Below are 56,937 nucleotides of genomic sequence, written 5' to 3'. Positions count from 1 at the left end.
TGAAACCGAGCACCCCTACGGCAGCGGCGCCTACGGAAACCGCTATCAGGGTCAACGCGGGCCGACGGCGTCGCGAAGCTACCTCAATTTTCACCGCACGGAAATCCTCCTTGAAGAGAATTCCAGCACCGATAACACCTAACCCCTCACTCACTTCAAGGAGCCCCCATGCGAGGATTTCAAGTTAGCCCTGCTGGCGTGGATATTTATCTAGTCTTTGAAGAGTCCATTTCTCAAAGGTTCTTCAATGATGCGCTCGCAGAGTGGGGAGCATTGCAGCCTCGCATCATCTCAGGCACGGTCCAGAAGTATGTGAGTGAGTACCCCCAGACCTGCATCGTCATTACTGAGCGGAATGAGCGGCATCTTCAACCCGATTTTCCTGGTATGGCTCACTCGCTGGTGGTCTCTGACGAGGAGGTGGGGCACGAGCGTCTGACTGTTGAAGTTACGCTGTGCATGCTGAAGCAGCTCGCTGGTTCGCTCAATCTCTTTCACGCTGCTGCACTGGGCGATCCTCAGAATAAATCAGCGATGATTATGGTGGGTCCCTCAGGGCGCGGCAAAACAACCGCTTCTAAATTTTTAGGGCAGCACTTCACCTATCTCTCCGACGAGACAGCGATTGTTCAGCACGATTTTCACCTTCGTCCCTACCCCAAACCTCTGTCGGTGATTACCGAGGGACATGAAGCAAAACAGCAGATTGACCCGCAGAGCCTGGGTATTTCTACGGCTGACCCTAGCGATTTCACCTTTAAATTGCACCACGTGATTTTGTTGAACCGCCAGAACGAGCCAGTAGAGCCGCGCCTGCAACGGGTCGCTCTTGCCGACGCGTTGCTAGAAATCGTGCAGCAAACCTCAGGGCTTGTACGTACCGAGAACGGGATTGACCGGTTGATTGAGTTGATTCAGCATTGTGGCGGCGCGGTCGAACTGGTTTATACGGAAATTGCTGAGACTCTTCCTCTGCTGCAATCTTTGATGAGCGGTCAGTTGCAGCTCCCTGTAGAGAACGTCGATATTCAAAGCGAGCAGGCAGATTCAGTAGAAATCTCAACGGACAATGAGCGTCTTAGCCGGATGGCTGGCAGCGCGGGTTATCTGGTAGATGAGCGCATGCTTTTGACCGTGGAGGATCGCCTCATCGAGATTTCCCCTTTTGCCGCTGATATCTGGATTGAGCTCAAAAACCCGCTGACGCCCGATCAGCTGCGTACCAACCTGCAAGAAATCTACGGTCCCATTCCGCAACATGAATTTGATCGGGTTATCGAAGAACTTCGGGTCAGCAGGATTATCCGCTAGCTAGTAGCCTCGCTGTTTTTCAAGACTGTACGTTGAGGTGCTGCCGTCAGCGGCAGAACCATACCTAGGCCCAGGGCAATCACCACCATAATTCCTACGATTCCCCAGATTTGTGCACCTAAGAGGTTCATAAACAGCGCGAATAGTGCGGGAGCGAGGAACGATGCCGCGCGTCCGGTAGTGGAGTAGAGGCCGAAGATTTCGCCTTCCTGCCCGCGTGGAGTTAACCGTGAGAGATAGGTTCGAGATGCAGACTGCGCAGGACCAACAAATGAGCAGAGGAGCAACCCACAAATCCAGAACATGATTTGTTCCTGGCTGAACAGCAAAGGGGTGGCGGCGCAGAGTACCCCAGCCAGTGAGATAATAATGACCATTTTGGGTCCGATGACGTCGTCGAGCTTGCCGCCAATGAGAGCGCCGATGCCTGCCACCACGTTACCGGCGATTGCAAAGATAATGACCTGAGTGGTGGTAAAGCCGAAGGTACCCGCCGCCAAAATGCCACCGTAGGTGAAGACTCCTGTGAGACCATCCCGGAATATTGCCGAGGCGAAGAGGAAATAGAGGGTCTGCGGTGCTTGTTTGAAAAGCCGGCGAATGGTGGAGAACAGTTCTTTGTAGGAGTCTTTGAAACTCATACGCTCGGTGCTTGCCTGCGCTAGCGGCGGATTCAAACGGTCCCGACGGCGCATACTCACCAACAGCGGTATAGAAAGAGCTGTTGCCCAAACGGCGCAGAACACAGCGACCGCGCGGATGTTGAGAGCATCGTTAGAAGGGATACCGAGTAAACCGGTGTTTGAACCCAAACCGATAAAGAACACCAGCACAATTGCTAATGCCACAATGCCACCAAAATAACCCGATGCCCAGCCGATTCCGCTGATGCGCCCGACCGTGTGAGGCGTAGAAATCTGGGGCAGGATGGCGTTGTAATTCACCGTGGCAAATTCGTTCATAATGTTGCCGAGGGCAATCAGAGCTACGCCCAAGTACAGATACGATTCCGAGGGCGCTACAAAGAAGCAGAGCGCCATGAGGATGGATACGGCAAACATGTTGAAACCGAGCCAGAAGGTACGTTTGCCCGAGGTATCAGAACGTTGGCCAGTAATGGGGGCGGTCAATGCAATAAGCAGGCCAGCAAGGGTAAGACCCATAGACATCACCGACGAAGCATGCTCGGGATTCCCAAAATTCTTGGAGGTGAGATAGACGCCGAAGACGAACGTGGTCATGACCGCGTTGAAGGCTGCTCCACCGGCGTCCCACAGCGCCCATGCTGCAATCGTCGATCGGGGTGCTGCGTCACTACTTGCCAGCGGGGGAGCCGCAGAGGGGGCGGTATCGGCGTGCTGAGTTTGAGCTGAAAAGCGTGGTGTCATGGGTCTAACAGTAGCGAGATTCTGGCATTTTTGTGAACGTGCGCCGGGCTGAGAAGAATTGTTTACGTCGATTTCAGATGCGGTAAGACCATCAGCCCGAGCATAAAAAAGTGTGCTTTCTTCCAAAGAGGAAGAAAGCACACTGTGTTTGCGCATGTCAGCAAAGAATTTGCTTAGACTTCGCGCTGTCCTAGTGAGTCTTCAGACTTCTTTGCTTCATATTTTGAAGCTTGACGGCTCACAGCAACCTTAATGATGGTGCCGACTGTACCGGTAATCATTGCCCAGAGGATGATGTCGCGCCAGCGCTCGTCGTCATCGGGGTTCTTGTCTGGAGGATTGTTTCCGGTGACCTTTTTCCAGGTTGCCGAAAGAATTTTGTTGGACAGTGCCACACCACCGAGTGAGGCAACGGTGCCAGCGAGCTGAATTGGATTCATGAGCTTGCCTTTCATGTCGCGATTGATGAGTATCCTTAGCAATTCTACTGGCAACGTGGAAAAATGTCGCGCAGGCGTAAGTCTTCGGTTCTGGGCAGAGTTTTGAGGTGGCGCCAAAACACCTATACTGAATAAGGCTGATGAGCTGAATACGCGACAGCGCGTATTGAACGACAGGGGAGCACCTTCAAAGGGTGCTGAGAGTGCGAAAGCAGACCCTCGAACCTGATCCGGTTAGTACCGGCGTAGGGATGTCGAGTCTCAAGTCCGCAGTATGCGGCTCCCCTTCCTCATATCGTGGAAGGAATCTTAATGGCACGGAATTATTCATTGCGCTGGCGCGTGAACGACATCGTAGTGGCGTCTGTTCTGGCAGTTGCCTGCGGTCTTATTTTTTGGGTCTGGTCGAATGCGATTTACCCGGCGCTGACGGCGGTACTGGCGCTGGCGCCGCAGTTCGCACCTCTTGCCGGTGGTGGTTGGTTACTCGCCGGTGTACTGGGCGGGTTTATTATTCGTAAGCCCGGCGCGGCTCTTTATACTGAGCTACTTGCCGCTATCATTTCTGGGCTGATGGGCACGGAATATTCGTGGATGGTTGCTCTCTCAGGGCTAATCCAAGGAATTGGCGCGGAGATTGTTTTTGCAGTTCTGCTCTACCGCGTATGGAATCTTTCGAGTGCTTTGCTGGCTGCAGCGGTTTCAGGTTTCGCTATGGGATTCTCCGAAATCCTCATTTACTACGCGTCGGAAGTAACCGGCACTAACGCTGTGATTTATGTGGTGTGTTCGATGATTTCTGGCATGGTTTTTGCTGGCTTGCTCTCGTGGATTATCACCAAGGCACTGGCTAAGACCGGGGTACTTTCTTCCTTGGCATCGGGTAGGGTTCAGCGCACTCGAAGCGAAATCCGCTAGGGGATATCGTGCAGACTTCTCCGGTTCCGTCTTTTCGCTCTGATACTTCTTCCGGTGCGTCGATTGTCGCTGAAAATTTTGGCTGGCACTATCCTACACATGCCCAACCAGTCATCTCAGGGATTAACCTGCGTATTGAACCGGGAGAAAAAGTACTCTTGCTGGGTCCTTCAGGCGCGGGAAAGACTACCCTGCTACACGCGATCGGCGGGTTGTTGCATGACGAAGACGGTGAGTCTCAGCTGGGCACCCTCACCCTCAACGGGTATACACCTGAGGATGCCCGTGGAGTGAGCGGTCTGATGCAACAGGATCCCGAATCGTCGGTAGTTTTAGCGAGAGTGGGCGACGACGTCGCGTTCGGGCCGGAGAATCTGCAGGTGCCTCACCAGGAAATCTGGCGCAGAGTCGATGAATCGTTAGCTGCGGTGGGATTAGAGCACCTGGCGCTGGATCATTCCACCTCAGCGCTTTCGGGCGGGCAGAAGCAACGCCTGGGGCTAGCGGGAATTTTGGCGATGCACGCCGGGGCAATTTTGTTGGATGAACCCACCGCTAACCTTGACCCTGAAGGTGTAAAAGAGGTTCGCGATGCCGTGCTGCGGGCTCAGCGTCTGACCGGTGCCACGCTCGTTGTGATTGAGCACCGGGTAGAAATCTGGGCGGAGTATGTGGACCGGGTCATTGTGGTGAACCGCAACGGTATAACTCACGATGGAACACCTCTGCAGGTATTGCAGGACGCACGGGCTGAGCTGATTGCCGCCGGCGTCTGGGTTCCGGATTACTCACCTGAGTTTCCAGCACGGGAAGCGGTAGCCGGTGATGTATTGATTACGGCGGAGAAAATTGCCGTGACCCGGCAGAACCCTTCCCGCCGCATCATCAAAAATCGGCGCGCAGATTTGCTAGCTGGTCGCTCACCTCATCTTGGCTTGCAACCGGTTGCCCAGAATCTCAGCGTTCAGGTGCGAGCTGGTGAACACCTGGGAATCTTGGGGCCTAACGGCTCCGGTAAATCTACTTTTGCACTCACCCTTGCCGGGTTGCTCCTGCCGGTGGCGGGTGAACTGACAGCAAGTCCTGAACTGAGCCAGGGCGTAGATATGAAAGATCCAGCCCTGAGAAGCGATATAGCCTCATGGAAACCGGCGGATCTCGCCTCCCGTATTGGGCTGGTATTTCAGGAACCCGAACAGCAGTTCATCCGATCCACCGTACGGGAAGAACTAGAGTTTGGACCCCGTCATATTGCCCGTTCTCGTAGACAACCTGTGGATGAAACGCAGTTACACGTGCGCGTCGAAGAATTGCTAGAGCGGCTGCGGCTTAAACATGTGGAGAGCGCAAACCCTTTCACATTATCTGGCGGTGAAAAACGTCGGCTCTCGGTTGCCACGGCGTTGGCTAGTGCTCCACGCGTCCTGGTTCTTGATGAACCTACGTTTGGCCAAGACGCTAATACTTGGAAAGAGCTAGTTCTTCTAATTCGCGAGTTGCTCGATGAATCGGTGGCGGTCATTTCAGTGACCCACGATCTTGATTTTGTGCGAGCTGTAGGTGGACGAACGTTCGTTCTTGACTCAACACATCGAGTTTCGACGGACGCCGCATCAAGGAGGGCACTGTGAGCGCACCTTTACTCTCGTCCACGGACTTATTCGCACCAGCTCCAGCCCGTACCGGGCGGCTGGGACAGCTCAACGCCGGCGTCAAACTTCTGGCAACCCTTTTGATGACTATCGGGCTCCTGCTTGTTAAAGACTGGGTGAGCGTTGGCTCGATTTTCTTGCTTGAACTGGTTGCCCTCAGATTGTTAGGGCTGAACCCCCTCAAACTGCTGGGCACCTTCTGGCCTATTCTGTTTGCCGCGCTACTCTCGGGCTGGTCTACCTCATTGCTCGTCGAAAAAACCGGAGAAACTCTGATTCACTGGGGCGTTCTCTGGATTACGACAGATTCTTTAACGGTGGGTGTAACTCTTGCCCTGCGCGGGCTAGCTCTAGCGCTTCCCGGCCTCATGCTGATTACCACCACCGACCCCACCGACATCGCCGATTCCCTAGCACAGACCGCAAAATTGCCCGCGCGATTTGTGCTGGCAGCGCTCGCCTCCTTGCGACTCGTGGGTCTCATGATGAGCGAATGGAACGTACTGGGGCAAGCCCGACGCGCTCGCGGTTTGGGCTCTCATGATAGCCTGTGGCAACGGCTTAAAACGCTGGTGGGACAGACCTTTGCTTTACTGGTCCAGGCAATTCGCAGAGGAACCCGGTTAGCGACCACAATGGAGGCGCGCGGATTCGGATCCGGCAAACGAACATGGGCGCGAGTGCCTACCTATAGCCGAGCTGACTTGTGGTTTTTCGTGGGGGCGCTCGCTATTTGTGCGGCAGGCATAGGTCTATCGGCCACTGCCGGTACCCTGCTGTGGATGTGGCAGTAACCGAACCTGAAAAGCTACCCCTGGGCGAGGTAGTCCAAGAGCTCGGCGGTGAACTCCTCGTTGTGCCGTAGGGGATTGCCGTTGAGGTGGGTCACCGGTGCAAGTAGACGAACAGAGGATGCTAACCATACGCCGTCTGCCTCATACAAATCCTGGGGATAGAGCGGCCCGAATCCTAGCGCCCAGCCGTTTTTCTGCGCTGCCTTGAAAATTGCCCCCTGAGTAGTGCCGGGCAGAATCCCGTGGTTAGGTTCGGGGGTGAGCAGAGTCTTAACCCCGTTGTTTACCCGCGCCACGATGACCGAGCTGGTAGCTCCTTCAAGGATGCGGCGGTCATCGGTTACAAAGATGACGTCATCTGCACCCTGCTTTTTGGCGTAGCGTAAAACCGCCATATTGAGCGCGTAGGAGAGCGTTTTAGCGCCGGTGAGAAGCCAGGGGTAGCTACCGTCCTCTGCTGGGTCATGCCCGCGTGGCAGAGTAAGTGCTTTGACGCCGTTTGTGCGCTGCTCGAGGGTAGATTGCGGCGCTGGAGCTACAGTAATCCAGCTGTGAGCACCTTCCTCGGCAGTACCGCGGGAAATAATAATTTTGACAACGTGTTCTTCGGAGCCCAGCACCGTTTGTGGGCCCTCTGCAGCTTCTTTGAGCCCCAGCTCAATCGCCTGGGTTAACGCATTCTGATTGGGGGCCGGTAAATCCAACATGCGGGCAGAATTGGTGAGCCGACTCAGGTGCATATCGAGCTTGCGTACTGTGCGATTGGCGGCAAGCATGGTTTCGAAGACGCCGTCGCCGCGCGTCAATCCCTGGTCTTCAATGTTGATGAGAGGCTTAGACGCATCTACCAGAACACCGTTAGGGTGGCGTTCGGTGAGCATTACAACTGTTGTCATGGTCACTATTCTAACTCTGTTGGCGGATGATGAAATCAGCGGTTGAGTAGTGGTGTTCCTGGGTTTTAAAGAGCTCTTGCTCCTGTTGCGCCCATATATCCCAGAAGGGGCGGTAGGTTTCCCCATCGCGCACCAGGGCTGCGGCTTTTCGTTCGTGGTCGGGGCGTTCGACCCAGCATGTGATATCGAGGTCGGCGCAGAAAGCACCCACGCCCTCGCCAATCAAGATGGCGGGCTCGACTGGTTCTTGCTTTATACATAACTTTTGGCGGGGCAGGGGTGTTGACGTTTCCCAGTCCCATCCAGTCCAGGTGCCACAGTCAGATTCGCGCAGTTGATTAACTAATGAAGACCAGTCGGCAATAGCAGGTGCAAGCCCCTCCCACCCCTGATACATATCTTCTAGGTGAAAAAGCGTGACAGCCGGAAAGTCAGCACCTAATAAATGCGCAAGATTTGCAGCGAGGGTTGTTTTGCCGGCGCCCGAGCGTCCATCGATACCCACGACGAGCAATTTGTTGGTCTGACGTGCGCGTTCGCAAATGTGATCGCGCAAAAGATTGACTGCATCATCTTCGGCGATGATTTGGGGTGATGAAATGCGCATGACAGCTTCCTGAAAATAACGAGAAAAGTACACAATTTCAGCAAAAATACACGTTCGAGCTTGTACTTTTGCCGGAAGAATGTACTTTTGTGGGGCCGCCTTGTTCCTTTAGTCTTCAATCTCCTTTTTGACATGCTCAATTACACCGGGAACGGCGTTTTTAATCATGTCAAAAGTTGTATAGAAGTCTTCCTGACTGCCGTACCAGGGGTCGTAGATTCCCAAAGAATCGTGTTCTTGGTCTGCAACTTCAGGGTCGAACTCGCGCATAAGATGGATTTTTTTGCGTTGCTCATCGGTGCTCGCCATGCGCATGAGTGCACGATAGTGGTTTAGGTCCATCGCCAAAATCAGGTCTTGGGCATCGAGCTGGGATGCGGTGAACTGCTGGGCACGATGAGCGGAGGTATTGATGTTGAGTTCGGTGAGAACTTTCGCTGCACGGCGGTCAATTGGGTTGCCGTGTTCTTCATCGGAGATGCCAGAAGAGGTGACTTCGACGTCGAGCCCTGCCTTCTTAGCGGCATCTTTGAGAAGAAATTCCCCGGTGGGAGAGCGGCAAATATTGCCGGTGCAGACCGTCATAATTTTGTACATCGTTAGACTCTCTTTCAATCAATGCGTAAGGGGCTTGAATAAATACCTACTCAAGTGGCTATTGCACCAAAATACCTTAGGATTTCTTGATAAACCTGTGTATAGTCTTTGCGGTACACACATTTTACTGTGAGCCGAATCTGTTCAGTGGTTTTACCTGGAGCAGAAGTCGGGGCAGCACCCGGTATAGGCTCTTCAGATTGCTTCGATGGTTCGAAGAACGACTTAAAGTCCCGTGATCTCCACACAAAGATCACGGGACTTTTTGCATCTGCACAGAGCAGCGAAAGCGGGCCAATCTTTTGGTGGCTTTTCAATAAGTTGAGCGATATTAACTCAATTTTGATTATGTTCTCTGAGGGTGAAATTCTCTTAATTTCTGCCTAAAAACCGCTCAAAATCAGGGTTTTGAGACCGCAAAATACTACCTTGCTATGGTTTAACGAATAAAAGTTGAGCTTATCTGACTCAACTCTATTGACATTTTCCCCAAACATGAGAGACTTATATCAAGGCAAAAGCGAAACGAGCACTCAACTTTAGAGACTCGCCGGTTTTGCAAAAGATTTAAATATACGAACTCACTAAGGAGAAAACACATGGCACGTGCAGTAGGTATTGACCTCGGTACCACCAACTCAGTCGTTTCAGTACTTGAAGGTGGCGAACCTGAGGTTATTGCAAACTCAGAAGGCGCTCGCACCACCCCCTCCGTCGTTGCATTCAGCAAAGACGGCGAAGTTTTGGTAGGTGACGTCGCAAAGCGTCAGGCAGTCACTAACGTTGACCGCACCATCGCATCCGTCAAGCGCCATATGGGCACTGATTGGACCACCGACATTGACGGCAAGAAGTACACCCCCCAGGAAATCTCAGCTCGTATTTTGATGAAGCTGAAGGGCGACGCCGAGTCATACCTGAATGACAAGGTGACCGATGCGGTTATCACCGTTCCTGCATACTTCAACGACGCTGAGCGTCAGGCAACCAAAGAAGCTGGCGAAATCGCGGGTCTGAACGTTCTGCGTATCGTCAACGAGCCCACCGCCGCAGCTCTTGCATACGGCCTGGATAAGGGCAAGGAAGACGAACTCATCCTCGTATTCGACCTCGGTGGCGGTACTTTCGACGTCTCGCTCCTTGAAGTTGGTAAGGACGAAGACGGCTTCTCCACCATTCAGGTTCGCGCAACTTCAGGCGACAACCGCCTCGGTGGTGACGACTGGGATCAGCGCATCGTTGACTGGCTGCTTGAGCAGGTCAAGTCCAAGACCGGCGCAGATCTTTCCAAGGACAAGATTGCTCTTCAGCGTCTGCGTGAAGCAGCAGAGCAGGCTAAGAAGGAACTTTCTTCAGCTACCTCCACTAACATTTCACTGCAGTACCTCTCGGTAACTCCTGAGGGTCCCATTCACTTGGACGAGAAGCTGACCCGTGCTAAGTTCCAGGACATGACTGCAGACTTGTTGGAACGCACCAAGAAGCCTTTCAACGACGTCATCAAGGAAGCCGGAGTATCCATCTCCGAGATTGCACACGTCATTCTCGTTGGTGGTTCAACCCGTATGCCTGCTGTGGCTGAGGTTGTCAAGGAGCTCACCGGTGGCCGCGAACCCAACAAGGGCGTCAACCCCGATGAAGTTGTTGCAATGGGTGCAGCTGTTCAGGCTGGCGTTCTGAAGGGCGACCGCAAGGATGTTCTGCTGATTGACGTTACCCCGCTTTCTCTCGGTATTGAGACTAAGGGCGGCGTCATGACCAAGCTGATTGACCGCAACACCGCTATCCCCACCAAGCGCAGTGAAACCTTCACTACCGCTGAGGATAACCAGCCTTCAGTATCGATTCAGGTATTCCAGGGTGAGCGTGAATTCACTCGCGATAACAAGAACCTCGGTACCTTCGAGCTGACCGGTATTGCGCCTGCTCCTCGCGGTGTTCCTCAGGTTGAGGTTACCTTTGATATCGATGCTAACGGTATCGTCCACGTATCCGCTAAGGACAAGGGCACCGGCACCGAGCAGTCGATGACTATCACCGGCGGCACCTCGCTGTCCAAAGATGACATCGATCGCATGGTCAAGGATGCCGAAGCTCACGCTGAGCAGGACAAGGTGCGCCGTGAAGCTGCTGAGACCCGCAACCAGGCTGAGACTTCCGCTTACTCCATCGAGAAGCTCATCAAGGAAAATGGCGACAAGCTTCCCGAGGATGTCAAGACCGAGGTTCAGGGCGACGTCGACGCAGTCAAGGCAGCTCTTGAAGGTGACGACGACGACGCAGTAAAGTCCGCTTTTGAGAAGCTACAGCAGTCCCAGACTAAACTGGGCGAGGCTATCTACGCTTCCGCTCAGGCAGAGGCCGCTAACGGCGACTCCTCTGCACAGGCTGATGACGACGACGTAGTGGATGCAGAAGTAATCGACGACGAAGACGAGAAGAAGAACTAATCATGGCTGAAAACACCAACGAGCAGCAGGGCAATGACCCTTTGGAAGACGCTTTCGAGGCGCCCTCCGCTGAAGGCCACCCAGAAGCCGAAGGTGTATCTGAGGACGCCGTAGTAGAGGAAGAATCTGCTACGGCACCCGAAGAAGCCTCGGTGGAGGATTCGGTCGACGAAAACGAAAAGCTGGCAGCTGAGCGACTTGAGGATCTTCGACGTTTGCAGGCGGAGTTCACTAACTTCAAGAATCGCAGTGCTAAGGAAAAAGAGCAGCTTCGCGAATTTGTGATGGCAGATTTTGTGAGCGCGCTCCTTCCAGTCATCGATGATATTGATGCCGCTCGTCAGCACGGCGATTTGGAAGACGGTCCCTTTGCCGCCATTGCCCGCAAGCTTGAAGAAACTTTGGGCAAGCACGGCATGGAGCGTTTCGGTGAAGTCGGCGAGGCTTTCGATCCGAAGGTTCACGAGGCGGTTCTTCAGCAGCCTACTTCTGAGGTTGAACCCGATCATGTGTCGATGGTTCTGCGGAACGGCTACAAGGTCAAAGACCGCGTGGTGCGTTCGGCTCAGGTAGCTGTTGCTACTGCTGAATAAAATCGGGCTGAGATAGCCCATCAAGCTAGATTGGGGCGGGCTCGAAGTTCTCGAGCCCGCCCATTCTATGAAAAGCAATAATATTTTTTGAGAAGACTTAAAAGAGATTTACCTACGCTGAGATAAGGAGGCGTTCGATGGCAAGTGAAAACTGGCTTAATCAAGATTTTTATAAGGTGCTGGGGGTAGCTGAAGACGCCTCCGATGCAGACATCAAAAAGGCTTACCGCAAGCTAGCGCGCAAGTATCACCCCGACCAACACCCTGGAGATGCAGAGGCAGAGCGGAAGTTCAAAGAAGTAGCTGAGGCTTACGACGTCCTGTCTGATAAGAAGGATCGCGAGGAATACGACCAGATCCGCAAGTACGGTGCCGCTGGTTTTGCTGGCGCCCAGGGTGGCGGATTCCCCGGTGGCTTCGGGGGAGGGTTCCCCGGCGGGCAAAACGTTCACTTTAGCCAGTCCGGCGGTGGTCAAAACATTAACATTGAGGATTTGCTCGGTGGAATGTTCGGTGGTGGCGCCGGAGGGTTCGGCGGCTTTGGTGGTGGCTCCAACTTTGGCGGCGGCTTCCAGCAGGCTCCTCGCAAGGGTGCCGACGTTGAGGCAAATGCTCGTATCTCATTCAAGGATTCCTTCAACGGTACCGAACGATCAGTGACCTTGCCGTCGGGAGCAACGACTAAGATTCGTATTCCCTCGGGGGTCAAAGATGGTCAGAAGCTGAAACTGCGCGGCAAAGGGCAACAAGGTCCCGGCGGTGCTGGAGATTTGATACTTCACGTATTTGTTGATTCGCACCCTGTTTTTGAGCGCGATGGCAACGACGTAGTGGTTCATGTTCCTGTTTCCTTGCAGGAAGCCGTGGAGGGTGCCGTACTCGAAGTACCTACTCCCGACGGTAAGAGCGTGAAATTACGTTTGCAGGCAGGTGCTCCAGCAGGCCAAAAGATGCGCGCCAAAGCCCGCGGGTTTAAGACAGCAAAGGGCACCGGCAACTTGATTGTTATCCCTGAAGTTGAGCTACCTCAGAATCTCACGGATGAGGCGAAAACTGCATTTGCTGAGTTCTTGAAGCTGGCTCCTCAAGGGGATGTTCGCAGCGATTTGATGAGGAAGGCGGCGCAGTAACAGATGGCTTTAGGATCAGACCGACCGGTTTACGTTATTTCGATTGCTGCTGAGCTTGCGGGTATGCACCCCCAGACTTTACGCCAGTATGATCGCATGGGTCTGGTTGAGCCGTCGCGTGCTCCGGGGCGCGCCCGTCGTTACTCGCAACGGGACGTCGAGAAGCTGCAGGAAATACAGGATCTTTCGCAGGCAGGCGTTTCTTTAGAGGGTATTAAGCGCATTATGGGCTTGCAGAATCAGTTGGATGAGATGCATGCTCGTATGCAGGAGATGGCGCAGGAGCTGGACGTCGCACATGCTAAGTTGGCGGAATCCTCGCGGGTCTTCGCTGCGGGGTCGCGCGGTGAGGTAGTGCATTTGGCGCGCGGTAAGCGCCCGGCGGGTAAGCCTCGTTCGCAGGCAGTAGTTCTATATCGCCCTAATCGCGGAGGCAAATAAATTCTCGCTGTGATGGAAATCTACTGGAAATAATTGAAAATATTTACTTTACGTGTAAACTAAATAGGTGTTGATTCCCCCAATCGATATCCCCCATTTTTTCCAGCAGATTGTTCCCCCATGTTATTTTCTGATGCAGTTTTATTGTTTGTTGCCGTTCAGGTGATTCTAGGTATTGCCTGGGCTTATCCTAAAGTCTTTCGCGTGCATCCTATTTCTGGTAACCAGCCGCAGATTAGTCGCGGTAACTCTATTTATGCCGGCAATAGCGCGGTCGTGAACTCTCATCCTGAATATGTAAACAATGGCTACGGTAATGCCGGCGGCGAGTGGTTCGACTTGTCGAAGTAGTCCTGCTGTAGCTCGACGACGCCGTCTGCCTTAAAGCGTGAATTCCTCTGGGTCACTAAATCCGTAGAAGGGCACTGAAATAAGTGCCCTTCTACGGATTTAGTGACCCTTGCTCGTTAAATTAGCGACGTCGATACGTCAGGTCGTGGGTCCGCCGTCCAGCTTCGCCGGCTTTGCGCTCAAACGATGTCAGCACGCGACCGTCCCATCGGGGAGCCCAGCCGCCAGCAGGATCCTGCTCGGTAGCGCCCTCACCAGAGTGCAGGTTTTCGAAATCGGGGTGAGCATCCAAAACGTCTCGCATTACAATCGCGTATTCTTCCCAGTCGGTTGCTAAACGCCAGGTAGCACCGGGCTTCAAGACGCGAGCTACCTTATCGGCGAATTCCGGTGAAATCAGGCGGCGTTTATGGTGGCGAGTCTTATGCCAGGGGTCCGGGAAGAAAACCCACAGCTCATCAATAGAGTCTTCATCAAACATGTTGTCCAAAAGCTCTGGTGCATTTGCCTGTGCCACCCGTACGTTCTCCACACCCTCTGCCGCCATTTTGCGCAACAAATCTGCAATGCCGGGAGTGTAAACCTCAACCGCCAAAAAGTTACGCTCAGGCTGCTGCGCCGCGCGATGAACAATCGCCTCACCTAAGCCGGAGCCAATCTCCACGGTCAGGGGAGCGGTGCGACCATAAATTTTTTCGGCATCGAACTCAGCCTCGGGTGCCACCGATGTGTCGGTCAAAAGGCGCGGCAAATCCAACACATGGGTAGGGGAGAAATCCTCCCACGCCTTCAAGCGGCGTCCAGTCAGTCGATCGCCACGACGGACAAACGAGAGTGGCTGCCGGTGAAACTTTTCGGGAGTTTCTTGCTCGGTAGGCTCAATACCCTGCTCGCGCAACTCTTCTTGAGCCGCAAAATCTGCCTTTTGCTTATTGGTTTCCATAAGGGATTCTCCTTTAATATGCCGGGTACCTGCGGAAACTCAAAGCACCACCCGGGAACAACCTCTCTAGTTTAAAGCACAAAAAATGCTCTGCCGCTCAAAGAGCAACAGAGCATTCAGTCAACAAAAAGTTATTACTTCTTCTTCTTGGAAAGAAGCAGAGCCAAGCCAGCGCCGAGAAGAACGAAGTCCTTAGCCAGCGCAGTGCCTTCCTGGGAGGGGCGGATGCCGTCTTCCATGGTCATGTTTTCGTCACCGAAGTACATGGTGAGCATGCCAGCGGAGAATACGGTCAGACCCAAGCCAGCGAGCTTTGCGGGAATAACGGGAAGAAGGAGTGCTGCACCCAAAGCGGTTTCGCCGTAAGCAAGTGACTTGCCGAAGGTGTTAGCGGAAAGCTTCTCAACCTGGGGAACGCCTACCTTAGCCATCTGCTGGAGGTAGCCGTAGGTGCCTTCGTCCATGCCGAGCTTGCCGATGCCGGAGTTCAGGATGAGGGCGCCAGTGGTGGAGCGCAATGCAAGATTGGAGAGAAATGACATGTCATTTTCCTTTCAGAATAAGGTTTGTTTTCAAGAAAAGACTTTACACGGAAAATAATTCGAGAGCACCTACATTCGTGAAAAATATTGCAAGGGTAAGGTAAAACACTCTGGTGCGGACCGTGGGGCGAGGTGTGTTTTACTTCTTTTTGCGCGAGAGAACCAATGCAAGACCGGAGCCGAGGAAAGCAATATCCTTGGCGTAGCTCACGCCTTCTTGGGAGGGGCGGACGCCGTCGTCGAGGGTGAGGCTGTCATCGTTGAGGTACATGGTGAGCAATCCCGCGGAAAATGCGGTAAGACCAAGACCTGCAATTTTGGCGGTAACTACGGGGCAAAGTAGCGCGCTACCCAGCGCAATTTCGGAGTAAGCGAGACCCTTGCCGAAAGTAGTGGGGGAGAGGGTGGACAAGCTAGGTACAGCTTTAGAACCCATATCCTGCAACCACTTATAGGTTTCTTCGTCAGCATTGAGCTTGCCCAGGCCTGAATTCAAAATGAAGGCACCGGTAGTAGAGCGAAGTGCAACGTTTGAAAGAAAAGACATTATTACTCCTAATCTCAAAATTTTATAAGCGTACTTACAGTGTATGCCATCTTATGGTGTTGATTGGGGCGCAAAATGAGGAATCTTTAAGTTGTGCCACATCATGAGAAATACACCTTTTTGAGGCTTTGAGGTTGGCAGCGTCTGGGAAATTCGTCTAATCTGTGATGTAACTAGGACCACTGTGTTACGCAATCTGCAACCGGAAGAAATTCCCGTTTTCCCCATGCGTAACTAGACGGTTTACATACATTCTGGAGGTAACGTGCCCAGTCACGCACAGAACGACGCCGCTGAAATCGAATCAGACGGCTCGCTACAAAGAGGTCTCAGCAACCGCCATATTCAGCTCATCGCAATCGGTGGCGCGATCGGTACCGGTCTGTTCATGGGCTCAGGCAAAACTATTAGCCTAACCGGTTCATCCATTCTTTTCGTTTACATCATTATCGGCGCGGCGATCTTTATGGTTCTGCGCGCTATGGGTGAGCTTCTCCTATCTAATTTGTCTTATAAGTCTTTCTCAGACTTCGCATCCGACATTCTTGGTCCCGGTGCCGGGTTCTTTGTCGGATGGTCCTACTGGTTTATGTGGGTTGTTACTGCAGTAGCGGACGTTATTGCAATTACTGGCTACGTGAAATTCTGGTGGGAAGATGTTCCCCTCTTCCTACCAGCGCTAGTTATTATCGGTTTGCTTCTCGCGCTGAACCTACCTTCGGTAAAGAACTTCGGTGAAATCGAGTTCTGGTTCGCCATTATTAAGATTGTTGCAATTCTTGCACTCATTATTGTCGGTGGCATCATGGTTGCCACCGCTTTCACTCCCGAAAACGGCGACACCGCACGCGTATCCAACCTCTGGGAACACGGCGGATGGTTCCCTAAGGGCGCTATGGGCTTTCTCGGTGCTTTCCAGATTGCGCTGTTCGCATTCCTAGGTTCTGAACTTGTAGGTACAACTTCTGCGGAAACCAAGGATCCTTACACCACTTTGCCTAAGGCAATTAACGCTGTACCTGTTCGTATTATTCTCTTCTACGTCCTGACTCTGGCAGTAATTCTCATGGTGACTCCCTGGACCAAGATTGTTCCTGAGAATAGCCCCTTCGTCTCCATGTTCAGCTTGGCTGGCTTTGGTGCCGCGGCATCGGTAGTGAACTTCGTGGTTCTCACCTCTGCAGCGTCCTCGGCTAACTCCGGTATCTTCTCCACCTCTCGTATGGTCTACGGTCTTGCAGAAGAAGGCTCCGCCCCCAAGGTTTTTGCTCTCCTTAGTAAGAACGGTGTACCTCGTAACGCACTATTCCTCACCTCCGTATTGCTTCTCTCATCCATCATTCTGCTTTACTCGGGTGACTCAGTGATTGGTGCATTTACCTTGGTGACCACCGTGGCCGCTATTCTGGCAATCTTCAACTGGGCAATGATTCTCATTTCCTACATTTCCTACCGCAAACAGTTCCCTGAGCGTCACGCAGCTTCCAGCTACAAGATGCCCGGTGGTGTGGGAGCAGCTTATGTAACCCTGGCATTCTTCATCGCCATGATTATTGTGTTGGCTCTGTTCCAAGATACCCGGATTGCACTGTTTACAATGCCCGGATGGTTCATCATTTTGGCTATTGGCTGGGCAACCGTTCGCCGCAACCCCAACTCCGCACGTTTGCAAGAGAAGGCCAAGCTTGAACGCACCCAGGCACTAGATATTGTTCCTCCTCGCGAAAAAGACAAAACACTATAAGTTGTTAGGCTCTTATCCGCCAAGGTGAGATATATGAATCAGGACGTCGTCTTGCGCTTCTAAAGCGCAAGACGGCGTCCATGTTCGATGAGCTTATTTTTTGACGTTTGAACGGTAAGCGGGTTGCTCAGGACAGGTTTTGAGAACCCGCTCCATTGCCTGCTTCTCGGTAGGCGTGACCCAGAGACCGTAAGCTGCTTTGACGGACACCTGACGCCCCACGTACTCACACTGGTAGCCACGTTGAGGAAGCCAATGTGCGGCGTCGGCATCGGACTTCTCCCTATTTGCTGCGCTGGTGGTTGCTTGAAGGTTCAGCGGATCATTGCCCAACTGCGCTCGCTGAGACTCACTCAGCAAAGTGGCGCCTGTTTGCCAGGCATTTGATAGTGCTACTACGTGGTCGATGGGAACCAACTGGCTGGTCTGCTCACCGCGCGTGAAATCTACCGAGGAGCCGGTGTAAGGATCAACTAAAGTGCCTGAAACGACCTTGCAGTTCTCGTTGCGCTTGAGATTCTGCAGATCGCGGGTAAGCACATCGTTGCGCTGATCGCAGCCGTTACCATCCACATCTGACCATGCTTTGCCAAACATCTCCCGCGAATATCCCGTTACCTCACCGGGCTGGCGAACTTCTAAGGTGCCTAAGACATCTGACGCTGTGGAGTAGGTTGATATCCCGCTATGAGCAAAACCTGTGCTGACGGGCGTACCAGCGGGGCGCAAGGCATCGACGGCGGCGTCCCAGTCCCAGCCGTTCTTACCCCACCAAAAAATGCCCGCAACCACAAGGATTGCTAGGAAAATCAGGCTGAGGTAAAAACGAACTTTGAGGGGGAGCTTCTTTGATCTAAGTCTTCTGCGTGCCACTTAGTCGTTCAGCTCAGATTGTACGCTGATTCGAGTAGTCGAATCCTCGATGAACTGGGCAGGAACCATCGGAACAGACCCGGTCGTAGGATCCACTACATGAGTACGAGAGGAATTAGTGGGGTCATCAGACTGGAAATAATCGGGGCGTTCACAGTGCAGACCCTCTCGCATGGCGCGAATAATGTGCTCGGCAGCAGCAGAGGAGTCAAAGAAATTCTGGGACCAGGTGAGAGTTCCTTCGCTCGGCTCACCCCAACCTTGCTCTCGCAAATACTCAATGTTGTATTCCTCTTTGCGCATTGAGAAATCGTTAGAATCTGTAATCTCGCACAGGTACCCGCCGGGGGAGCGCAAAATGCTGACGTAGGGGGTGTAATCACCTGCGGCAATTGACCCCGGGGTGAGGTAATAAACTCGTAGAGTCTGGTTCCAGGGAAGTTCTCTTAATCTGGCGAAGAGAACGTTGGTGAGAGACTTCCATGCCTGACGTTCTACCTCATGGGGGTTATGCGGTGCTTGTTGCACCACCCCGATACCCTGCGCCTTCAAATCTTCAATGCGGAGCGGAGCGGACTCTGAAGAGGTATAGGACTCCACCGGACGCGCGGGCACAGCCTTAGCATGGCTCATCTGCAGAGCATCGTTGACCATGCGACGTCCAAGTTTCAGCGCCCGATGCCAGGAACCGTATTTGGCGCGCACTGCACCGACCAGGGGTGCTCTGCCTATCTGATTGCGAGCCACAGCCCAGCTACCGTACAGCAGAACAGTGGGGTTACGGTCATAGCGAATGCAGTAACTAAGGAACTCCCCTAAGGCGTTGCGAAAAGCACGATCGCTGACTGCTGAAGCAGAAACGCTCATGCCGAGTTCTTCCAAGTCAGAAGGGCAAATTCCAACCCGCAAAAGTGCCTGAGAAAAATTTCCCTCACCCAGACGATCTTCGATGATCGAGCGTTGCGGGGGCCAGAGAAAGACATCATCTGAGATTCCCTGAACCTCGGCGGGTAAGTCTTCGAGGAAATCGTCGTAGGTAACCTCGTCTAAGCGAATATAGGGGTTTTCTGCCAGGTGCTTCAACGTGGCGCCACAGCGGCTCATGATAGAAGCGATCTTTTGAGCATCTACCCCTGCAGTAGTAAAGAGACGGGATAAATCCTGAACAATTACAGGGTCAAGGTGAACCGCGGTGTACTCAGGTTCAGGATCAAGATCGTGGGTGACTGCTACGGCATACCAGAGAGCCGCTGCCATCATCACATTATTGAGTAGATTCTCCTTGCGACCTATGAAAGTCCAGCGACCGGAATTAATAGCTTTATGCACAAAGTCAGGGTTTACCTCGGGAAAGAGGGTAGTAAAACGACTGTATGCTTCGCCGGGAGTCCACCCCGCCCGAACCAGCTGGTCCAGGAGATCTGAGTAGTTTTCAACAAACTTCTCGTATGAATCCGATTCATTCACGGTAGGTAGCTACTTTCTAAAGTCAGTTAAAGAACACTACATGCAATCACGAAATAACTCCGATTGAAAATAATGTATCTTTTCAAATGTAGTCCGCTCAGTTGAGGGCTTCAATCATAAGTAGTTCTATTACTTGAATAAGCCTTCCCCTTCGATTAGCGGGGAATCCCCTCTAATGAGAAACTAGAAGTATGACATCAGCCAGCACCGTTTTGCATCAAATTGAGAGCGCGCTCACCGGCGAACTGGGAGTGGAACTCTCCAGCGTTCGCGCAGCAATTGAGCTGCTCGATTCTGGTGCTACGGTGCCCTTCATCGCTCGCTACCGCAAGGAAAAAACCGGTGGGCTGAGTGACGTCCAGCTTCGCTTGCTCCAAGATCGCCTGGGGTACTTGCGAGACCTTGAAGACCGCCGTGCAAGTATCTTACAGATGCTCACCGAGCGGGGTGTGCTCGAACCCTCGCTAAAGGCATCAGTATTGGCGGCGTCCACCAAGAATGAATTGGAATCGCTCTACGCTCCCTACAAAGTGGCGCGGCGAACCAAAGCGCAGATAGCGTTGGAAGCTGGATTAGAGCCTCTAGTGGACGATTTGTTAGAAGTTCCGCTGGCAGATTTGCACGATATCGCTGCCGCTTACATTCACCCTGCAGAAAAGGGCGCACCGGAAGACACAGCAGTACCCGATACTGAAACTGCCCTCGCCGGTGCACGCGCTATCTTGCATGAATACGCCGTCTACGACCACGAACTCATGGACGAGCTGCGAGAAAAACTCTGGAACACCGGAGTAATTACCTCAAAGGTGGTGCCGAGCCACCGCACTGTGCTGGCACAAGAGACCAGCAAATTTTCCGATTACTATGATTTTTCCGAGAGAATCCGTAAGATTCCTTCGCACCGGTTGATGGCCCTCATGCGGGCTGAAAAGTCCGGGGAAGTCAAAGTCACCGTAGATGTGGCAGAGGTTCCCGGCCCTAAAACCGGGCTCAAGGGTGAAGCTTTAGCCCGCCATCAAAACCTCACCGAAGGATATGAGACCGCCCGCGCGTCCTTCGAATCGGCGGTGGCATTTGCCCTGGGCATTCCCGTGCAGATTCTGAATACGGTCTCAGATGACGAACGCGTTTTGGGCTGGCTTGCCGCTACCGTTCGCTCGGCATGGCGGCAAAAAGTTTTGCCCCGCCTTGCTGCCGACCTGCGTACCCAACTCACCGAGCGCGCAGAAAAGGACGCGGCGGCAGTTTTCGCCTCCAATCTGCGTGATTTATTGCTGGCTGCACCGGCGGGCAACCGCACCGTGCTGGGTCTGGATCCGGGGCTTCGCACCGGCGTCAAAATTGCGGTGGTCTCTCCTACCGGCGCGGTACTAGATACGGCTGTCATCTATCCGCATGCCCCCCAAAACCGCTGGGATGAGGCGCTGGACCAGCTAGAAACGATGGTGCGTGAGTTTAAGGTAGAACTGCTCTCCATTGGAAACGGCACCGCTTCGCGCGATACAGACCGCTTGGCGGGTGATCTCCTCAAACGGCTGGCGCAACAGGGGAATGACGGCGTACAGAAAGTAACGGTGTCTGAAGCCGGTGCATCCGTGTATTCGGCATCTGCACTAGCCACCGAAGAACTACCCGACATGGATGTCTCTTTACGCGGGGCGGTATCTATCGCCCGCCGTTTACAAGACCCCTTGGCTGAGCTGGTAAAAATCGACCCGCAGTCTATTGGAGTGGGTCAGTATCAGCACGATATACCGGGAAACATCCTTGCCAAATCTCTGGATGCCACCGTGGAAGATTGTGTGAATGCGGTAGGCGTGTGGGTCAATTCTGCCTCTCCCGCCCTGCTCTCACATGTAGCGGGTATCAACGCCACCACCAGTGAGGCAATCGTGAAGTTCCGTGAGAAAAATGGTGCTTTTTCCACCCGCCAGGATCTCTTGAAAGTTCCCCGTCTTGGCCCTAAAGCATTCGAACAGGCTGCCGGGTTTATTCGCATTGCAGATGGCTCCGAGCCCCTCGACGCCTCGGGCGTTCACCCCGAAGCCTACGATCTCGCTCGCGCTATCGTACATGACGCCGGAGGGATGCAAGGCAGCTCGGTTTCCGCTGAGAAACTGGCTCAGTTGAAGCCTGAAGATTATGTGAGCGAACGTTTTGGGCTGCCCACGGTACGCGATATTTTTGCCGAACTCGAACGACCCGGGCGTGATCCCCGGCCGGACTTCCAGACCGCCGAATTCACCCCCGGCGTCGAGACGATTGACGACGTCGCCGTCGGTATGATTCTTGAAGGAACGGTTTCAAATGTGGCTGCCTTTGGCGCCTTCGTGGATATCGGAGTACACCAGGATGGACTGGTGCACATCTCGCAGATGAGTACCGGCTACGTGGATGATCCGCACAAGATTGTGCGCTCTGGCGACGTCGTGAAAGTGCGGGTGACTGAGGTTAACGCCCAGCGTGGCCGCATAGCGCTGTCTCTGCTCCTTGAAGAAAAACCCGCGAAGCCAAAGCACGTGCGGGGGAATCATTCTTCTGCACGGACGAACGCATCAAAGCCTGGTGGAGCTCGAAAAGGTAGCGGCGTGGCGCATCGCCGCCGGTAACGCCTATGCCGCTTTGTCAATTGAATTCCCCGCTGGTGCTTGCAGTTTTTGGCGGGGAATCGGGCGAGTAATTGGAATGATTTCGCTCAGCTGTGCGTCCTGGCGCGCCTGCTTACCGTGGAACACAAACCGATCAAGAGCCCAGTAACGAAAGATCATGGCAATGAGAGTACCCAGGATGGGACCAGCCAAGAAGTCGCAGGTTTCTTGGGCAAGCAGGGAAATATAGGGCGTTTCCAAATGGAAAACGTAACGAGATACCCACTGTGGCGCAGCGTTTAAAGCGATCCCGCCGAGGGTCACCAGCGTGAAACCAACCATCTCTTTGGGGCGGGGATCGCCGCCGGCGTCCTTCCACGTCCAACGCGCAGAGAGAATATAGGAGACCACAGAGGCAATGGCTGTGGCTATGAGCAGGGCGGTGGTGGGCTTCTCGGTCATAATCGTATATTTCAGACCGTAATTAATAGTCATGGTCAGAATAAAGCAGAAACCTCCCACCATTAGAAAGCGAATTTTTTCGCTGGCAAGGAGTTTATTGATATTGCTGACCATGGTTACTCGATTTCTTCAGACGCTCCTCCACCGGAGGCAGGTTGTATCATCTAACCCAAAAATAGCACCGTTGAGTACAAATAAGCTGAAAATTCAACCCTAGAAACCTCAATATTTGGTTGCGATTTGGCAACAATTCATAAAAATATGGACGGAGCCCCCAGCCAAAAATCAAGAAACCGGGCGAGGTAGAAACACCTCACCCGGTTTATTCTGCAGTCGTGTACCGCTTAGAAGTCGCAGTCCTTGGGATCGGGGCCAATACGACCGTCGTTCTTAGTCAGAGCAGAAATCTTCTCTACCTCGTCGTCGGTGAGCTTGATATCAAGTGCCGCGAAGTTTTCCTTGATGCGCTCTGGGGTAACCGACTTAGGAATCACCACGTTACCCAGTGCCAGATGCCAGGCAATGACAACCTGAGCAGGGGTTGCCTCGTGCGCCTGAGCAATCTCCACGACCACGGGGTCGTTCAAAATGTCGCCCCCCTGACCCAGCGGTGACCACGCCTCGGTCAAAATTCCCAATTCTTTATGAATCTCGCGCAAAGCGTGCTGATTGAAGTAGGGGTGTAATTCAATCTGGTGGATGGCAGGGGTTACGCCGGTTTCGGCAATGATTTCGCGCAACTGCTCCTCGGGGAAGTTCGAAACGCCAATGCTGCGTACCTTGCCCTGTTTCTGCAAATTAATGAGTGCTTTCCACGCCTCAAGGTAGGTACCCTGAACCGGCTTCGCCCAGTGAATGAGAAGCAAATCCAGCGGCTTGGAGAGACCAAGCTTCTTCATCGACACCTCAAAAGAGGCCTGTGCCTTCTCGAACTCCTGCTGGTCATTCCACACCTTGGTGGTCACGAAAACGTCGTCTTCGCTCACCGAAGAATGAGCAAGAGCCGCGCCAACGCCCTCTTCATTTCCATAAATCTGAGCGGTATCAACGTGGCGGAAACCGGCATCTAATGCCTGCTCCACGACCTTCTCTGCAACTTCGTTCTCAACCTGCCAGACGCCGTAGCCCAGCTGGGGGATCTCGTTACCATCATTGAATTTTTTCAGCGGTGAGGCAGTCATATTTTTCCTTTCCAGAGAGTATGCAGTTTTAGCTTACTCAGCGGCGCTGCAGCTCTCTACTTATTTAGCTGAACGAAAAGAGTCGCGGTCTGAATACTCGGGCGCACCCAAATCGCCTTCAGCGGGATCTCCGCCCAATCGCTCACCCTGGGGACGCGAACCCAAAGCCATTAGATTATCAACGGTCAAATGCACCTGCGGAGCCTCAAAATTAGCGCGAATACGCTCGGCAGTGACCGACTTAGGAATCACAATATTGTCAATCGCTAAATGCCAGGCAAGAATAACCTGCGCATTAGTAATGCCGTGCTCGGTAGCGATAGCGGCGACGGCGTCGTCGTTAATATCCTTGCCCTGCCCCAGCGGCGACCATGCCTCGGTCAAGATTCCACGGTCGGCGTTATCGGCGCGCTGACTCTCCTGAGTGAGATAGGGGTGTAGCTCAACCTGATGCACCACGGGAGTAACCCCGCTCGGTTTCAACGAATCAATCTGTTCGGTCGTGAAATTCGAAACGCCAATAGATTTGACCAGTCCGCGCTCGCGCAACTCAATAAGCGCGTCCCATGACTGTCGGTACTTTCCCAGGGCAGGTTGGGCCCAGTGAATCAGATAGAGGTCAAGATAATCGGTATCTAGTAATTCCAACGATTTTTCGCAGGCTTCCAGAGCAGTTTCAAAACCCTGATCGGTGTTCCACAGCTTGCCGGTCACAAAGACATCTTCGCGAGTAAGCCCCGAATTTTTCAGCGCTGAACCAACTTCTTTTTCGTTCTTATAGATGGTGGCGGTATCGATGTGGCGGTAGCCGGTTTCAAACGCTGTGAGCACGGCACGTTCGGTGGCATCCGGGGCAATACCGCAGACGCCGAAGCCCATCTGGGGAATGGTCTTGCCATCGGAAAAAGTTTTCAGGGGTTGGTTATCGGGAATGTTCATAGGGTTCCTCTCATCGGTGTTCCTTCTATTCTCTCTGCTGAAGGGTCAGTAAATTAGTGAAAGTGTACTTATTTCAGTGCATTTTCGCGGAAAAGGTGACCCACCTGCTTCTACGTCCTGATTACACTGGTGTTCATGCCCTCACTGCTCATGGACACCACCCCGCTTAAAGAAAGCCGAGATTACCGCCGTATCTGGATGGGGTCGGTGTTTTCTACCATGGGGTTTCAGATCACTGCGATTGCGATTGCCCTGGAGATTTTCTCCATCACAGGTTCGCCAGGTGCGGTGGGTCTGACGGGATTGGTGGCGGTTGGACCACTCATTTTGGGTGGTCTATACGGTGGCGTCATTGCTGATACCTACGACCGTCGCAAGGTTGCTCTCCTGGCATCTATCAGCATGTGGCTGGTTACGGTGGCCATTGCCGTTCACGCGTGGATGGGGCTTCATAATATTTGGTTACTCTATGGCTTGGTTGCCTTTGAATCGCTGCTTCAACCCATCAACCAGGCAGCGCGTGGTGCGATTATTCCACGGCTAGTTCGGCGCCGTCTGCTACCGGCTGCTAACGCATTGAATATGACGGTGGGAACCTTGGGCATGAGCGTCGGACCCATGCTTGGCGGTGCGCTGGTGGCAACGGTGGGTTATCCATGGACGTACTCTATTAACGTTTTCGCCATGATGGTAGGGCTGTGGGCACTCTACGAGTTACCTCCCATGGTGCCGGAGAAGAAAGCTGAAGGGGCCTCCCGTGGTATCCGTTCGGTCGTCGAAGGCTTCTCTTTCGTACGTCAGGTTCCCGTGGTCGGCATGACGTTCGTGGTGGACCTCATCGGCATGATTTTCGCGCAAGCAAAACCACTTATTCCAGCCCTTGTTGTAGTGGCATTTGGTGGCGGTGATGCCGCATCTGGCCTCTTGCTTTCCGCAGGTGCAGTAGGAGCTTTCCTAGGCGTGACTTTCTCCGGTTGGCTCAAGAACGTACGCCGTCAGGGGCGTTTTCTCACCCTTTCATACGTAGGCTGGGGTGCCGGGTTCTTCGCTTTTGGCGCTGTAGCCTTTTGGTTGGACGGGCGTAACCCCTCGACGTCGCTGGCGGAGAATCTCTGGGCAATTTTACTGGGCGCTGCGGGCCTGGCATTCGCTGGTTGGTGTGATGCTTTGGGGTCGGTTTTCCGCTCCACCATTATTCAAACGGCAGCGCCGGACAGCATGTTGGGTCGCATGAATGGGATGTTCATTGTGACCGTGACCGGTGGCCCCAACCTCGGCACCGCAATGGTCGGTGGCGTCGCCCAACTCGTGGGATCGGCGGCGGCGGCAATGCTAGGCGGTGCTGTTTGCATTCTAGCTATTGGCGGTTTCACGCTAGCGGTTCCTGCCCTCTGGCGCTATGTCTTCGAACCGGACCCCGAAACCAACGCTCTTCCCGAAATCCAGCACAATCCCGATCATCCAGCAACCGCGTCCATCACGATCGTCCCGCCAAAATCTGAATAGTCTGTGCTCTGAAGGTCACTAAATCAGCGACAGTGCACTTATTTCAGTGCATTTTGACTGATTTAGTGACCTTTTCATCGGAACGATCTGTACAGAGCGCCCTTCAACTCGCAGTCCCCAAGCTCTACAGCCTTGTGCAGTATGCTTATTAACACTGATTAACCCTCAACCCAGCCCACAGGGGCAATTCAAGGAGAGCATTTCATGGCCGGTGGTTTGGCAGCCCTTTTGGACGACGTCGCGGCACTGGTGAAGTTAACCGCCGCCAGCGTGGACGACGTCGCAGCCGCAGCGGGGCGCGCGAGCGTCAAGGCTTCGGGTGTGGTCATTGACGATACTGCAGTAGTTCCCCAGTATGTGGATGGGATTTCGCCTAAGCGAGAACTGCCTATTATCAAGAAAATTGCGATGGGCTCACTGCGCAATAAGCTACTTTTTATTCTTCCCGTTATTCTTTTGCTGAGTTGGTTGCTTCCGGCTGCGCTCACCCCGTTGTTGATGCTGGGTGGTCTGTACCTCGCTTTTGAGGGAGCAGAAAAAGTTTTTGAGTTATTCTCCCCGGCACATGAGGAAACTGAGACGCCCTCGGCTGCTCGTGGTCCAGAAGCAGAAAAGCAGATTGTTTCCGGTGCTATTCGTACGGACTTCATTCTTTCTGCTGAAATCATGGTTATTTCCATGAACTCGATTGCCACCGACGGTACTTTTTGGATGCGTGCCGCCGCGCTCGTTGTGGTGGCCATCCTCATTACCTTGCTGGTGTACGGCGTAGTGGGTCTGCTGGTGAAGATGGACGATATCGGACTCGCCCTCGCTCGCCGCAAGTCAGCGGGCGCTCAGAAATTTGGTGAGGGCTTAGTTCGAGCTATGCCCAAGGTAATGTCCTTCATTTCCATCGTGGGTACTTTCGCGATGCTCTGGGTTGGTGGACACATCCTGCTCGTCGGTTTGGATGCGCTCGGTTGGCACTTCCCTTACTCTATTGCCCATCATGCGGCTGAGTGGGGCCATTCACTGTCCCACAGCTGGATTGGCGCCACCGTTGGCTGGATTGCTGAAACCGTTGTTGCAATGATTTTCGGCGCTATCGTGGGCTTCATCGTGGTCGGTATTATGCATCTGATTCCGCGTAAGAAGAAGGCAGCTCACTAACGTCCTGATTTACTCATTAGTTTCCTGAACTTCTGTTTGGCACAGCGTGAGGCAAGCTGGCTGGGTCTGGCGTGAATCGCATCTGCGAGCGCTCGCGAGCCATGCGAGAGGGATTGCTTGCCGATGCTGTGCCAAACGGAAGTAAGGAACTCATAAATCCCCTACTCCTCTGAGCTGGTGAGCAAATCGCGCACCTGCTCGGCGGTGAGGGAGGGCGAGAAGAACTGACCCTCGTCCACGACGGCGTCGAAAAGCGCCGCTTTGGAATCCTTGAGATCCATGACTTTTTCTTCAATTGTTCCGGCTGATACCAGGCGGTAGACCATCACATTGCGGGTTTGACCTATGCGGTGTACGCGGTCTACCGCCTGTTGTTCTGCTGCGGGGTTCCACCAGGGATCCATAATGAAGCAGTAGTCAGCGGAGGTCAGATTCAAGCCGAAGCCGCCAGCTTTCAGCGAAATCAGAAAGATGGGTGCGTTCCCTAGTTCAAAGGCTTCGAGTACTCGCGCACGGTCGCGGGTTGAGCCATCCAGGTAGAGGTAGGTAATCCCTAGCGAGTCCAGGCGTTCGGCAACTTTTTTGAGGTAGGTTGTGAATTGCGAGAAGATGAGCGCGCGGTGACCGTCGGCGACGATTTCCGGCAGGTTCTCTTCCAGGTAGTCCAGCTTGGACGATGCCACGCTGCCGTATTGCTCTTGGTCGATGAGGCTGGCGTCTAATGCCATGCGGCGCATGGTGGTGAGCGACTGGAAGACCGTAAAACGATTCTTGTCCATGTCCTCCAGCAGTCCTAGAACTTTCTTGCGCTCGCGCTGAAGCGCGGTGTCGTAGGCGCGGCGGTGCGCCGGGGCTAATGGTACGTCCACGCGCACGTCGTTCTTCTCAGGCAAATCTGCGGCGACCAAATCTTTGGTGCGGCGCTTCATGAGTGGGCGAATGCGTTGGCGCAGGCGGGGCAGTGCTTTCTTGTCTTCGCCGCCTTCGATGGGAGAGGCATAGTAGTCCTTGAACCTGCGGGCGCTGGGGAAGAGCCCCGGCGCAACGATGGAGAACATGGACCACAGCTCCATAAGATTGTTTTCCATGGGGGTACCGGTGACCGCCAATTTGAAGCGGGCGGGAATGTCCCGGGCAATGCGGTGAGCTTTTGTTTTGGCGTTCTTGACGAACTGCGCCTCATCGAGAATAAGGCCGTTCCAGAGTTGCTGGAAACCAGCGTCTACGTAGGCTTCTTCATCAATGCGGAACAGCGCGTAGGAGGTTACTACTACGTCTGCATCCGCACAGGTGCGAGCCAACGGTTTCTTGGATTTGTTCTGAGACTCATAGATGGTTGCTACGGAGAGTTCTGGGGCAAATTTTTTGATTTCGCGCTCCCAGTTGGGCACTACCGATGTCGGGGCAACTACCAAGAACGGGGCAAAACGTTCGGTTGGCTCGCGGTCTTGGCAGTGCGTCCAGAGTTCTTTGGCGCGGGCAAAGAGGGCGATGGTCTGTACAGTTTTGCCCAAACCCATGTCGTCGGCAAGTATGCCTCCGAGCTCGTGCTCCCAGAGGAAGTTAAGCCACTGAAAACCCTCGACCTGGTAGGGGCGTAGCTCGGCATGTAGCCCTACAGGTAGCTCGGGGGCTGGGCCGTTAGTGACATTCAGCAGGGCGCCAACTTGCCTATCCCACGCATCGACCGTTTCGGTTTCTGCCGCAAGTTCTTCGAGCTCTTCCCACATTCCTACCTGATGGCGGGAAATCTGGAGGGGAGTTTCTTTATCGCGCAGGGAACTGGCTTCACGCAAGAGTTCTTGTAATTTCATGAACTCGGGGCGATCTAACGCAAAGTAGCTGCCGTCGCCTAGCAAGAGGTGAGTTTTTCCGGCGTTGAGAGCCTCGAAAACTTTGGCGAAGGGGACGTACCATTCACCCATTTTGATGGTGATTCCCAGGCCAAACCAATCCCTATCGCCCGTCGAGTCTACTGAAACTGTGATTTCTGGTTGTTCACCGAGTTCTTTGAATTCAGGCACGGTGCCCTCAAAGTCAATGCGCACGCCGTCAATCTCACGGTATCGGGGCAGCGAGTCTTCAAGTAGGGTCCGGGTTGCCCACCCCTCATAGGTATTGCGGGTAAAAGGCACTGCCGGGCGGATGACCTTGACCTCTTTGAGTACGCGGTATTCAAACTTGGTATCGCGGATATCTTGATGGTCTTCGCCTGGGTAACCCAGGGCAGGAAGAATCTCTATCGCGTCTTCGTCAGTATCTTCGGTGGCTAACGGATGGGTGGGATACTCCCAATGCCAAGCGGTTCGAGCAGTATGTGAGTTTTCTTCCTCAAAATTTACCGTCAATACAAGCTGGGGCGAGCGAACAGGGGGAAGCTCAACGCTGTGATTGACCGTATGTAGGTGAACCGTGCGAGAGAGGACAGGGTAGTACTCCGCAAAGAAACTCTCTTTATCCCGGGCGGGAACTTCGATGGCGCCAGAGATCGCCAATGATTCGGCTACCGGATCGAGCGGATCGGCGAGGGGGATAAAGACGATATTGGTTGCCTCATTCATCCACTCGGGTCGGGCGGGGGAGCCCTCTGCCGGCGTCGTTTCTTCGAGAGATTCTTCCACCAGATCTAAAGCTGGCTTACGGGTGATACTCCACTTGGCGGATTCGGCAGATTGCACGTAGCGTGCCTGTGCTCGACCCCCTAACGCCACAAAACCCATGCGGGGTTCGCCCAACTTGTGGCAGTGCTCAGCAGGAATGGAGTATCTGCCCCAGCGCAGAACGGGGTTGAGACTCAAACCGGTGTCATCGGTTTTACCCGCCTCTGCAAGAGGTTCCACCAGTAGCTCCACCGACGTCGCATCAGCCAGAGAGAAATTTATTTCTTCACCGTCCAGCAAAATAGGCAGACCGATGGCTCGGGCTTTTTCGAGTACCCGCCACAGGAGCGAGGAATTGACTGCAGTCAAAGACACCCAATCGCGGTGGGAAGTATATGCCGACTGCCAGGGGCGAACCACTGAATAGAATTCGGCAAACCAGCGTTCATGTTCGGGGTAGAGAGTATGACTACTCATACTCCGCGAAAGGTCCCGTTGGAAGTTCTCCCAGCTCAAACCGCCTTTAATCCATTTGCCGCGAGCACCCATCATGAGTGGTCTTGCCTGGATACTTACCTGCGGGATTTTGGACTTATTACCTAGCGTAAATTTTGTTCCTACGTGAAAGGAAAGATCCAGAGCCGCCGATGCTCTGCGCGCGTGATCGCTACCAAATTCGGGGCGAGCTGCCAACGTATGCGATAGCGACCGCCTCCACGCGGGAACCTTTGAGAGTTTCTCCTCGTTGAGGAGCGCCAAATCTTCTAAATTTTCTGCAGAATCTTCAGCGCGGTTCTCTAGTTGAGACGCCGCGTAGACCCCGAATTTTTCTAACCGTTTCTTGAAGTCTTCAGGAACCTGCGGAGCGCCGTCGCCATCGTGCGTAGGGGTGGAACGCCAGGTGGGGGACAACGATGTCAACGCCTTACGCGCCTTATCTGCCCGGTCAATGGCGGTGAGCATGAGCGCTACCGCGTGTTTGCAATCAGTGCGTACTGGGCACGTGCATCGTGCAGAAAATGCTAGTGAACCGGGAGTTTTGACTGCAGGAAATGTGATGTTGGTGGAATAAGGGGTGACATCGTTGCCTGTCACCACACCGGTGAGCATCCGCGCGTCGTCATCGTAGTTATACCGTGCTACGTTGCCCGCCCGCATGTACTTCTGCCCGCGTGAATATGCCCCGTGCCCTACCTGACGAATAATCTCAGCAGCCGTGACGGGGATAGCGGGAAAAGCAGTCGAATCGCTCATAGTCTCTTCCGTATAAGGGCCAAACGGTTAACTTAACCAGATTAGCCGAGAACAATTCTTCGTGGTGAAGTGCTACCTATGATTGTTCAGAATTTGCTGTCTGCGAGCGTCCACCGCGGGGAGCCGAAGAGTGCTTTTCCGCTTTATCTACGGCGATGCGGTGAATGAAATCGGTAGTTTCCATCACGTTGGAATCATCATGATGTCCGGTTGTTCTAAACCAAGTGCTTACGAGAAAGTTGTCTACCTTGGTGACTCGTAAACCAAAGGCATCTCCAGAGTATTGGCCGCTCAAACTCGTCAAATCAGGGTTGCTGGGAGCTCCGCTGGGAGTGGGATTTCGATGTATCTCAAAAGCATCTTCGCTACCGGGATAGAGCTGGGTCAGGGCTTCTGTGCAATCGGCGGAGTTCTTTTCTAACGTGGAAATGAGCTGCTGGGCAGCTGTGGCATCTGCTACAGAAAATACTGAAATATACCCTGAAAGCTGGTCTATCCCATTCTGTCCCAGAGCAATACGACGGCGTTCGCCTTTTTGGATAGTAAATTTTCCACCGGGGGTGCTAAATAATCCCAGCCCCAGCTGCTCGTAGGCTACGCATTTTTGGTTGACCTGTTCGGCAAGAAGTGGGTTATCCGACATCAGCTGTTTTTGAGTTGCTGGGATGCGGGTTGAGGTTTTTTGCCACTGTTTTGCGTTAAAGTACTCGGTTGTGGGGGAGGCCATGAGGTAGGGGATAGTTTTTTGTACCCTGATGTCATTTTGAGTGGGTAATACGGCATCGGGATTTTCTTCTAGGACTTCGGTGAGGCTTTTGGTTTCATCCGGAGCGTTCTGGTCGGTGGCGACGGGAGAGCATCCTGCCAAGGCAAGCGTTGCGGTGGCAGAGAGCGCTATGAGACGTCGGGAGAGAAACTTTATTGCGTTATTGGATAACATGTAGGGCTTCCTTGGCGGGCAATACCTCAATGGGGGGGATTTATCAAAGACATGGGTCTTTGGAGGTGCAGAGGAGGTGAATGATTGAGAACGAAAGTTTTTTCGCCCTCAATTTTTACCCTTTTCACATTTTAGGGGATGGCTTCCCTCCCGGGTAAATCAATTTTTTTCTGGGACGGTATTTTATTTTCAGAAACGGTGGGTTATGGTTTTAAACAGCTTCAAGAGTTTCAACTGACAAGCTCCGACTTTAGTTGAACGCCAACCCCATGTTCACGGGTGGCTCGGATGACGAAGCGGTCTGTATTCGCGTTGTTAGCGCGTTTGCTACCAACGCAGGCTGGTACAGACAAGAGCACTTCGAAAGGAATGCGCGAAGGCGCAGTGTGGCTATGACTACCACCGCTCGACCCCACGAAACTATTCAGAAGAACCTCAGCACCGTTGCGGTGACTGCTCGTGGAGGCTACTCCGCAGTTTCTATCCAGGATTACACCCGCATCTCTAATGAGCGTTCGGAATTTCTCAACTTTTTGCTGACCCCAAATCCATCAGGGGTTCCTGCCACTGAATATGGCGTACTTCAGGTCGCATGAGCCAGTTTTCCGGACTCCTTCTTGACTCGGATGTGCTGGCGGAAATCCGCAAAGCGACTCCTGACCCGAAGGTGGTAGCTTTTCTGCGGCGTAACTCCTATAAAGTTCTCTACATTTCGGTGTTAAGCTTGGGCGAGCTTAAAGGACTTTACCCCTATACGGAAACAGAACGCTGGCTCAGCGAACTGGTAGATCGTTTTGGGGAGCACGTTTTAGAAATCGATGAAAAGGTTTCGTTGGAATGGGCTGGTCGCCAGGCTGAGCGGGGATTCCACGCGGTAGGTTCTGAGAGAACCGTGCCGCTCCCCACCGCGGCTTTAGAGGGGCTCATCTGTGCAACGGCTCAAGTGCACCAGCTGGAGATTGCCTCTTCCAAAGCAGAGGTGTATCAACGGTGGGGTGTTCAGGCGACTAATCCTTTTACTGAAGAATAACCCTAGTAATTGCGGGTTCGCTCAAGCGCTTTTCCAATGATTTTCTGGGGAAGTAGGGCATTACTCCATCGCATAATCTTGTAGGGCGCCGACGGCACTACTGCCGCTTTGCCTTGAATATTCGCTGTAATGGCGGTGCGAGCAACCTGCTCGGCGCTCAGCCAGAATACCCCTGGCACCTGAGGCTCAGAAACCTCCATAACACGGTGAAATTCTGACCGCGTTAGTCCGGGGCAGACGGCGGTGACACTTACCCCGCGGGTAGCATACTGCAAATTTGCTGATTCACTGATAGACACCAAAAACCGTTTAGCTGCAGAGTAGGTTCCACCGGGAGTAAAGGCAGCAACAGATGCGACGTTGATGATTCGCCCCCGCCCCCTATCAACCATGGGGCCCAACGCCGCGTGCATCAGTGCCAGCGGAACTTTTGCCAAGACCTCCACTTGGTTGAGATGACTCTGAACGCTTGCTGAAAGAAAGTCTTTGCCTAGACCAAAACCAGCGTTGTTGACCAGAATTTCTACGGGGTTCGTCTCCTGTTGAAGACGCGAGATGAGGCGCTGGACGTCGTCGCCCTTCAGCAAATCTGCCGGGAGAATCTCTATATCTATATCGGAGGTCCTCAACTCGTGAGCGAGTTCTTCAAGTTTCTCGACCCTCCGTCCACTCAGCACTAAAGAGTATCCCCGTGTGGCGTATTCACGGGCAAAAGCTGCGCCAATTCCAGAGGACGCGCCGGTGATGAGAACATAAGGCATAGATGAAAAACTACTCATCTCTCTAGTTTAGGGATGAGAACCTGAGAGCTTGCTGGCTATTTTCGAAAAATGTGGATTCAAATCGTGCTCAAAGCGACTGCCAGCTACACCTGAGGGTGCAGTTCGTGAAAAGATAAAGGACGATGAACACCACTTCCAAAACCCCGCCGAAACGTTCGCTCCCTATGCCTCTTTGGATGCAGGGGGCTATCGAACTGTTAATGACTGCTGTACTTTCGTTCGCGACCGTGCTCATTTTATTGGTGGCAGTGTGGTTTGCCGGCGGGTTTAATGACTCCTCTTTGCTGGGTGTCTCACAACTTTCCAGCCAGATTTGGTTGCTGATTCATGGTGTTCCACTGGATTTGAATATTCCCCAACACGGTTCTTTCGCGGCGGTATCTGGCACGTTCAGCCTTATTCCGTTGGGTCTGACTCTTGTGCCGTTGGCATTGTGCTTTCGGTCTGGACGACGGTTGGCGCAGGCATCCTATGAAGGCCAATTTTGGGTTCCCCTGGTATCGGGCAGTCTCACCTATCTGGCGATTTCGTTGGCGTTAAGCCTGTTTTCCTCGACTGCTACAGTGACCACCCATCCTTTACTGGCTTTTCTCATTCCGCTCTGGGTGGTTTTGCTGGGAACGATTTGCGGTGCCTGGTTTGAATCGCGCTCTTTGGCTCGCATGATTGGTGTGAATGCGGCTGAGTGGGTTGGTAAATTTAGTCAGTATTCCAGGTGGGCTGGATCTTACGTGTGGGCGGTTTTGCGTTCGTCCTTGGTTGCTTTGCTGGCTTTTATTGCCGGGGGCGCGCTACTTTTTGCGCTCACCGTTCTGTATAACTGGAACGATATTCTTGCGGTTTACCAGCTTCTCAGTGCTGGGGCAGTGGGGGACACCGCTGTGACTCTGCTTCAACTCGGCATTGTTCCTAACCTGATTATTTGGGCGATGGCGTGGAGTACCGGCGCAGGGTTCTCGTTTGGCGAGGGTACCATTGCCAACCTTTCGCAGACTTCAGTGGGGGCTATGCCCGCTCTTCCTGTGCTGGGGGCAATTCCGCAGCCCATTGACCCTTTCTCTTATCTGGCGGTGCTGGTTCCGATTCTTGCGGGTGCTCTTGCTGGATGGTGGTTCTTCCGCGCCGGTGAAAATCATTTTGATGAGTGGGTTTCGCTGAAGATTCGTTTCCGCTGGTTATCAGCTCTCCTTTCTACGTTATGCCTGGCTGTATTTATCGCTGTCCCTACAGGCATCATGACGGCGGCGGTGGGCTGGTTCGCTCACGGTTCTTTGGGTCTAGGCAGATTCACTCATGTGGGTCCTACCCCCTGGTTCTTTGGATTACTGACGGCGCTGTGGATAGCTGTAGGCGTACTGTTGGGGTCGATACTGGCACCGATGATTGAACCGGATAACAGTAAAGAACTGGATCGATTTGCTGGCGAATCGCGCGAGAATAAGCGCCGTCTGAAAAAAGAACAGAAGAAGGCTAAAGCTGCGCAAAAGGCCGAGAAAAAGGCAGCGCGCTCCGGTTCTAAGGGCTCGAAAGCGGCAGATTCAGTGGCTACAGAGACTGAATCTGAGGACGTTTTTGTTCTCGACGAAGCCGAAGAATCCCCAGCAGACTCAGCCCAGCAGCAAGATGCAGCAGAGTTAACGTCCACTGAGGCAAATGTTTCTGCAGACTCCGCCGAAGAAGGAGAAGTTTCCGCCGAGAAAGATTCAGCAGTAGAACCCGCCGCACTAGAACCTGCACAGCAATCTGAGACTTCAGAAAATCTAAACCAGGGGAGCGTTCGCGCTGAAGAATCAAAGGCGGCGCCAGAGCAACCTAAGCTGGCTCGCGGCGCGGTGATTCGCCGTCCTAAATCCCTCAAAAAACAGCGAAAAACGCGGGAAGAAAACGACTCTTAGAATTACTCGCCGCCGAGCAGAGCCCCGAGCAGGTTGTCCTGAAGCTGTTGGTTGCACTGTCCCTGGCGGCTGAGTGTCAGTGCATTCTGGATACACTCGGCGTAAGCGTTGGTCTGTTCCACGAAAACGAGCTGAACCACGGTGCCAAAGGTGAGATATGCGATTCCCAGCAAAAAGAGGAGGAGCACGGTGTATTCGAAGCCACCGCTACGTGCACGCGGCATCAGAAACAACGAGCGGATACCCAAACCGAGGGCAAGCAATTCAGCCACCAGCGCGGCAACAAGCCACCAGCCGGTGTACATCATGAAAACGAAAGAAAGCACACCAGCGGCAAGCATGAGACGCTGAATAATCAGCAGTTTCTTCCGGGCTTCTCGCTGAGGCGCAGGCATTTCTTCTAAAGTATTTACGTTTTCAGACATAGGGATAAGAATACCCCGCGAACCGTAACAGGAACTATCGGGAAAAGTTAGCAGATAATCACCCTGGGCTCATTCCCTCTTCGCATGATAACGGCTGCAACTGTACGGTAAACTCTCTGATATGCGCATTGTGGTGATGGTTTCAGGTTCCGGTACTAACCTGCAGTCGATTCTGGACGCCGTAGCAGCCGGCCAGCTTGAGGTTGAAGTTGCCGCCGTCGGTGCCGATAAACCCTGTGTGGGCATCGAACGTGCCGAACGGGCAGGCATTGAGACCTTTTTAGTAGAGCCTGCAGATTTTGAAACTCGCGCAGAGTGGAATAGACACCTGGAAAAAACGGTTGCCTCGTTCTCCCCAGATTTTGTTATTTTTGCGGGATTCATGCGGATTGTGGACGCCGATTTCGTCCAGCAATTTGAGAACAGAATCATCAATACCCACCCGGCTTTATTGCCCTCGTTCCCCGGCGCACACGGCGTTAGAGACGCTCTCGACCACGGCGTGAAAATCACCGGGCTGACCGTGCATTTTGTTGATTCTGGCGTCGATACCGGTTCTATCTTGGCGCAGGCGGCAGTGCCGGTTTTGCCCGAAGACACCGAAGAAACCCTGCACGAGCGCATCAAAGTCGAAGAAAGAAAACTGCTCGTTCAGACTATCTCTGAACTTGCCGCCGAATCTTCCCCTCGCCTGCCGAAAGAGAAACCGCAACATCGGTAGCCAGGCCGATCCAAAGATTTAGGTTCTTGATGATTCAAGAACTGAAGCCAAGGGTCGGGGCTTACATCGACCCAATACCTAACCATCCAGATGTTCTCAGAACCACCTCTGAGAGCGAGGATCAAGAAATTGGAGTCATCTGTGAGTCTCATCGAGCTCGATCGCGTACCTCTCAAACGCGCCCTTATCTCTGTTTTCGATAAAACAGGTCTTGAAGATCTTGCCCGCGGTCTCCACCAGGCCGGGGTCGCCATCATTTCTACCGGCTCTACCGCCTCCACCATTTCAGCAGCAGGTGTTCCTGTCACCGAAGTTTCCGACATTACGCATTTCCCCGAATGTTTAGAGGGTCGAGTCAAAACTCTGCACCCGCGCGTCCACGCGGGAATTTTGGCTGATCGCCGCAAACAGGATCATATTGATACGCTCCAGCAGATGGATATTGAACCCTTTGACCTGGTGATTGTTAATCTTTACCCCTTCGTGGAAACCGTCGCATCGGGTGCTGATCAGGACGCGATTGTAGAAAAGATTGATATTGGCGGGCCTTCGATGGTTCGTGCCGCCGCTAAAAATCATGATGCTGTGGCAGTGGTAGTAGACCCGACACGGTATGACGACGTTGTACGTGCAGCATCTGAGGGTGGATTCACCCTGGCCGAGCGCCGTCGTCTAGCCTCTGCGGCGTTCGCTCATACCGCAGCCTATGACACCGCTGTTGCCACCTGGACTGCCCAGCAGTTTGAACAGGACGAAGATGCTAACTTCTGGCCTCCCTTTGCCGGGCTTTCTTTCGAACGTTCCGAAACTCTGCGTTATGGGGAAAACCCGCATCAGAAAGCCGCGCTGTACGTCGATCCCGCCGCTGCTCCCGGCATTGCACAGGCAGAACAGCTCGGCGGTAAGGCAATGAGCTACAACAACTTTGTCGACGGCGATGCTGCGCTTCGTGCTGCTTACGATTTCGAGGAAACTGCCGTTGCTATCATCAAGCACAACAACCCCTGTGGTATTGCTGTAGCAACTCCCGGCGCTACCGATCCTGTGGCAGATGCACACGCCAAAGCACACGCTTGCGATCCGCTTTCAGCCTACGGTGGCGTAATCGCAACCAATGCTGAAGTATCTGAAGGTATGGCTCGTACCGTGAAAGATATTTTCACCGAAGTCATTATTGCTCCCTCCTACTCGCCTGAAGCGTTGGAGATTTTGCAGACTAAAAAGAATCTGCGCATACTCGTTCTGCCCGAGGGATTCTCCCGCGGCTCCTTGGAATATCGCGCAGTTTCAGGCGGCGTACTCTTCCAAGAAGCTGATCGCCTTCAGGCAGAGGGTGATCAACCCGAGAACTGGGAGCTCGTAGCGGGTAATGCTGCCGACGAAAAAACCCTCGCAGACCTCGCTTTCGCGTGGAAAGCTCTGCGTTCTGCCAAGTCAAATGCCATTTTGCTGGCAAATGGCGGCGCTGCAGTAGGCATTGGCATGGGACAGGTCAACCGTGTTGACTCTTGCAAGCTTTCGGTCGAGCGCGCTAATTCTCTGGCTGGGGACGCCGAACGCGCACGGGGAGCGGTAGCGGCATCAGATGCTTTCTTCCCCTTCGCTGATGGGCTGCAGGTTTTGCTCGACGCCGGTGTGCGCGCCGTCGTCCAGCCCGGTGGTTCTATTCGCGACGAGGAAGTCATTAAGGCAGCCCAAGAAGCCGGTATCACCATGTACACCACTGGTGCCCGCCACTTCTTCCACTAAACAAACCGAGGTCTCCTCACAGTTTTGCCCCGAATGAATTATCATTCGGGGCAAAATTTTTGGTGTACTGGTTATTCAGATTTACTGGGCAGGAGCTGAATAGGCTGCTGCCGCTGTAGCGGTGGGGCCGGTGGGCTCATCTGCTACGGAAAGTGCTTCCTGGAAAATCTTCTGAATGTCCTCAGCGGAGTTTGCCGTAAAGGCTTCACCCTTAGTTTCCTGTGCTAAATGCCGCAGCGATTCCATGTTTGCATCATCGGATACACCAATGAAGAGCATATAAATCGGGTTCTCTTTATCCTGCTGTTCATTGATGGTTCGAATAAGATCCTCGGTGGAAATGGAGTCCTTATCTGAGTTTTCACCATCGGTCATAATAACAACGACGTTAGCGGCGTCTGGGTCAAACTGAGATTTGACCTCTTCGAATGCTGCCAAAGTGGTGTCGTTGAGCCCGGTATGGGAATCGGGGTAGGGCTGAATTTTCTCGCCGGCGGTACGCAAGATTTCTCGCTGGTTCTTTCCATCGACATCTTCGCCGAGATTGCGGATGGGGACGAGCGGATTGTAATCCAGCGATTTGCCCTGGTTATCCTTGGCGATATCCAGCGCGAAACTCCACAAACCAATGGAGTCACGGGGTGGAAAGAGCTGGGAACCGGAAACTACGGATTCTTTAACAATATCCATGCGGGTGCGTCCGCTGTCTCCTACTTTGGTGCTCATTGAGCCGGAGGCGTCCACTGCCACCAACGCGTTGAGCGGAGCGGACTGGCGTAGGTAGGAGGTCCACATGTTGGCAATAATCTTGGGGTTGTCGGTGCTGAGAGAATCAACAACGCCTACCGTATTTTCGGCAAGTTCGTGACCGGGGTCAGAACGTAGCCCCTGTTCTTCAAGAGCTTTTTTACCCTCGTCAGAATTGATGTAATTCTCGATTTTATCGGCGGCTAAACCAACAGTTCGGTTGGTGTCTGCGCCGGTGGTTGGCTGGTACATCGGGAAATCTAGCATGCCTGTTTTTCCACTGGGAACGTAGGCCTTCACTTTAGAATCCGCATGATCTTTGCGGTATTGAGCAAAATCAGACTCAGTCACAATGGCAGAGTCAATGCTGTGATCGCTCACCGAGGAGAGTAAATCAGAGGGGTTGCGCTCCGGATCGTCTACACCGATAGTTTGGGCACGTAGTCCAATGTTGGCGCTAAAATCTTCTTGCGAAATTGCGTTATGACTTGTTTCGGCTGTGGCGTTGAGTAACGCCATAAAAGCACCGGAATCGTCTTTAGGGTCGCTCATTTTTATGCTGGAAGAATCGTGTAGAGCATCATTCCAGCTCTCCACGCGATTGTTTCCGGTCGTTGCGATAACTGCTGGAGTGCTGGCCAAAGAGTCTGCTTTGGTGATTACTTGAGCTTTGCCCGCAAGAGCTAGCTCTGCTCGGGTTGAAGAATCTGGAATCCATAGATTCGGGGCAGACTTGCCGCTAATAATGTGCTGGGCGGTTTCGGTCGTCGCTGAGTCACTGCTGATAGCTAGAGTGATGCAGTCTTCGTCAGAGACCGGAATATTTTTAAGAATTTCCGCCATAGCTTTGGTGGTCTCTACGCTCACGCGTTGAGTGGTGGCGCAGTTAGAGGGGATCGCTTGCGGATCCTGAGTCTGGTTATTGCTGCCTAAGTTATAAGTAAGTATTCCACCGCTGAGTAAGACGATGCCTGCGCCGCTGAGTGCTACCCACTTACGGACGTTCTTCTTCCGCCGGGCTTCTCGCGCTTCACGACGCGATTGAGCATTCCCCATGATGTGCCCTTTCGCGCATTTCCGAGAGAGACTCTCTGAATTGAGATTGTCATTGTGTTACTCCCCATGTTCCCCCATTGAAAGTAACGCCTTAGTTTATCAAGAATGATTTTGACAAGAGGCTGGGCGGCGGACGAAAAAATCTATTGGCGGTAAATATGAGCTTGACGGTAGATGGAAAGACAGAGAGTTATTTCTGTGACTAGGCGTATTGGCAAGGATGTTGCATTGAACACGATGTAGCCATAAGTGATGAGCGTGTCCTGAATGACTGTTCGATTTAGGTAATTTAGAAATATGCCTCGAATTAGCGAAGAACACCGAATGCAGATTAGAGAAAATATCGTGGAATCTGCACGTTTGGCCTTTCTTGATAAAGGTTTTCAACGCACATCCATGAGTGAGATTATCCAGCGGACAGGTATGTCTGCCGGTGCAATCTATAATCACTTTTCTGGAAAAGAAGAGATTACGGTAGCGGCGGCAACGATAGATCTTGAGATATTTCTGCAAGAAAATACCCCACGCCTAGGCGACGTCGGTGCAGGTCAGCCTGAAAAAATGGAGCCTTGGGCGTATGTGCTGAACTGGTTAGAGACGCTGCGAGTCAACCCTGCAACATGCCGGTTGTTGCAATCAACATGGGGTGAAGCCGCTACCTATGAGGTCGTACGAAAAGTTGCCGATACTCAACTTGAAACGTTGAAGAACGCTGCGAAAGAAAGATATCGTGGGTGGGCACAAGCAGCTCTCGAATTTGATGAAGAAGAGCTTGAAGAATGGCTAGAGGTCCTTGGCGCAGCCGTGCTGAGCGTTTTTTGTGGGTATGTTTTGCAATCGCAAACTCTCTCTAATTTTTCCCATGATTCATATCGAAATTTTGCCGAAGCAATTTTGACCCAGGCTTAGAAAAACTCTCTCTACTCGTTTTGGCCGGGTGGCAAGATAAAGTCCTGATGGATAATCCATAAACAAGCTTGCTTATATCCATTAACCGGGTGGCAATGCGGTCTGGTTCACATAAACTAGAGTGGATGGTCTTTTTGACCTCATCACCGTTTTCTATGAGGTCCTTCTCCGTTGGAGAAGAAGACCGAAACTTGAAAGGAGCCCGTGTGAGCGATTCCCAGCAGATTCTTGATGTGCCTCTGGCAGAGATTGATCCCGAGGTTGCTGAAGCAATTCATTCTGAGCAGAAGCGTCAGCAGAACACTCTGGAAATGATTGCCTCTGAGAACTTTGTGCCGCGTGCAGTACTCGAAGCCCAGGGTTCGGTTTTGACCAACAAGTACGCCGAGGGCTACCCCGGACGTCGTTACTACGGCGGCTGCGAATATGTTGACGTCGTAGAATCCCTAGCAATTGAACGTGCCAAGTCGCTCTTCGGAGCTGACCATGCGAATGTTCAGCCTCACTCGGGTGCGCAGGCAAATAATGCCGTCATGCACGCGCTGTTGACCCCTGGGGACACCATTATGGGTCTTTCCTTGGCTCACGGCGGGCATCTAACCCACGGTATGCGTCTGAATGTGTCCGGCAAGTTATACAACGTTGTTGCCTACGAGGTCAACGAAGAAACCGGTCGCGTTGACATGGAGCAGGTGCGTGAACTTGCGGTGGCGAATAAGCCTAAGGTGATTATCGCTGGCTGGTCTGCCTATACTCGTCAACTTGATTTTGAAGCGTTCCGTGCGGTTGCCGATGAAGTGGGGGCTTACCTCTGGGTCGATATGGCTCATTTCGCAGGGCTAGTGGCAACAGGGCTACACCCGAACCCGGTTCCTTTCGCCGACGTCGTATCCTCCACCGTTCATAAAACGATTGGTGGGCCCCGTTCGGGCTTTATCCTCTGCAAAGAAGAGCTGAAGAAAAAGATTGATTCGGCAGTCTTCCCCGGACAGCAGGGCGGACCGCTCATGCATGTGATTGCTGCTAAAGCTACCGCTTTCAAAATTGCTGCATCTGCAGATTTTAAGGATCGCCAAAAGCGTACGCTGGAAGGTGCTCACATCATCGCCGAGCGTCTTTCTCAGTCCGACGTCGCAGAGGCGGGCATAAAGGTGCTGACCGGCGGCACCGACGTCCACCTCTTGCTGGTTGACTTGGTGGATTCTGAGTTGGATGGCAAACAAGCAGAAGATCTATTGCACAAAGCGGGCATCACTGTGAACCGTAACGCAGTGCCGAACGACCCCCGCCCGCCGATGGTTACCTCCGGTTTGCGTATCGGCACCCCAGCACTTGCTACCCGTGGCTTCGACGCGGAAGCTTTCACCGAGGTGGCAGATATTATCGCAGAGACCCTGAAACCAGGCGCAGACGTTGCAGCTCAGCATGAGCGTGTGACTGCTCTGTGTGAGAAGTTTCCCTTGTACAACGGAATTGAGGAGTGGTAAATATGCCGCAGATTCTAGACGGTAAAGCTACAGCAGCAGAGATTAAGAAAGAACTTGCCGAGCGCGTTGAAGCGTTGAAGGAAAAGGGTGTTACTGCTGGTCTGGGTACGGTCTTGGTGGGGGACGATCCCGCATCACATTCGTATGTTGGTGGTAAGCACCGCGACTGTGCTGAAATCGGAATTGCTTCGATTCGTAAGGATCTTCCCGAGGACATTACTCAGGAAGAACTTGAAAAAGAAATTGAAGATTTGAATAACAACCCCGAGTGCACCGGGTACATTGTTCAGCTTCCGTTGCCCAAGCACATTGATACTAACCGTATTTTGGAAAAGATTGATCCTGATAAGGATGCCGATGGTTTGCACCCCACTAACTTGGGTCGTCTGGTCCTTAATGTGGGTGACGAACTGGATTCGCCGCTTCCCTGTACTCCCAACGGTGTGATTGAACTGGTAGAGCGTCACGGTCTTTCATGGAAGGGCAAGAAGGTTGCAGTACTGGGTCGCGGTATTACCGTGGGTCGTCCGCTGGGACTTTTGCTGACCCGTAAGGGGGTCAACGCTACTCCAACTCTTGTTCACACCGGCACCGAAGATGTCGATGGCGCTCTGCGCGATGCCGACATCATTGTGGCTGCAGTAGGCCAGCCCCACAACGTCAAGGCAGATCAGGTTAAAGACGGCGCAATTCTGCTGGATGTCGGAGTGTCCCGTATTGAAGACCCCGAGACCGGAAAGAAGAAGCTGACCGGCGATATCAGCCCTGAAGCGATCGAGAAGTCGAGCTGGTACTCACCTAACCCCGGCGGTGTGGGTCCGATGACTCGTGCGATGTTGCTGGTGAACGTGGTAGAAACCGCTGAACGTATGGCTGCTGAGCAGTAATCGAAGGCAAAATATTCCCGCCGCTGAGTAACTCAGCGGCGGGAATATTTGTTCTCTAGCGGTAGAGATCAAATTCGAAGTCGTAGCGGTCGGCGCGGTAGACTGCCACAGTGCTTTCGATGGGTTTGCCCCGGTTCGTATAGCCGATGCGGTCGATGCGTAGACCGGCAGTATGAAGGGGGACGGACAGTGCTGCTGACTCTTCATAGTCCAGGCTCACCGCAGAAACCTTTTCTTTAACCCGTTCTATGCGGTAGCCATTCTGTGCGAGTTGCCGTTCTAAGGGCACATTCAATTCTGGAGTGGAGTTTTTAAAGACTTCGCTGAGAAATCTCGCTTTTTCAAAGCACATGGGGTCCCCGTTGGCACGACGTAGCCGAACGGCTTCGATGATGGGCGTTCCGGCGGTAACACCTAGAAGATTGGCTAGGGAATTGTTGGCTTCTAGGTGTTTGAAACCCATGGTGATGGTGGAGGGAGTAAAGCCGCGCGCCACCATATCGTCTGTGTAGGAGACCAAATGGGGTTCTTTGATGCGGCGATTTTCCTCTGCCACATAAGATCCTGAGCCCTGCACGTTGTACACCAGACCCTGGCGCTGAAGTGATGAAATAGCTCGACGCACGGTATCGCGGCTTACTCCAAAATACTCTTGGAGTTCGCGTTCGGTGGGTAGGGGGGTATGCGCGGGAGCATCTTTGACAAAGGAAGTACTGAGAAAGCTAGCTAGACGATGGTACTTTGGGGAAGAACCTTCGGGTAGGCGGGCTCCTGAAAATGAACGGGAGACAGATGAGCTTTCAGCGGATTTAGGGGGATTTACGCTGGTCATACCTTACATCCTAACTGGATGTCAGTGAGCTTTAATCTATTTGGCATAATAGAGTTTATGCAATCCTCCGGTACTTCACATTCTTCCACTTCTACTACTGAGCAGAACCGCTCCAAAGCAATTCTCGGTGCCTGCATTGGCGGCGCTGTCTTGCTGATTCTTTTTATCTTCGCGATTATTCAGGCGAAGAATGAGGAGTCTGTTCTGGGATGGATCATTGCCGGTATTCTCTTGGCATGGCTCGGCGTGGCTGCCTACCTCGCCTGGGGCGTCATGAAACAGGCGAAGGCCTCGCAGAAGAGTTTTGATGAGGCGAGCGTCATTCGTCGAAATGAAGAAAATGCGCTGCTGGACGACAAACTTGCCCACAGCTTTAAAATCGTATTGGTGCAGTCGAACGTCATCAAAGAACAGTTAGCAGCGAACGCTTCAGAATCTGAAGCAATGATTGAGCGCGCACTGGATACTATTGATACAACTGCTAGTAATGGTATGAGCATGATCAAAGACGCTAAGGGAGATTCATAATGTCGGCTGAAGCAAAGTCTGATTCGTTTGACCGTTCAGTTATCCCCAATGCCGCTCATGGTGCGCCCCGTGCTTTTTCAGGTGCTCAGCCTTCGGCAGATTCTATGCATTTGGGTAACTATATTGGTGCGCTCAATAACTGGGTAGGCATGCAGCAGGACTTTGAGTGCCTGTATTTCATACCCGATATGCATGCTATTACCGTGCCGCAGGATCCAGCGCTGTTGCATGAGCGTACTCGTAAGACAGCAGCTCAGTACATTGCATGCGGTATTAACCCTGAGAAGACTCCGCTTTTTGTGCAGTCGCATGTTCCAGAGCATGCTCAGTTAGCCTGGGTTTTGAACTGTCTGACGGGTTTTGGCGAGGCGTCGCGTATGACTCAGTTCAAAGACAAATCAGCTAAGCAGGGTTCAGAAAATGCCAGTGTAGGTTTGTTTACCTACCCCGTACTGATGGCTGCTGACATCTTGCTATACCAGGCGGACGTCGTTCCTGTCGGTGAGGACCAGCGCCAGCACTTGGAGCTCACCCGTAACCTCGCTCAGCGATTTAACTCCCGCTATGGTGATACTTTCATCGTGCCTGAGCCCCTAATTTTGAAGGAGACTGCAAAGATTTACGATTTGCAGAACCCTACCTCAAAGATGTCAAAATCGGCACAGAACGAGAAGGGCATCATTTGGTTACTAGATGAGCCCAAAAAGACAGCTAAGAAGATTAAATCAGCGGTGACCGACGACGGCAGCGAGATCGCTTTTGACCGTGAGGCAAAGCCCGGAGTCTCCAACTTGCTCTCTATTTATTCGGCGGTATCTCAGCGCCCGGTGAATGAAATTGTTGAAGAATACCAGGGTAAAATGTACGGGCATCTGAAGGTTGACCTTGCTGAACTGGTTTCCGAGACGATGGAACCAATTCGCGCTCGTGCGTTGGAATTGCTCGATGACCCTGCAGAGCTTGACCGTCTGCTGGCGGTGGGTGCTTTGAAGGCGCGTGAAGTAGCTGCTGTGACTGTCGAGAACGTATACAAAAATATTGGTTTCATGCCGCAGGCTAGCCTGTAGTAGCCATCCGTTATTGAGGGAATGAAAGATGACGAACTCGCCCACTCTAGAGCAGGGAGAACATTACCTCAGCGTTGTCGCTGCGGTTCCTCCTGCTCTGAGCGAGCGAATTTTGGGGTGGCAAGTTAAACACGCGGCATCAGAACCCCGTTATCCCAGCCATATCACGGTGCACATTGCTCCGGTGAAGGATGGGCTTCACCTTTCGGATACTTTTATGCGCGAGGTGCGCTCATTTGTACCTTTCCCTATTGGACTGGGGGAGCCTGAAACTTTTGCGCCTCAGACTCCCGTGAGCTATTTACCTGTGCAACATGGTGATGCCAGCATTCATAGTTTGCGTGCCCTGTGTATCGACCATCTCGGACAGAGCGCCTCACCTTTTGAGTTTGTTCCCCATTTGACCATCGCGCACCAATGTCCAACAGATTTGCTCCAGGCTTCATTGGAAGATTTTGCTGATCTGCCCGAGGAATTACGCTCGTTTGAGGTGCAAGAAATAGGAATCTATTATTTTGATGGTCATTCGTGGGAGAACGTCGCCACTATTTCTATCTCATAGTTTTTCCGCTAACACCGCTGATTTCGTTAGGGGTTTCGGGAAGTTCTAGTTCTGCAAATTTTTCAGCTTGATCCTTATGCAGATTCTTGAGGGAAACCGCCATCAATTTCTTGGTGAAGGGGTCTGTGATGTAGGCAATTTCTCCAGTAACCCAGATGGCTGGGCGGGGATCCTGCCAGGTTTCAGATTCTTCCCAAGGTCCCATGAGGTCAACCGAACCTAGCTCTTTTCCTGTGTGTTGGTCGAAATAGCGTAGTTTGCCGTCGGTGGTTAGAAGCAATGCTTCGCCCTGAGGACCACGCGCGAGGGACCTAAAGGTGTAGCTGACGCCGTCGGGCAGTTGCACTTTGGTTCGTGTCTTCTCTGCGGTGTTGATGAGAGCGAACTGCTCAGGTCGCTCTAGCTCGGCGTCGGGGTCGGTCTTGTAATCGGCAAGAACGATTTCTGACTTCTCAGAGCCTGCCATGTTGCCCGACCGTGAGTATGGATCTTCGGGGTTGTCTATTTTGGTGAAAGTACCATCGCGGTAGATGAGGACGCCGTCTTCACAACCTACGGTGACCGTCTCGTCTTGAGCTACTGCCTCACCGTGAACTCCGGGGCACTGGTTATTTTCAGCAAGTTTTTTACCGTGTTGATCGACGACTGCCGCACCCGTGCGTTTTTCCTCCGAACCCTGTGCTACCAAGTAGTGGTCGTCTCCAAGAGGAATCGCAAATCCGTGATGGGGCTGGGGGAGAGTGACCTTGCTGGTTTTCAGCTGCTCTACGGTGCGCTGATTTTCTCCGGTGAGTTCTGCCGGATTGTAGACCTCGAAGGTGCCGGTTCCATCGGAAAACATGGCGGTTTTCTGATGGTGAGTGATGACGTGCCCGGTATGGTCTGCTGCAAATTCGAGTGAGCTGAGGGTGGGCTCAGCGGTGTAGAGATGGGAATGATCGCCGTGGGGTTGCTCCCATGAACCTGCGTCCAGAATCTTGTAGCTAGAGCCATCGGCCACAGTGATATGGCGGTTATCTCCCGATGGATTCAGGCGTAAGAAGCCTTCCTGGGGGAGGGATTTTATAAGCTTCATCTCTCTTCCGTCGACTATCATGATGCCGCCGTCATAGCTGAGGGCGATGCGCGATGACGGAGTTGAGCCTTCTTTGATGACGGGTGCTGAGGTGGTCGAGGAGGGGGTGCTTTCTGCAGAATTCATCTCGGTGTGCGAAGCTTTTTCCCCACCGCACGCGGATAATGTCAGAGCAGAAAAGAGAAGCACTGTGGATAGGGCTGGAGTGGTGTGTATTTTTCGCATGAAAAAAATATAACTTAAATGAGAATCATTTGCATTATGAGGCAATAAAAAACCCGCCACATGGCCAGTGGCGGGTTGAAATCGAAAGTATTCTAAAGAAGCTCAGTGAGGTCGCGAGATTTTAGCTCGGCGACCGTATCTTTTACTTTCTGGGCATCTTTGCGGTTGGTGACCAAGAGAGCGTCTTTGGTATCAATTACCACCACGTTTTCCATGCCGATGACCGATATGCACCGCTGGGTATCCGAAGAAATAATGCCGGTAGAAGTTTGGGTCAGAATATTCTGATTATCACCGAGAATAGTCATGGTTTCCCCGCTCTTTTCTTGGCTCAGGCGCGTGACGGCATCGAAATCTCCCACATCATCCCAGCTAAAGGATCCGGGAACCATGGCGACGTCGCCTGCAGCAGCGGCAGGTTCTGCGACGGCATAGTCAATGGCAATCTTGGGTAGAGTAGGCCAGACGGCGTTCATGACATCTTCTCGCTGGGGGGTATCCCACGCTTCGGAAATGCGTGAAATACCTGCAAATAATTCAGGCTGATTCTTCTCTAAGTGAACAAGCATGAGCTGCGCAGGAGCTACAAACATACCTGCATTCCAGGTGTACTCGCCCGACTTGACATACTTTGTAGCAGTTGCGGCGTCAGGCTTTTCGACAAACGAATCAACAGCAAGAGCAGACGGCGCGCCCTCAATTTTGAGCGACGTCCGGGCGCGGATGTAACCAAATGCGGTCGATGGTGCGGAGGGCGTGATACCAATGGTTACGATTTTTCCGGTAGCAGCTGTTTCCACTGCCTCGCGAACAACTTTGTGAAATTCAGCGACAGGATCAATCACGTGATCGGCTGCAAAAGAGCCAATAATCGCCTCTGGATCCCTCTTGTAAAGGATCGCACAGGCAAGACCGATAGCGGCAGCGGAATCCTTGGGGGAGGGTTCCAAAACGATGTCGGAACCGCGCAGTTCACTAATCTGCTGGGTGACTGCGTTCGCGTGCGATTCGCCGGTCACGACCATCACGGTATCGGAAGCCAAATCCACTAGACGGTCATAGGTCTGGCGAATGAGGGAATCGCCACTTCCGGTGAGGTCAAGCAAGAATTTGGGGGCTTTTGCGCGCGACATGGGCCAAAGGCGGGATCCAACGCCTCCGGCTGGAATCAGCGGGTAAAATCGTTCTAGTGGAGTTCTCATCATGTAATAGAATACAGAGCTTTACGTCATAAACCTGAAAAAACAGCTTTTAATACACTCATTACACTCATGGGCTAGCTCACTCATCGCCGACTAATCCCCGCTATTACGAGCAAAAATACAATTCGCGAACAATTTAATGGCCTAATTTCCTGAATTTTAGCGGAATTTATAGTGTACAGGGTGTCAGTAAAGGTCAATCTGACCTGGTAATCTTTGACAGTAGTAGACAGTCCTTTCTTGCTGTTTAGGGAATCACATGCACCCCCATACAAAGGCGTATGTGGGTCCCCATAGGCAACTCTCAGGAGGTTATTCAGTGCCTAGCAACTCCAAAGGCACCCTATATCGCGGCCGTGAAGGCATGTGGTCATGGGTAGCCCATCGCATTACCGGTATTGCGATTTTCTTCTTCCTTTTGGTGCACGTCCTAGATACCGCAATGGTTCGTGTGTCCCCAGAGGCTTACAACGCCATCATGAGCATTTACAAGAACCCCGTGATGGGGCTCGGCGAGGCAGTGCTCGTAGCTGCCATCGTGTACCACGCATTCAACGGCATCCGTATCATTCTGATTGACTTTTGGAAGAACGGTGCAAAAAACCAGAAAGGAATGCTCTGGGGCGTTCTTGTTCTGTGGGCAGTCGTCATGATTCCTTTCCTCATCCGCCACCTCATGAACACTTTCGGAGGTTAATCGTTCCATGGCTACTCCTCTTAAACCCCGTATTTCCGCGCCGCGTAGTAATGACAATGTGGTCAACGGCATCAAGTACAACCGCTCCAATTCAAAGCGCAATAACTTTGAAATGTTGGCTTGGTTGTTCATGCGCGTCTCTGGCGTTATTCTCGTAGTCCTCATCTTCGGTCACCTCTTTGTGAACCTGATGTTGGGCGACGGCGTTCATAGCATCGACTTCGGCTTTGTGGGCGGCAAATGGGCCAACCCCTTCTGGCAGGTCTGGGATGCGTTGTTGTTGTGGCTGGCAATGTTGCATGGCACCAACGGTATTCGCACCATCATCATGGACTACGCAGAAAAGGACAGCGCTCGCTTCTGGCTCAAGCTGATTCTCTTCCTGGCAGCGGCATTCGTTCTGCTGGTTGGCACCTTGGTGATTTTCACCTTTACCCCCTGCCCCACCGGTAGCCCCGCAGAACTGCTTCCTTCGTTCTGCCCCGCACCGTAATCCGCGAATCCAAAAAGATTTAGAAAAGAGCATTATTCAATGCAGGTACATAAGTACGATGTAGTGATTGTTGGCGCTGGTGGCGCCGGTATGCGCGCGGCTATTGAGTCCGGTCAGCGTGCCCGCACTGCTGTTCTCACCAAGCTATACCCTACCCGCTCGCACACCGGTGCAGCGCAGGGCGGTATGTGCGCAGCACTTGCAAATGTTGAAGAAGACAACTGGGAGTGGCATACCTTTGACACCATCAAGGGGGGCGACTACCTGGTCGATCAGGATGCCGCAGAGGTCATGGCTAAAGAAGCTATTGACGCTGTGCTGGATCTTGAAAAGATGGGTCTTCCCTTCAACCGCACTCCTGAGGGTCGTATCGACCAGCGTCGTTTCGGTGGTCACACCCGCGACCACGGTAAGTCGCCGGTTCGTCGCGCATGCTATGCAGCGGACCGTACCGGACACATGATTCTTCAGACTCTTTACCAGAACTGCGTCAAACACAACGTTGAATTCTTCAACGAGTACTACGTACTGGATCTGGTCATGGTCGACGACGAAGACGGAAACCGCCGTCCTGCTGGCGTCGTAACGTACGATCTGGCAACGGGCGACGTTCACGTTTTCCAGGCAAAGTCTGTTGTCTTTGCATCCGGTGGTTGCGGAAAGATTTTCAAGACCACTTCGAATGCTCACACCCTCACCGGTGACGGCATGGCGATTGCGCTACGCAACGGCATCCCACTGGAAGACATGGAATTCGTTCAGTTCCACCCGACCGGTCTTGCCGGTTTGGGCATTCTGGTTTCTGAAGCAGCCCGTGGTGAGGGCGGTATTCTCCGCAACTCTGAGGGTGAGCGCTTCATGGAGCGTTACGCTCCTACCATTAAAGACCTCGCTCCTCGTGACATCGTGGCTCGTTCAATGGCTAACGAAGTTCGCGAAGGTCGCGGTTGCGGACCCAACAAAGACTACGTTCTGTTGGACCTTACCCACTTGGAACCTGCTCATATCGACGCAAAGCTACCCGATATTACCGAGTTCGCTCGTACTTATCTGGGAGTTGAGCCCTACACCGAGCCCGTTCCGGTATTCCCCACGGCTCACTACGCAATGGGTGGTATCCCCACTAACATTGACGCCGAGGTTTTCGCTAACTCCGAAGAGACCATCCCCGGTCTCTATGCCGCTGGTGAAGTAGCGTGTGTTTCTGTCCACGGTTCAAACCGTTTGGGCACCAACTCCCTGCTCGACATCAACGTGTTCGGTAAGCGCGCCGGTATCAAGGCAGCGGAATATGCAAACACCGCTGAGTACTTGCCCGTCCCCGAAGACGCCGCAGATAAGACTCTGGCTTTGCTCTCCATGCTGCGCGATGGCAATGGCACTGAAAAGGTAGGCGAAATCCGCAAGGAACTGCAGGACGTCATGGACGCCGACATGCAGGTCTTCCGTACCGCTGAGACCATCCACAACGCCATCAACACCATTACCCGTCTTGAAGAGCGTTACAAGAACATCTCCATTCAGGACAAGGGCAAGCGTTTTAACCTTGACCTCCTGGAAGCAGTTGAACTTGGCTTCTTGCTAGAGCTGGCTAAGGTGATGTCGGTTGCTGCTCTGCACCGCCAGGAATCTCGCGGTGGTCACTTCCGTGAGGATTTCCCTGACCGTGACGATGAGAACTTCATGAAGCACTCGATGGTTTACTTGGACGAAGAAGCCGAGCTTGAGGGTATTGCAGGTCTGCGTTTTGACACCAAGCCCGTAATCTTTACTCGCTACGAACCGATGGAGCGTAAGTACTAAAATGGCATCAACAGTAGCAAACACAGCTCCCAAGAGCGATTTTGAGGCACGCGAGCCTGAGTCAAAGGTTTCGATTGCGTCGGAGAACGGCGAGGGTGAGAACGGTATCAAGTCCTACGATGTCACCGTTCAAATTCGTCGCTACAACCCAGAAATCTCTGAAGAAGCTCACTGGGACGAATTCAAAGTTCAGATGTTCGGCACCGACCGCGTACTTGACGTGTTGCACAAGGTGAAGTGGGAAATCGACGGTTCACTGTCTTTCCGCCGCTCGTGCGCTCACGGTATTTGTGGTTCGGATGCCATGCGTATCAACGGTCGTAACCGTCTGGCGTGCAAGACCTTGTTGAAGGATCTTGACTTGTCCAAACCCATCACTGTGGAACCCATCAAGGGTTTGCCCTGTGAGAAAGACCTTATCGTTGATATGGAGCCTTTCTTCCAGGCATATCGCGAGGTCATGCCCTTCTTGGTCAATGACAGCCACGAACCTGAGCGCGAACGATACCAGTCGCAGGCTGACCGCGCGCGTTTCGATGACACCACCAAGTGCATCTTGTGTGCAGCGTGTACTTCATCGTGCCCCGTGTTCTGGACCGACGGTCAGTACTTTGGTCCTGCAGCGATTGTGAACGCCCACCGTTTCATCTTCGATTCTCGTGATGATGCCGGCGATATGCGTTTGGAAATCCTCAATGACAAAGAGGGTGTATGGCGTTGCCGTACCACCTTCAACTGCACCGAGGCTTGCCCTCGTGGTATTGAGATCACCAAAGCAATTGCTGAAGTGAAGCAGGCTATTTTGGCTCGCTCCTTCTAACGCATAGGCTTCTCACAGGTGCCCGCTACTCTTTGATGAGTGGCGGGCTCCTGGGTTTTAAGGGGGAGTGCTTTCCAACGCCATGCCGGGCGGAGGGTTGACCAATCGCGCCGCGGCATCCAGAAAAGCTACGCGTAACAATCTGTCATAAACTTTGCGGAAGTTAACAGATCTTCCCAAGCCAGCGAATGAAAAGCTTTCGCGCTATGGTATTTGAATGGCTCCAACATCTGCAGTAACACTTCTTGACGTATCTGGTTCGGCATTCGAATCTCGTGTGCAAGAGATTCTTCCCCAACTCATCGAGTTCCGCCGTGCCGTGCACCAGAACCCTGAGCTGTCTTTCATGGAGTTCAATACGACTGAACGCATTGTTGCGCAACTTGAGGCAGCGGGCATGAAACCACAACGGTTTGAGGGCACCGGTTGTTTCGTGGACATTGGGGGCGGCCCTTATGCGGTCGCTCTGCGCGCGGATATAGATGCGCTACCTATCCTCGAAACCACAGGGTTAGAGTTCACCTCGCAGAACCCCGGCGTCATGCATGCATGTGGGCACGATATTCACCAGACCGTCATGTTGGGAGTTGCGATTGCTTTGCACCAGCTCAATGAGGAAGCTCCGCTGGGTCGCACCGTGCGCGTCATTTTTCAACCCGCAGAAGAGCAGTTACCCGGCGGAGCAGTTCAAGTGATTGAGCAAGGCGTGCTCAAGAATATTCCCCGCGCATTCGCTCTTCACTGCGAGCCGAAGGTGGACGTAGGAAAGATCGGTACGCGCATCGGTGCCATTACCTCGGCATCAGACACCATCAAAATTAGACTCAGTGGCCACGGTGGGCACACCTCCCGCCCGCACCTGACCGAAGACCTCATCTACGCCATGAGCCAGATAGCAATCAACGTGCCTGCGGTTCTCTCGCGTCGCATGGATGTACGTTCGGGCGTATTGGTTGCCTGGGGGCAGATTGAAGCGGGCGTGGCTCCCAACGCGATTCCTTCCGAAGGTTTTATGGCAGGAACCATGCGCTGCCTCGATGCCGATGCTTGGTACCGCGCCGGAGAAATCCTCGACGACGTTATCGAACAGGTTGCCGCGCCCTATGGCGTGAAGGCGGAGGTCGAGCATATTCGCGGCGTCCCTCCTGTAGTTAATACAGAAGATGAAACCACCATGGTAGAGACTGCCTCACGCGCTGAACTGGGAGAGGACTCTGTGGTGCTGGTAGAGCAGTCGATGGGCGGAGAAGACTTCGCTTGGATGTTGCAAGAAGTACCTGGATCGATGATTCGCTTGGGCACTCGTACCCCTGGCGGTCCGACCTACGACCTACACCGCGATGACTATAACCCCGACGAGCGCGCAATCAAGTGCGGTGTGCAGGTCATGGCATCGACTGCGTTGCGGGCGGTCCGCTGGGAAATTGCCAAGCTCTCTGCAGAGCAGTTTCGTTCATCGAGCTACTACGGATAGAAAAAATCAACGATAAAACGTGAGGCCAGATTACTAATCGGTATTAAAAAGATGAATAGTGGCTGTACAGAGGCGATTCACCCATTACTATTAACGTGTATCTCGAAACACAGAATGCAACTGAGCGGGTAGAGCACATACTGCCGGCATCAGCTACTCTGCACTTCTGTATCACACACACGAAGGGATAGCTCTCACATGGCTACTCGCTCACGTTTTGCAGCAACAGGTACCGTACTCGGTATTTCAGCACTTCTCTTGGCAGGTTGCGGTGCCGCACCTGAAGAATCTTCTTCCTCAAACAAAGAAGCTTCGGACTACAAGGCATGCATTATCTCTGATGAGGGTGGCTTTGACGATAAGTCCTTCAACGAGAACTCCTACAAGGGCGTTACCGCAGCTAAAGAAGATTACGGCATTCAGATGTCTGAATCACAGTCTGAATCAGCTGCTGACTTCAACCCCAACATGACCTCGCTTGTTCAGCAGAACTGCAACTCCATCATCAGCGTTGGCTTCGCGTTGGCTGATACCACCAAACAGGCCGCTAAAGACAACCCCGAGACTCACTTCGCTATTGTCGATGATGGTTCTATCGAAGCGGACAACGTTCGCCCCATCGTTTACGATACGGCTCAGGCAGCTTTCCAGGCAGGTTACTTGGCAGCAGCTCAGTCCAAGACAGGCAAGGTAGCAACCTACGGTGGCGCTGAGATGCCTACCGTTACTATTTTCACCCAGGGTTTCAAGCAGGGTGTTGACTACTACAACAAGGAAAAGAACAAGGACGTCAAGGTTCTGGGTACCGATTCCTTCACCGGTGACTTCACCGACCAGACCAAGGGCAAGACTCTGACCCAGAACTTCCTTGATCAGGGTGCAGACATCATTATGCCCGTTGCTGGTCCTGTGGGCGCAGGTACTCTTGAGGCTGTCTCCGAGTACAATAAGTCCCACTCAGATGCCCCTGCATCTGTTATTTGGGTTGACTCCGATGGCTATGAGACCAACCCTAACTACCAGGACATCATCCTTACCTCTGTTCAGAAGAAGATGAAGGAAGCTGTGGAGTCCACCATCAAGGACGACATTGACGGCAAGTTCACCAACGAGAAGTACATCGGCACCCTCCAGAACGACGGCGTTGGTCTAGCTCCTTTCCACAACTTCGAGGATAAGGTTTCCTCCGAAACCAAGTCCGAGCTCGATACCATCAAGGACAAGATTGTCTCCGGTGAAATCACCGTAAAGACCGACGGTACCCCCACCAAATAAAGTGTGAGTTCCTTATCAAAGCGGCTCGACCGGCAACCTTTTGCGCGGTCGGGCCGCTTTGATACGCTCATGCTAAACACCTCTTCCTGCTGAACAAGAAAGCGCGTCGATGAAACTCGAATTGCGACAGGTCACCAAACGTTTTGGTGATTTTACCGCGAATGACCGCATTGATTTAGTGGTTGAACCTGGAACTGTCCATACCCTCTTGGGTGAAAACGGTGCGGGTAAATCAACCCTGATGAACGTCATCTATGGTCTCTACGAGCCCACTGAAGGCCAGATTTTTATTAATGATCAGCCCGTAAACTTTAAGGGCCCCTCTGATGCGATGGTTGCTGGAATCGGTATGGTGCACCAGCACTTTATGCTCGTTCCCGTATTCACTGTGGCTGAAAATATTGCTCTGGGCGCTGAGGAGACCAGCGGTGGTCGTCTCAACCTTGAAGCAACTCGCAAGAAAATTCGGGAAATTTCTGAGCGCTACGGCTTTGCCGTGGACCCAGATGCCATTGTGGAAGATCTTCCCGTGGGTGTTCAGCAACGTGTAGAAATCATCAAGGCCCTGGTCCGTGACGCCGAGGTCTTGATTTTGGACGAGCCCACGGCTGTACTGACCCCCGCTGAAACAGATCAGTTGCTGGGAATCATGCGTCAGCTACGCCAAGACGGTAAATCTTTGGTGTTCATTTCGCATAAGTTGCGAGAAGTGCGTGAAATTTCAGATGAAATTACCGTTATTCGCCGCGGCAAGGTAGTGGGAAATGCTGATCCCAGCGCATCAACGAACGAGCTCGCCGCACTGATGGTGGGAAAAAACGTCCAGTTGGTCGTTGATAAAGACCAGCCACACCTCACCGACCAAGCTTTCTCGGTTTCAAACCTTAATC

53 protein-coding genes and 2 riboswitches (2 of these 55 cut by a window edge) are annotated in these 56,937 nt (G+C 52.9%); of the genes, 32 read left to right on the top strand and 21 right to left on the bottom strand.

The window, feature by feature from the left end:
• Window positions 1–142, top strand: partial view of a dCTP deaminase gene (gene dcd, locus ACFR81_RS05645; protein ID WP_145175720.1) — the end only. Its footprint begins 467 nt before the window's first position; the window shows 142 of its 609 coding nt (coding positions 468–609); its start codon lies beyond the left edge, outside the window; its stop codon occupies window positions 140–142.
• A gap of 26 nt (window positions 143–168) precedes the next feature.
• Window positions 169–1,311, top strand: a complete 1,143-nt coding sequence (locus ACFR81_RS05640) for a hypothetical protein (RefSeq protein ID WP_343876107.1) — start codon at window positions 169–171, stop codon at window positions 1,309–1,311.
• On the opposite strand, the gene ACFR81_RS05635 is transcribed toward ACFR81_RS05640, so the two are convergent.
• Both ACFR81_RS05635 and ACFR81_RS05630 read right to left on the bottom strand, forming a co-directional pair.
• Complete coding sequence (locus tag ACFR81_RS05635; RefSeq protein WP_343876108.1) at window positions 1,308–2,855, bottom strand: MFS transporter; 1,548 nt, start codon at window positions 2,853–2,855, stop codon at window positions 1,308–1,310. The genes ACFR81_RS05640 and ACFR81_RS05635 overlap by 4 nt on opposite strands.
• A 17-nt stretch (window positions 2,856–2,872) precedes the next feature.
• Window positions 2,873–3,139: a DUF4235 domain-containing protein gene (locus tag ACFR81_RS05630; RefSeq protein ID WP_068169978.1), complete on the bottom strand. Its 267-nt coding sequence runs from the start codon at window positions 3,137–3,139 to the stop codon at window positions 2,873–2,875.
• 166 nt (window positions 3,140–3,305) lie between these two features.
• A riboswitch (TPP riboswitch) is annotated at window positions 3,306–3,408 on the top strand.
• A gap of 43 nt (window positions 3,409–3,451) precedes the next feature.
• Between ACFR81_RS05630 and ACFR81_RS05625 the strand changes: the two genes are divergently transcribed.
• The 3 genes from ACFR81_RS05625 to ACFR81_RS05615 are packed head-to-tail and all read left to right on the top strand — an operon-like array spanning window position 3,452 to window position 6,503.
• Window positions 3,452–4,057, top strand: a complete 606-nt coding sequence (locus tag ACFR81_RS05625; protein WP_068169925.1) for an ECF transporter S component — start codon at window positions 3,452–3,454, stop codon at window positions 4,055–4,057.
• An 8-nt stretch (window positions 4,058–4,065) separates the two neighbouring features.
• Window positions 4,066–5,688: an ABC transporter ATP-binding protein gene (locus tag ACFR81_RS05620; protein ID WP_343876109.1), complete on the top strand. Its 1,623-nt coding sequence runs from the start codon at window positions 4,066–4,068 to the stop codon at window positions 5,686–5,688.
• Window positions 5,685–6,503 (top strand): energy-coupling factor transporter transmembrane component T family protein, encoded by an 819-nt coding sequence (locus tag ACFR81_RS05615; protein WP_343876110.1) that lies wholly within the window; start codon window positions 5,685–5,687, stop codon window positions 6,501–6,503. Before ACFR81_RS05620 ends, ACFR81_RS05615 begins: the two co-directional genes overlap by 4 nt.
• Before the next feature lie 14 nt (window positions 6,504–6,517).
• Here the strand turns inward: ACFR81_RS05615 and ACFR81_RS05610 are convergent, their stop codons facing one another.
• From ACFR81_RS05610 to ACFR81_RS05600, 3 genes are all read right to left on the bottom strand, one after another.
• Window positions 6,518–7,399, bottom strand: a complete 882-nt coding sequence (locus ACFR81_RS05610) for an aminodeoxychorismate lyase (RefSeq protein ID WP_343876111.1) — start codon at window positions 7,397–7,399, stop codon at window positions 6,518–6,520.
• Window positions 7,400–7,409: 10 nt separating this feature from the next.
• Window positions 7,410–8,006: a nucleoside/nucleotide kinase family protein gene (locus ACFR81_RS05605; protein ID WP_343876112.1), complete on the bottom strand. Its 597-nt coding sequence runs from the start codon at window positions 8,004–8,006 to the stop codon at window positions 7,410–7,412.
• A 108-nt stretch (window positions 8,007–8,114) separates the two neighbouring features.
• Window positions 8,115–8,603 (bottom strand): low molecular weight protein-tyrosine-phosphatase, encoded by a 489-nt coding sequence (locus tag ACFR81_RS05600; protein ID WP_343876113.1) that lies wholly within the window; start codon window positions 8,601–8,603, stop codon window positions 8,115–8,117.
• 599 nt (window positions 8,604–9,202) lie between these two features.
• Here ACFR81_RS05600 and dnaK point away from each other — a divergent pair.
• From dnaK to ACFR81_RS05575, 5 genes are all read left to right on the top strand, one after another.
• A complete protein-coding gene (gene dnaK, locus ACFR81_RS05595) occupies window positions 9,203–11,053 on the top strand; it encodes a molecular chaperone DnaK (protein ID WP_343876114.1) in 1,851 nt (616 codons plus the stop codon).
• A gap of 2 nt (window positions 11,054–11,055) precedes the next feature.
• Complete coding sequence (locus tag ACFR81_RS05590; RefSeq protein ID WP_068170500.1) at window positions 11,056–11,646, top strand: nucleotide exchange factor GrpE; 591 nt, start codon at window positions 11,056–11,058, stop codon at window positions 11,644–11,646.
• A gap of 137 nt (window positions 11,647–11,783) precedes the next feature.
• Complete coding sequence (locus ACFR81_RS05585) at window positions 11,784–12,776, top strand: DnaJ C-terminal domain-containing protein (RefSeq protein WP_145175697.1); 993 nt, start codon at window positions 11,784–11,786, stop codon at window positions 12,774–12,776.
• A gap of 3 nt (window positions 12,777–12,779) precedes the next feature.
• Window positions 12,780–13,217, top strand: a complete 438-nt coding sequence (locus ACFR81_RS05580; protein WP_068170493.1) for a heat shock protein transcriptional repressor HspR — start codon at window positions 12,780–12,782, stop codon at window positions 13,215–13,217.
• Between the two features lie 120 nt (window positions 13,218–13,337).
• Window positions 13,338–13,568 (top strand): hypothetical protein, encoded by a 231-nt coding sequence (locus tag ACFR81_RS05575; RefSeq protein WP_343876115.1) that lies wholly within the window; start codon window positions 13,338–13,340, stop codon window positions 13,566–13,568.
• Window positions 13,569–13,689: 121 nt separating this feature from the next.
• Here ACFR81_RS05575 and trmB read toward each other — a convergent pair whose 3' ends face one another.
• The 3 genes from trmB to ACFR81_RS05560 form a co-directional block, all read right to left on the bottom strand.
• On the bottom strand, window positions 13,690–14,511 hold the full coding sequence (gene trmB, locus ACFR81_RS05570; RefSeq protein ID WP_343876116.1) for a tRNA (guanosine(46)-N7)-methyltransferase TrmB: 822 nt from the start codon (window positions 14,509–14,511) through the stop codon (window positions 13,690–13,692).
• 134 nt (window positions 14,512–14,645) lie between these two features.
• The gene (locus ACFR81_RS05565; RefSeq protein ID WP_068170486.1) at window positions 14,646–15,053 is read right to left on the bottom strand and encodes a hypothetical protein; all 408 of its coding nucleotides are present in this window, start codon (window positions 15,051–15,053) and stop codon (window positions 14,646–14,648) included.
• 139 nt (window positions 15,054–15,192) lie between these two features.
• Entirely contained in the window at window positions 15,193–15,600 is a 408-nt protein-coding gene (locus ACFR81_RS05560) for a hypothetical protein (protein ID WP_343876117.1), read from the bottom strand.
• Between the two features lie 265 nt (window positions 15,601–15,865).
• Here ACFR81_RS05560 and ACFR81_RS05555 point away from each other — a divergent pair, with 265 nt between their 5' ends.
• Window positions 15,866–17,344 (top strand): amino acid permease, encoded by a 1,479-nt coding sequence (locus tag ACFR81_RS05555; RefSeq protein WP_343876118.1) that lies wholly within the window; start codon window positions 15,866–15,868, stop codon window positions 17,342–17,344.
• 93 nt (window positions 17,345–17,437) lie between these two features.
• Here the strand turns inward: ACFR81_RS05555 and ACFR81_RS05550 are convergent, their stop codons facing one another.
• Entirely contained in the window at window positions 17,438–18,217 is a 780-nt protein-coding gene (locus tag ACFR81_RS05550; protein WP_233125995.1) for an HNH endonuclease family protein, read from the bottom strand.
• Entirely contained in the window at window positions 18,218–19,684 is a 1,467-nt protein-coding gene (locus tag ACFR81_RS05545; protein ID WP_145175685.1) for a TY-Chap domain-containing protein, read from the bottom strand. It lies immediately after the preceding gene.
• A 191-nt stretch (window positions 19,685–19,875) separates the two neighbouring features.
• Between ACFR81_RS05545 and ACFR81_RS05540 the strand changes: the two genes are divergently transcribed.
• Complete coding sequence (locus ACFR81_RS05540) at window positions 19,876–22,293, top strand: Tex-like N-terminal domain-containing protein (protein WP_145175682.1); 2,418 nt, start codon at window positions 19,876–19,878, stop codon at window positions 22,291–22,293.
• A 3-nt stretch (window positions 22,294–22,296) separates the two neighbouring features.
• Here ACFR81_RS05540 and ACFR81_RS05535 read toward each other — a convergent pair whose 3' ends face one another.
• The 3 genes from ACFR81_RS05535 to ACFR81_RS05525 form a co-directional block, all read right to left on the bottom strand.
• Window positions 22,297–22,848 (bottom strand): GtrA family protein, encoded by a 552-nt coding sequence (locus ACFR81_RS05535; protein ID WP_068170453.1) that lies wholly within the window; start codon window positions 22,846–22,848, stop codon window positions 22,297–22,299.
• 230 nt (window positions 22,849–23,078) lie between these two features.
• The gene (locus tag ACFR81_RS05530; RefSeq protein ID WP_343876119.1) at window positions 23,079–23,915 is read right to left on the bottom strand and encodes an aldo/keto reductase; all 837 of its coding nucleotides are present in this window, start codon (window positions 23,913–23,915) and stop codon (window positions 23,079–23,081) included.
• A 60-nt stretch (window positions 23,916–23,975) separates the two neighbouring features.
• On the bottom strand, window positions 23,976–24,854 hold the full coding sequence (locus tag ACFR81_RS05525; protein ID WP_343876120.1) for an aldo/keto reductase: 879 nt from the start codon (window positions 24,852–24,854) through the stop codon (window positions 23,976–23,978).
• A gap of 135 nt (window positions 24,855–24,989) precedes the next feature.
• Between ACFR81_RS05525 and ACFR81_RS05520 the strand changes: the two genes are divergently transcribed.
• Both ACFR81_RS05520 and ACFR81_RS05515 read left to right on the top strand, forming a co-directional pair.
• Complete coding sequence (locus ACFR81_RS05520) at window positions 24,990–26,360, top strand: MFS transporter (protein ID WP_343876121.1); 1,371 nt, start codon at window positions 24,990–24,992, stop codon at window positions 26,358–26,360.
• Between the two features lie 204 nt (window positions 26,361–26,564).
• The gene (locus ACFR81_RS05515) at window positions 26,565–27,512 is read left to right on the top strand and encodes a DUF808 domain-containing protein (RefSeq protein WP_068170441.1); all 948 of its coding nucleotides are present in this window, start codon (window positions 26,565–26,567) and stop codon (window positions 27,510–27,512) included.
• Between the two features lie 161 nt (window positions 27,513–27,673).
• On the opposite strand, the gene ACFR81_RS05510 is transcribed toward ACFR81_RS05515, so the two are convergent.
• The gene (locus tag ACFR81_RS05510; RefSeq protein WP_343876122.1) at window positions 27,674–31,366 is read right to left on the bottom strand and encodes a DEAD/DEAH box helicase; all 3,693 of its coding nucleotides are present in this window, start codon (window positions 31,364–31,366) and stop codon (window positions 27,674–27,676) included.
• 76 nt (window positions 31,367–31,442) lie between these two features.
• Complete coding sequence (locus ACFR81_RS05505; RefSeq protein WP_343876123.1) at window positions 31,443–32,306, bottom strand: hypothetical protein; 864 nt, start codon at window positions 32,304–32,306, stop codon at window positions 31,443–31,445.
• Between the two features lie 219 nt (window positions 32,307–32,525).
• A riboswitch (SAM riboswitch) is annotated at window positions 32,526–32,668 on the top strand.
• 30 nt (window positions 32,669–32,698) lie between these two features.
• On the opposite strand from ACFR81_RS05505, the gene ACFR81_RS05500 reads away from it, so the two are divergent.
• Both ACFR81_RS05500 and ACFR81_RS05495 read left to right on the top strand, forming a co-directional pair.
• Window positions 32,699–32,902, top strand: coding sequence for a nuclease PIN (locus tag ACFR81_RS05500; protein ID WP_145175659.1), 204 nt, complete (start codon window positions 32,699–32,701; stop codon window positions 32,900–32,902).
• Complete coding sequence (locus ACFR81_RS05495) at window positions 32,899–33,336, top strand: PIN domain-containing protein (protein WP_068170434.1); 438 nt, start codon at window positions 32,899–32,901, stop codon at window positions 33,334–33,336. The genes ACFR81_RS05500 and ACFR81_RS05495 overlap by 4 nt, the downstream gene beginning before the upstream one ends.
• Before the next feature lie 2 nt (window positions 33,337–33,338).
• On the opposite strand, the gene ACFR81_RS05490 is transcribed toward ACFR81_RS05495, so the two are convergent.
• On the bottom strand, window positions 33,339–34,115 hold the full coding sequence (locus tag ACFR81_RS05490) for an SDR family NAD(P)-dependent oxidoreductase (protein WP_343876124.1): 777 nt from the start codon (window positions 34,113–34,115) through the stop codon (window positions 33,339–33,341).
• 125 nt (window positions 34,116–34,240) lie between these two features.
• Between ACFR81_RS05490 and ACFR81_RS05485 the strand changes: the two genes are divergently transcribed.
• Window positions 34,241–36,013, top strand: a complete 1,773-nt coding sequence (locus tag ACFR81_RS05485) for a cell division protein PerM (RefSeq protein WP_343876125.1) — start codon at window positions 34,241–34,243, stop codon at window positions 36,011–36,013.
• A gap of 2 nt (window positions 36,014–36,015) precedes the next feature.
• Here ACFR81_RS05485 and ACFR81_RS05480 read toward each other — a convergent pair whose 3' ends face one another.
• Window positions 36,016–36,438, bottom strand: a complete 423-nt coding sequence (locus tag ACFR81_RS05480) for a hypothetical protein (RefSeq protein ID WP_190617050.1) — start codon at window positions 36,436–36,438, stop codon at window positions 36,016–36,018.
• A 121-nt stretch (window positions 36,439–36,559) separates the two neighbouring features.
• Here ACFR81_RS05480 and purN point away from each other — a divergent pair, with 121 nt between their 5' ends.
• On the top strand, window positions 36,560–37,159 hold the full coding sequence (gene purN / locus ACFR81_RS05475; RefSeq protein WP_190617049.1) for a phosphoribosylglycinamide formyltransferase: 600 nt from the start codon (window positions 36,560–36,562) through the stop codon (window positions 37,157–37,159).
• Window positions 37,160–37,300: 141 nt separating this feature from the next.
• Window positions 37,301–38,908, top strand: coding sequence for a bifunctional phosphoribosylaminoimidazolecarboxamide formyltransferase/IMP cyclohydrolase (purH, locus tag ACFR81_RS05470; RefSeq protein ID WP_343876126.1), 1,608 nt, complete (start codon window positions 37,301–37,303; stop codon window positions 38,906–38,908).
• Between the two features lie 81 nt (window positions 38,909–38,989).
• Here purH and ACFR81_RS05465 read toward each other — a convergent pair whose 3' ends face one another.
• Window positions 38,990–40,711 carry a substrate-binding domain-containing protein gene (locus ACFR81_RS05465; protein ID WP_343876127.1) on the bottom strand — a complete coding sequence of 574 codons (1,722 nt, stop codon included), beginning with the start codon at window positions 40,709–40,711 and terminating at the stop codon, window positions 38,990–38,992.
• A gap of 324 nt (window positions 40,712–41,035) precedes the next feature.
• On the opposite strand from ACFR81_RS05465, the gene ACFR81_RS05460 reads away from it, so the two are divergent.
• From ACFR81_RS05460 to ACFR81_RS05450, 3 genes are all read left to right on the top strand, one after another.
• Window positions 41,036–41,620 carry a TetR/AcrR family transcriptional regulator gene (locus tag ACFR81_RS05460; protein ID WP_343876128.1) on the top strand — a complete coding sequence of 195 codons (585 nt, stop codon included), beginning with the start codon at window positions 41,036–41,038 and terminating at the stop codon, window positions 41,618–41,620.
• A gap of 206 nt (window positions 41,621–41,826) precedes the next feature.
• Window positions 41,827–43,107 (top strand): serine hydroxymethyltransferase, encoded by a 1,281-nt coding sequence (gene glyA, locus ACFR81_RS05455; protein ID WP_068170414.1) that lies wholly within the window; start codon window positions 41,827–41,829, stop codon window positions 43,105–43,107.
• Between the two features lie 2 nt (window positions 43,108–43,109).
• Window positions 43,110–43,994 carry a bifunctional methylenetetrahydrofolate dehydrogenase/methenyltetrahydrofolate cyclohydrolase gene (locus ACFR81_RS05450; RefSeq protein ID WP_068170412.1) on the top strand — a complete coding sequence of 295 codons (885 nt, stop codon included), beginning with the start codon at window positions 43,110–43,112 and terminating at the stop codon, window positions 43,992–43,994.
• Window positions 43,995–44,049: 55 nt separating this feature from the next.
• On the opposite strand, the gene ACFR81_RS05445 is transcribed toward ACFR81_RS05450, so the two are convergent.
• Complete coding sequence (locus ACFR81_RS05445; protein WP_343876129.1) at window positions 44,050–44,826, bottom strand: GntR family transcriptional regulator; 777 nt, start codon at window positions 44,824–44,826, stop codon at window positions 44,050–44,052.
• A gap of 24 nt (window positions 44,827–44,850) precedes the next feature.
• On the opposite strand from ACFR81_RS05445, the gene ACFR81_RS05440 reads away from it, so the two are divergent.
• Genes ACFR81_RS05440 through ACFR81_RS05430 form a run of 3 tightly spaced genes read left to right on the top strand, consistent with a single transcriptional unit; the run spans window position 44,851 to window position 46,983 of the window.
• Complete coding sequence (locus ACFR81_RS05440) at window positions 44,851–45,354, top strand: hypothetical protein (RefSeq protein ID WP_343876130.1); 504 nt, start codon at window positions 44,851–44,853, stop codon at window positions 45,352–45,354.
• Window positions 45,354–46,421, top strand: coding sequence for a tryptophan--tRNA ligase (gene trpS / locus ACFR81_RS05435; protein ID WP_068171852.1), 1,068 nt, complete (start codon window positions 45,354–45,356; stop codon window positions 46,419–46,421). Before ACFR81_RS05440 ends, trpS begins: the two co-directional genes overlap by 1 nt.
• 28 nt (window positions 46,422–46,449) lie before the next feature.
• Window positions 46,450–46,983: a 2'-5' RNA ligase family protein gene (locus ACFR81_RS05430; protein ID WP_068171854.1), complete on the top strand. Its 534-nt coding sequence runs from the start codon at window positions 46,450–46,452 to the stop codon at window positions 46,981–46,983.
• Here ACFR81_RS05430 and ACFR81_RS05425 read toward each other — a convergent pair.
• Together ACFR81_RS05425 and ACFR81_RS05420 are read right to left on the bottom strand one after the other, a co-directional pair.
• Window positions 46,973–48,184 carry a hypothetical protein gene (locus tag ACFR81_RS05425; protein ID WP_343876131.1) on the bottom strand — a complete coding sequence of 404 codons (1,212 nt, stop codon included), beginning with the start codon at window positions 48,182–48,184 and terminating at the stop codon, window positions 46,973–46,975. The two genes, ACFR81_RS05430 and ACFR81_RS05425, sit on opposite strands and share 11 nt — an antisense overlap.
• Window positions 48,185–48,375: 191 nt before the next feature.
• Window positions 48,376–49,485, bottom strand: coding sequence for a mannose-1-phosphate guanylyltransferase (locus ACFR81_RS05420; protein WP_068172922.1), 1,110 nt, complete (start codon window positions 49,483–49,485; stop codon window positions 48,376–48,378).
• A 319-nt stretch (window positions 49,486–49,804) separates the two neighbouring features.
• On the opposite strand from ACFR81_RS05420, the gene sdhC reads away from it, so the two are divergent.
• From sdhC to ACFR81_RS05385, 7 genes are all read left to right on the top strand, one after another.
• Window positions 49,805–50,182, top strand: coding sequence for a succinate dehydrogenase, cytochrome b556 subunit (gene sdhC, locus ACFR81_RS05415; RefSeq protein WP_318275113.1), 378 nt, complete (start codon window positions 49,805–49,807; stop codon window positions 50,180–50,182).
• Window positions 50,183–50,189: 7 nt separating this feature from the next.
• On the top strand, window positions 50,190–50,675 hold the full coding sequence (locus tag ACFR81_RS05410; protein ID WP_343876132.1) for a succinate dehydrogenase hydrophobic membrane anchor subunit: 486 nt from the start codon (window positions 50,190–50,192) through the stop codon (window positions 50,673–50,675).
• A gap of 39 nt (window positions 50,676–50,714) precedes the next feature.
• Window positions 50,715–52,478 (top strand): succinate dehydrogenase flavoprotein subunit, encoded by a 1,764-nt coding sequence (sdhA, locus tag ACFR81_RS05405; protein WP_068172896.1) that lies wholly within the window; start codon window positions 50,715–50,717, stop codon window positions 52,476–52,478.
• A gap of 1 nt (window position 52,479) precedes the next feature.
• Complete coding sequence (locus ACFR81_RS05400; protein WP_343876133.1) at window positions 52,480–53,298, top strand: succinate dehydrogenase iron-sulfur subunit; 819 nt, start codon at window positions 52,480–52,482, stop codon at window positions 53,296–53,298.
• A 217-nt stretch (window positions 53,299–53,515) separates the two neighbouring features.
• Entirely contained in the window at window positions 53,516–54,772 is a 1,257-nt protein-coding gene (locus ACFR81_RS05395; RefSeq protein ID WP_343876134.1) for an amidohydrolase, read from the top strand.
• Window positions 54,773–54,970: 198 nt separating this feature from the next.
• Entirely contained in the window at window positions 54,971–56,047 is a 1,077-nt protein-coding gene (locus ACFR81_RS05390; protein WP_145175607.1) for a BMP family lipoprotein, read from the top strand.
• A 109-nt stretch (window positions 56,048–56,156) separates the two neighbouring features.
• Window positions 56,157–56,937 carry the start of an ABC transporter ATP-binding protein gene (locus tag ACFR81_RS05385; protein WP_343876135.1) on the top strand. It continues 857 nt past the right edge of the window, so the window shows 781 of its 1,638 coding nt (coding positions 1–781); it begins with the start codon at window positions 56,157–56,159; the stop codon falls past the right edge of the window.

It is taken from the genome of Rothia amarae, assembly GCF_042677725.1.
In the GTDB taxonomy this organism is placed as follows: domain Bacteria; phylum Actinomycetota; class Actinomycetes; order Actinomycetales; family Micrococcaceae; genus Rothia; species Rothia amarae.
This window is presented reverse-complemented; position numbering and strand designations above follow the sequence as displayed.

Coding starts and splice junctions, on each gene's coding strand:
- ACFR81_RS05640 (WP_343876107.1), top strand. CDS start 169: ATGCGAGGATTTCAAGTTAGCCCTGCTGGCGTGGATATTTATCTAGTC.
- ACFR81_RS05635 (WP_343876108.1), bottom strand. CDS start 2,855: ATGCGCAAACACAGTGTGCTTTCTTCCTCTTTGGAAGAAAGCACACTT.
- ACFR81_RS05630 (WP_068169978.1), bottom strand. CDS start 3,139: ATGAATCCAATTCAGCTCGCTGGCACCGTTGCCTCACTCGGTGGTGTG.
- ACFR81_RS05625 (WP_068169925.1), top strand. CDS start 3,452: ATGGCACGGAATTATTCATTGCGCTGGCGCGTGAACGACATCGTAGTG.
- ACFR81_RS05610 (WP_343876111.1), bottom strand. CDS start 7,399: ATGACAACAGTTGTAATGCTCACCGAACGCCACCCTAACGGTGTTCTG.
- ACFR81_RS05605 (WP_343876112.1), bottom strand. CDS start 8,006: ATGCGCATTTCATCACCCCAAATCATCGCCGAAGATGATGCAGTCAAT.
- ACFR81_RS05600 (WP_343876113.1), bottom strand. CDS start 8,603: ATGTACAAAATTATGACGGTCTGCACCGGCAATATTTGCCGCTCTCCC.
- dnaK (WP_343876114.1), top strand. CDS start 9,203: ATGGCACGTGCAGTAGGTATTGACCTCGGTACCACCAACTCAGTCGTT.
- ACFR81_RS05590 (WP_068170500.1), top strand. CDS start 11,056: ATGGCTGAAAACACCAACGAGCAGCAGGGCAATGACCCTTTGGAAGAC.
- ACFR81_RS05585 (WP_145175697.1), top strand. CDS start 11,784: ATGGCAAGTGAAAACTGGCTTAATCAAGATTTTTATAAGGTGCTGGGG.
- ACFR81_RS05580 (WP_068170493.1), top strand. CDS start 12,780: ATGGCTTTAGGATCAGACCGACCGGTTTACGTTATTTCGATTGCTGCT.
- ACFR81_RS05575 (WP_343876115.1), top strand. CDS start 13,338: ATGTTATTTTCTGATGCAGTTTTATTGTTTGTTGCCGTTCAGGTGATT.
- trmB (WP_343876116.1), bottom strand. CDS start 14,511: ATGGAAACCAATAAGCAAAAGGCAGATTTTGCGGCTCAAGAAGAGTTG.
- ACFR81_RS05565 (WP_068170486.1), bottom strand. CDS start 15,053: ATGTCATTTCTCTCCAATCTTGCATTGCGCTCCACCACTGGCGCCCTC.
- ACFR81_RS05560 (WP_343876117.1), bottom strand. CDS start 15,600: ATGTCTTTTCTTTCAAACGTTGCACTTCGCTCTACTACCGGTGCCTTC.
- ACFR81_RS05540 (WP_145175682.1), top strand. CDS start 19,876: ATGACATCAGCCAGCACCGTTTTGCATCAAATTGAGAGCGCGCTCACC.
- ACFR81_RS05535 (WP_068170453.1), bottom strand. CDS start 22,848: ATGGTCAGCAATATCAATAAACTCCTTGCCAGCGAAAAAATTCGCTTT.
- ACFR81_RS05530 (WP_343876119.1), bottom strand. CDS start 23,915: ATGACTGCCTCACCGCTGAAAAAATTCAATGATGGTAACGAGATCCCC.
- ACFR81_RS05525 (WP_343876120.1), bottom strand. CDS start 24,854: ATGAACATTCCCGATAACCAACCCCTGAAAACTTTTTCCGATGGCAAG.
- ACFR81_RS05520 (WP_343876121.1), top strand. CDS start 24,990: ATGCCCTCACTGCTCATGGACACCACCCCGCTTAAAGAAAGCCGAGAT.
- ACFR81_RS05515 (WP_068170441.1), top strand. CDS start 26,565: ATGGCCGGTGGTTTGGCAGCCCTTTTGGACGACGTCGCGGCACTGGTG.
- ACFR81_RS05510 (WP_343876122.1), bottom strand. CDS start 31,366: ATGAGCGATTCGACTGCTTTTCCCGCTATCCCCGTCACGGCTGCTGAG.
- ACFR81_RS05505 (WP_343876123.1), bottom strand. CDS start 32,306: ATGTTATCCAATAACGCAATAAAGTTTCTCTCCCGACGTCTCATAGCG.
- ACFR81_RS05500 (WP_145175659.1), top strand. CDS start 32,699: ATGACTACCACCGCTCGACCCCACGAAACTATTCAGAAGAACCTCAGC.
- ACFR81_RS05495 (WP_068170434.1), top strand. CDS start 32,899: ATGAGCCAGTTTTCCGGACTCCTTCTTGACTCGGATGTGCTGGCGGAA.
- ACFR81_RS05490 (WP_343876124.1), bottom strand. CDS start 34,115: ATGAGTAGTTTTTCATCTATGCCTTATGTTCTCATCACCGGCGCGTCC.
- ACFR81_RS05485 (WP_343876125.1), top strand. CDS start 34,241: ATGAACACCACTTCCAAAACCCCGCCGAAACGTTCGCTCCCTATGCCT.
- ACFR81_RS05480 (WP_190617050.1), bottom strand. CDS start 36,438: ATGTCTGAAAACGTAAATACTTTAGAAGAAATGCCTGCGCCTCAGCGA.
- purN (WP_190617049.1), top strand. CDS start 36,560: ATGCGCATTGTGGTGATGGTTTCAGGTTCCGGTACTAACCTGCAGTCG.
- ACFR81_RS05465 (WP_343876127.1), bottom strand. CDS start 40,711: ATGGGGAATGCTCAATCGCGTCGTGAAGCGCGAGAAGCCCGGCGGAAG.
- ACFR81_RS05460 (WP_343876128.1), top strand. CDS start 41,036: ATGCAGATTAGAGAAAATATCGTGGAATCTGCACGTTTGGCCTTTCTT.
- ACFR81_RS05450 (WP_068170412.1), top strand. CDS start 43,110: ATGCCGCAGATTCTAGACGGTAAAGCTACAGCAGCAGAGATTAAGAAA.
- ACFR81_RS05445 (WP_343876129.1), bottom strand. CDS start 44,826: ATGACCAGCGTAAATCCCCCTAAATCCGCTGAAAGCTCATCTGTCTCC.
- trpS (WP_068171852.1), top strand. CDS start 45,354: ATGTCGGCTGAAGCAAAGTCTGATTCGTTTGACCGTTCAGTTATCCCC.
- ACFR81_RS05430 (WP_068171854.1), top strand. CDS start 46,450: ATGACGAACTCGCCCACTCTAGAGCAGGGAGAACATTACCTCAGCGTT.
- ACFR81_RS05425 (WP_343876131.1), bottom strand. CDS start 48,184: ATGAATTCTGCAGAAAGCACCCCCTCCTCGACCACCTCAGCACCCGTC.
- ACFR81_RS05420 (WP_068172922.1), bottom strand. CDS start 49,485: ATGAGAACTCCACTAGAACGATTTTACCCGCTGATTCCAGCCGGAGGC.
- ACFR81_RS05410 (WP_343876132.1), top strand. CDS start 50,190: ATGGCTACTCCTCTTAAACCCCGTATTTCCGCGCCGCGTAGTAATGAC.
- sdhA (WP_068172896.1), top strand. CDS start 50,715: ATGCAGGTACATAAGTACGATGTAGTGATTGTTGGCGCTGGTGGCGCC.
- ACFR81_RS05400 (WP_343876133.1), top strand. CDS start 52,480: ATGGCATCAACAGTAGCAAACACAGCTCCCAAGAGCGATTTTGAGGCA.
- ACFR81_RS05395 (WP_343876134.1), top strand. CDS start 53,516: ATGGCTCCAACATCTGCAGTAACACTTCTTGACGTATCTGGTTCGGCA.
- ACFR81_RS05390 (WP_145175607.1), top strand. CDS start 54,971: ATGGCTACTCGCTCACGTTTTGCAGCAACAGGTACCGTACTCGGTATT.